The organism is Roseovarius halophilus (ex Wu et al. 2025) (genome assembly GCF_047086965.1).
This window is the reverse complement of the sequence record NZ_JBKOTX010000008.1, coordinates 1-56,160: the sequence shown is the minus strand read 5'-3', so window position 1 is coordinate 56,160 and position 56,160 is coordinate 1. Positions and strand designations below refer to the sequence as shown.

At 66.2% G+C, this 56,160-nt stretch carries 52 protein-coding genes, 2 tRNA genes and 1 riboswitch (1 of these 55 only partly in view); of the genes, 32 read left to right on the top strand and 22 right to left on the bottom strand.

Annotated elements, in window-relative coordinates:
- Nucleotides 1-1,220 carry the 3' portion of an HlyC/CorC family transporter gene (locus tag ACH107_RS02900; protein WP_310690187.1) on the top strand. Its footprint begins 70 nt before the window's first position, so 1,220 of the gene's 1,290 nt are visible here — the last part of the coding sequence; its start codon lies off the left edge, out of view; the stop codon is at nt 1,218-1,220.
- A 468-nt stretch (nt 1,221-1,688) separates the two neighbouring features.
- Nucleotides 1,689-2,279: an invasion associated locus B family protein gene (locus tag ACH107_RS02895; RefSeq protein WP_412504572.1), complete on the top strand. Its 591-nt coding sequence runs from the start codon at nt 1,689-1,691 to the stop codon at nt 2,277-2,279.
- Nucleotides 2,280-2,336: 57 nt separating this feature from the next.
- Here the strand turns inward: ACH107_RS02895 and ACH107_RS02890 are convergent, their stop codons facing one another.
- From ACH107_RS02890 to ACH107_RS02875, 4 genes are read right to left on the bottom strand one after another with little or no spacing between them, the layout of a single operon-like run.
- Nucleotides 2,337-3,551: a beta-ketoacyl-[acyl-carrier-protein] synthase family protein gene (locus ACH107_RS02890; RefSeq protein WP_412504571.1), complete on the bottom strand. Its 1,215-nt coding sequence runs from the start codon at nt 3,549-3,551 to the stop codon at nt 2,337-2,339.
- Nucleotides 3,548-3,811, bottom strand: a complete 264-nt coding sequence (locus ACH107_RS02885) for an acyl carrier protein (RefSeq protein WP_412504570.1) — start codon at nt 3,809-3,811, stop codon at nt 3,548-3,550. Before ACH107_RS02885 ends, ACH107_RS02890 begins: the two co-directional genes overlap by 4 nt.
- Before the next feature lie 60 nt (nt 3,812-3,871).
- Nucleotides 3,872-4,963, bottom strand: coding sequence for a UDP-3-O-(3-hydroxymyristoyl)glucosamine N-acyltransferase (locus ACH107_RS02880; protein WP_412504569.1), 1,092 nt, complete (start codon nt 4,961-4,963; stop codon nt 3,872-3,874).
- Nucleotides 4,964-4,993: 30 nt separating this feature from the next.
- The gene (locus tag ACH107_RS02875) at nt 4,994-6,607 is read right to left on the bottom strand and encodes a L,D-transpeptidase family protein (RefSeq protein WP_412504568.1); all 1,614 of its coding nucleotides are present in this window, start codon (nt 6,605-6,607) and stop codon (nt 4,994-4,996) included.
- Between the two features lie 351 nt (nt 6,608-6,958).
- On the opposite strand from ACH107_RS02875, the gene ACH107_RS02870 reads away from it, so the two are divergent.
- From ACH107_RS02870 to ACH107_RS02820, 11 genes are all read left to right on the top strand, one after another.
- Nucleotides 6,959-7,528, top strand: coding sequence for a YcbK family protein (locus ACH107_RS02870; protein WP_412504567.1), 570 nt, complete (start codon nt 6,959-6,961; stop codon nt 7,526-7,528).
- Nucleotides 7,529-7,738: 210 nt separating this feature from the next.
- The gene (locus tag ACH107_RS02865) at nt 7,739-8,770 is read left to right on the top strand and encodes a LacI family DNA-binding transcriptional regulator (RefSeq protein ID WP_412504565.1); all 1,032 of its coding nucleotides are present in this window, start codon (nt 7,739-7,741) and stop codon (nt 8,768-8,770) included.
- A gap of 83 nt (nt 8,771-8,853) precedes the next feature.
- The gene (locus ACH107_RS02860; protein ID WP_412504564.1) at nt 8,854-10,161 is read left to right on the top strand and encodes an ABC transporter substrate-binding protein; all 1,308 of its coding nucleotides are present in this window, start codon (nt 8,854-8,856) and stop codon (nt 10,159-10,161) included.
- A gap of 119 nt (nt 10,162-10,280) precedes the next feature.
- Nucleotides 10,281-11,147 (top strand): carbohydrate ABC transporter permease, encoded by an 867-nt coding sequence (locus ACH107_RS02855; protein WP_412504563.1) that lies wholly within the window; start codon nt 10,281-10,283, stop codon nt 11,145-11,147.
- Between the two features lie 12 nt (nt 11,148-11,159).
- Nucleotides 11,160-11,990: a carbohydrate ABC transporter permease gene (locus tag ACH107_RS02850; RefSeq protein WP_412504562.1), complete on the top strand. Its 831-nt coding sequence runs from the start codon at nt 11,160-11,162 to the stop codon at nt 11,988-11,990.
- 23 nt (nt 11,991-12,013) lie between these two features.
- Entirely contained in the window at nt 12,014-13,018 is a 1,005-nt protein-coding gene (locus tag ACH107_RS02845) for an ABC transporter ATP-binding protein (RefSeq protein WP_310690198.1), read from the top strand.
- Nucleotides 13,015-13,788, top strand: a complete 774-nt coding sequence (locus ACH107_RS02840; RefSeq protein ID WP_412504561.1) for an L-iditol 2-dehydrogenase — start codon at nt 13,015-13,017, stop codon at nt 13,786-13,788. Before ACH107_RS02845 ends, ACH107_RS02840 begins: the two co-directional genes overlap by 4 nt.
- Nucleotides 13,788-15,284, top strand: coding sequence for a mannitol dehydrogenase family protein (locus ACH107_RS02835; RefSeq protein ID WP_310690200.1), 1,497 nt, complete (start codon nt 13,788-13,790; stop codon nt 15,282-15,284). Before ACH107_RS02840 ends, ACH107_RS02835 begins: the two co-directional genes overlap by 1 nt.
- A 257-nt stretch (nt 15,285-15,541) precedes the next feature.
- Nucleotides 15,542-16,039 (top strand): hypothetical protein, encoded by a 498-nt coding sequence (locus ACH107_RS02830; RefSeq protein WP_412504560.1) that lies wholly within the window; start codon nt 15,542-15,544, stop codon nt 16,037-16,039.
- A gap of 96 nt (nt 16,040-16,135) precedes the next feature.
- Nucleotides 16,136-16,597 (top strand): gluconate 2-dehydrogenase subunit 3 family protein, encoded by a 462-nt coding sequence (locus ACH107_RS02825; RefSeq protein WP_310690202.1) that lies wholly within the window; start codon nt 16,136-16,138, stop codon nt 16,595-16,597.
- Complete coding sequence (locus ACH107_RS02820; protein WP_412504559.1) at nt 16,594-18,249, top strand: GMC family oxidoreductase; 1,656 nt, start codon at nt 16,594-16,596, stop codon at nt 18,247-18,249. The genes ACH107_RS02825 and ACH107_RS02820 overlap by 4 nt, the downstream gene beginning before the upstream one ends.
- A 126-nt stretch (nt 18,250-18,375) precedes the next feature.
- Here ACH107_RS02820 and ACH107_RS02815 read toward each other — a convergent pair.
- From ACH107_RS02815 to ACH107_RS02775, 9 genes are all read right to left on the bottom strand, one after another.
- Nucleotides 18,376-18,452: transfer RNA gene (locus ACH107_RS02815), tRNA-Arg, on the bottom strand.
- A gap of 212 nt (nt 18,453-18,664) precedes the next feature.
- Nucleotides 18,665-19,888, bottom strand: a complete 1,224-nt coding sequence (locus ACH107_RS02810) for a cysteine desulfurase (protein WP_412504558.1) — start codon at nt 19,886-19,888, stop codon at nt 18,665-18,667.
- Nucleotides 19,885-20,493, bottom strand: a complete 609-nt coding sequence (locus ACH107_RS02805) for a Yip1 family protein (RefSeq protein WP_412504557.1) — start codon at nt 20,491-20,493, stop codon at nt 19,885-19,887. The genes ACH107_RS02810 and ACH107_RS02805 overlap by 4 nt, the downstream gene beginning before the upstream one ends.
- A complete protein-coding gene (locus tag ACH107_RS02800; RefSeq protein ID WP_412504556.1) occupies nt 20,483-21,034 on the bottom strand; it encodes a hypothetical protein in 552 nt (183 codons plus the stop codon). Before ACH107_RS02800 ends, ACH107_RS02805 begins: the two co-directional genes overlap by 11 nt.
- A complete protein-coding gene (locus ACH107_RS02795) occupies nt 21,034-22,341 on the bottom strand; it encodes a SufB/SufD family protein (protein ID WP_412504555.1) in 1,308 nt (435 codons plus the stop codon). Before ACH107_RS02795 ends, ACH107_RS02800 begins: the two co-directional genes overlap by 1 nt.
- Nucleotides 22,341-23,096 carry a Fe-S cluster assembly ATPase SufC gene (sufC, locus tag ACH107_RS02790; RefSeq protein WP_412504554.1) on the bottom strand — a complete coding sequence of 252 codons (756 nt, stop codon included), beginning with the start codon at nt 23,094-23,096 and terminating at the stop codon, nt 22,341-22,343. Before sufC ends, ACH107_RS02795 begins: the two co-directional genes overlap by 1 nt.
- A gap of 193 nt (nt 23,097-23,289) precedes the next feature.
- Entirely contained in the window at nt 23,290-24,816 is a 1,527-nt protein-coding gene (sufB, locus tag ACH107_RS02785) for a Fe-S cluster assembly protein SufB (protein ID WP_412504553.1), read from the bottom strand.
- Between the two features lie 24 nt (nt 24,817-24,840).
- Complete coding sequence (locus ACH107_RS02780) at nt 24,841-25,884, bottom strand: cysteine desulfurase family protein (RefSeq protein WP_412504581.1); 1,044 nt, start codon at nt 25,882-25,884, stop codon at nt 24,841-24,843.
- Between the two features lie 136 nt (nt 25,885-26,020).
- Nucleotides 26,021-26,479: an Rrf2 family transcriptional regulator gene (locus ACH107_RS02775; protein WP_310690210.1), complete on the bottom strand. Its 459-nt coding sequence runs from the start codon at nt 26,477-26,479 to the stop codon at nt 26,021-26,023.
- A gap of 156 nt (nt 26,480-26,635) precedes the next feature.
- Here ACH107_RS02775 and ACH107_RS02770 point away from each other — a divergent pair, with 156 nt between their 5' ends.
- The 6 genes from ACH107_RS02770 to ACH107_RS02745 all read left to right on the top strand — a co-directional run bounded on the left by ACH107_RS02770 (nt 26,636) and on the right by ACH107_RS02745 (nt 32,202).
- Nucleotides 26,636-27,289 (top strand): alpha/beta hydrolase, encoded by a 654-nt coding sequence (locus tag ACH107_RS02770; protein ID WP_310690211.1) that lies wholly within the window; start codon nt 26,636-26,638, stop codon nt 27,287-27,289.
- On the top strand, nt 27,289-27,534 hold the full coding sequence (locus ACH107_RS02765) for a hypothetical protein (RefSeq protein ID WP_412504552.1): 246 nt from the start codon (nt 27,289-27,291) through the stop codon (nt 27,532-27,534). The genes ACH107_RS02770 and ACH107_RS02765 overlap by 1 nt, the downstream gene beginning before the upstream one ends.
- 135 nt (nt 27,535-27,669) lie before the next feature.
- Nucleotides 27,670-29,877 carry an NADP-dependent isocitrate dehydrogenase gene (locus tag ACH107_RS02760; RefSeq protein ID WP_412504551.1) on the top strand — a complete coding sequence of 736 codons (2,208 nt, stop codon included), beginning with the start codon at nt 27,670-27,672 and terminating at the stop codon, nt 29,875-29,877.
- Nucleotides 29,878-29,949: 72 nt separating this feature from the next.
- Entirely contained in the window at nt 29,950-31,164 is a 1,215-nt protein-coding gene (locus ACH107_RS02755; protein WP_412504550.1) for an NADP-dependent isocitrate dehydrogenase, read from the top strand.
- Nucleotides 31,165-31,250: 86 nt separating this feature from the next.
- Nucleotides 31,251-31,862 (top strand): YitT family protein, encoded by a 612-nt coding sequence (locus ACH107_RS02750; RefSeq protein WP_310690215.1) that lies wholly within the window; start codon nt 31,251-31,253, stop codon nt 31,860-31,862.
- A gap of 28 nt (nt 31,863-31,890) precedes the next feature.
- Nucleotides 31,891-32,202, top strand: a complete 312-nt coding sequence (locus ACH107_RS02745; RefSeq protein WP_412504580.1) for a DMT family transporter — start codon at nt 31,891-31,893, stop codon at nt 32,200-32,202.
- A 295-nt stretch (nt 32,203-32,497) separates the two neighbouring features.
- Here ACH107_RS02745 and ACH107_RS02740 read toward each other — a convergent pair whose 3' ends face one another.
- Together ACH107_RS02740 and ACH107_RS02735 are read right to left on the bottom strand one after the other, a co-directional pair.
- Nucleotides 32,498-33,118, bottom strand: coding sequence for an exopolysaccharide biosynthesis protein (locus tag ACH107_RS02740; protein ID WP_310690216.1), 621 nt, complete (start codon nt 33,116-33,118; stop codon nt 32,498-32,500).
- Between the two features lie 172 nt (nt 33,119-33,290).
- Nucleotides 33,291-33,743, bottom strand: a complete 453-nt coding sequence (locus ACH107_RS02735) for an Lrp/AsnC family transcriptional regulator (protein WP_412504549.1) — start codon at nt 33,741-33,743, stop codon at nt 33,291-33,293.
- Between the two features lie 28 nt (nt 33,744-33,771).
- Between ACH107_RS02735 and ACH107_RS02730 the strand changes: the two genes are divergently transcribed.
- Nucleotides 33,772-34,428, top strand: coding sequence for a LysE family translocator (locus tag ACH107_RS02730; RefSeq protein WP_412504548.1), 657 nt, complete (start codon nt 33,772-33,774; stop codon nt 34,426-34,428).
- A gap of 4 nt (nt 34,429-34,432) precedes the next feature.
- Here ACH107_RS02730 and ACH107_RS02725 read toward each other — a convergent pair whose 3' ends face one another.
- A complete protein-coding gene (locus tag ACH107_RS02725; protein ID WP_412504547.1) occupies nt 34,433-36,790 on the bottom strand; it encodes an ATP-dependent helicase in 2,358 nt (785 codons plus the stop codon).
- A gap of 170 nt (nt 36,791-36,960) precedes the next feature.
- Here ACH107_RS02725 and ACH107_RS02720 point away from each other — a divergent pair, with 170 nt between their 5' ends.
- From ACH107_RS02720 to ACH107_RS02705, 4 genes are all read left to right on the top strand, one after another.
- Nucleotides 36,961-40,404: a pyruvate carboxylase gene (locus ACH107_RS02720; RefSeq protein ID WP_412504546.1), complete on the top strand. Its 3,444-nt coding sequence runs from the start codon at nt 36,961-36,963 to the stop codon at nt 40,402-40,404.
- A gap of 293 nt (nt 40,405-40,697) precedes the next feature.
- A complete protein-coding gene (locus ACH107_RS02715; protein ID WP_412504545.1) occupies nt 40,698-41,513 on the top strand; it encodes a YdiY family protein in 816 nt (271 codons plus the stop codon).
- 170 nt (nt 41,514-41,683) lie between these two features.
- A tRNA-Gly gene (locus ACH107_RS02710) sits at nt 41,684-41,758 on the top strand.
- Nucleotides 41,759-41,901: 143 nt separating this feature from the next.
- A complete protein-coding gene (locus ACH107_RS02705; protein WP_412504544.1) occupies nt 41,902-42,423 on the top strand; it encodes a flavodoxin domain-containing protein in 522 nt (173 codons plus the stop codon).
- Nucleotides 42,424-42,438: 15 nt separating this feature from the next.
- Here ACH107_RS02705 and ACH107_RS02700 read toward each other — a convergent pair whose 3' ends face one another.
- Together ACH107_RS02700 and ACH107_RS02695 are read right to left on the bottom strand one after the other, a co-directional pair.
- The gene (locus ACH107_RS02700) at nt 42,439-43,026 is read right to left on the bottom strand and encodes a GNAT family N-acetyltransferase (RefSeq protein WP_412504543.1); all 588 of its coding nucleotides are present in this window, start codon (nt 43,024-43,026) and stop codon (nt 42,439-42,441) included.
- On the bottom strand, nt 43,026-43,265 hold the full coding sequence (locus ACH107_RS02695) for an Lrp/AsnC ligand binding domain-containing protein (RefSeq protein WP_310690225.1): 240 nt from the start codon (nt 43,263-43,265) through the stop codon (nt 43,026-43,028). The genes ACH107_RS02700 and ACH107_RS02695 overlap by 1 nt, the downstream gene beginning before the upstream one ends.
- A 162-nt stretch (nt 43,266-43,427) precedes the next feature.
- On the opposite strand from ACH107_RS02695, the gene hisB reads away from it, so the two are divergent.
- From hisB to ACH107_RS02655, 8 genes are all read left to right on the top strand, one after another.
- Nucleotides 43,428-44,015, top strand: coding sequence for an imidazoleglycerol-phosphate dehydratase HisB (gene hisB / locus ACH107_RS02690; RefSeq protein WP_412504542.1), 588 nt, complete (start codon nt 43,428-43,430; stop codon nt 44,013-44,015).
- The gene (gene hisH / locus ACH107_RS02685) at nt 44,012-44,650 is read left to right on the top strand and encodes an imidazole glycerol phosphate synthase subunit HisH (RefSeq protein ID WP_310690227.1); all 639 of its coding nucleotides are present in this window, start codon (nt 44,012-44,014) and stop codon (nt 44,648-44,650) included. Before hisB ends, hisH begins: the two co-directional genes overlap by 4 nt.
- Before the next feature lie 117 nt (nt 44,651-44,767).
- Nucleotides 44,768-47,629 (top strand): monovalent cation/H+ antiporter subunit A, encoded by a 2,862-nt coding sequence (locus ACH107_RS02680; protein WP_412504541.1) that lies wholly within the window; start codon nt 44,768-44,770, stop codon nt 47,627-47,629.
- A 1-nt stretch (nt 47,630) separates the two neighbouring features.
- Nucleotides 47,631-48,005, top strand: coding sequence for a Na+/H+ antiporter subunit C (locus ACH107_RS02675; protein ID WP_310690229.1), 375 nt, complete (start codon nt 47,631-47,633; stop codon nt 48,003-48,005).
- Entirely contained in the window at nt 48,002-49,534 is a 1,533-nt protein-coding gene (locus ACH107_RS02670) for a monovalent cation/H+ antiporter subunit D (RefSeq protein WP_412504540.1), read from the top strand. Before ACH107_RS02675 ends, ACH107_RS02670 begins: the two co-directional genes overlap by 4 nt.
- A 3-nt stretch (nt 49,535-49,537) precedes the next feature.
- Nucleotides 49,538-50,029, top strand: a complete 492-nt coding sequence (locus ACH107_RS02665; RefSeq protein WP_310690231.1) for a Na+/H+ antiporter subunit E — start codon at nt 49,538-49,540, stop codon at nt 50,027-50,029.
- Nucleotides 50,026-50,295 (top strand): K+/H+ antiporter subunit F, encoded by a 270-nt coding sequence (locus tag ACH107_RS02660; protein WP_310690232.1) that lies wholly within the window; start codon nt 50,026-50,028, stop codon nt 50,293-50,295. Before ACH107_RS02665 ends, ACH107_RS02660 begins: the two co-directional genes overlap by 4 nt.
- A 7-nt stretch (nt 50,296-50,302) precedes the next feature.
- Nucleotides 50,303-50,683, top strand: coding sequence for a Na+/H+ antiporter subunit G (locus ACH107_RS02655; protein ID WP_310690233.1), 381 nt, complete (start codon nt 50,303-50,305; stop codon nt 50,681-50,683).
- 36 nt (nt 50,684-50,719) lie between these two features.
- Here the strand turns inward: ACH107_RS02655 and gcvP are convergent, their stop codons facing one another.
- The 4 genes from gcvP to ACH107_RS02635 all read right to left on the bottom strand — a co-directional run.
- Complete coding sequence (gene gcvP / locus ACH107_RS02650; protein WP_412504539.1) at nt 50,720-53,569, bottom strand: aminomethyl-transferring glycine dehydrogenase; 2,850 nt, start codon at nt 53,567-53,569, stop codon at nt 50,720-50,722.
- 53 nt (nt 53,570-53,622) lie between these two features.
- Nucleotides 53,623-53,985 (bottom strand): glycine cleavage system protein GcvH, encoded by a 363-nt coding sequence (gene gcvH / locus ACH107_RS02645; protein ID WP_310690235.1) that lies wholly within the window; start codon nt 53,983-53,985, stop codon nt 53,623-53,625.
- Nucleotides 53,986-53,996: 11 nt separating this feature from the next.
- The gene (gcvT, locus tag ACH107_RS02640) at nt 53,997-55,097 is read right to left on the bottom strand and encodes a glycine cleavage system aminomethyltransferase GcvT (RefSeq protein ID WP_412504538.1); all 1,101 of its coding nucleotides are present in this window, start codon (nt 55,095-55,097) and stop codon (nt 53,997-53,999) included.
- 139 nt (nt 55,098-55,236) lie between these two features.
- A riboswitch (glycine riboswitch) is annotated at nt 55,237-55,323 on the bottom strand.
- A 221-nt stretch (nt 55,324-55,544) separates the two neighbouring features.
- The coding region (locus ACH107_RS02635) for an aminotransferase class I/II-fold pyridoxal phosphate-dependent enzyme (protein WP_412504537.1) at nt 55,545-56,160 on the bottom strand (616 nt) is incomplete at its 5' end.

The window sequence follows — 56,160 nt, the reverse complement described above, 5'->3', positions numbered from 1 at the left end:
CCGGGTCGGAAACCGCGCTGACAGCCGCCTCGCGCGGCAAGCTGCGTTCGAACGCGGACAAAGGCGACAAGGGCGCGGCCCGCGCCCTGCGCGTCACCGATGACAGCGAACGGCTGATCGGCTCGATCCTGCTGGGCAACAACCTGGTCAATATCCTGGCCACCTCGCTGGCCACGGCGCTGTTCACCCGCGCCTTCGGCGAAAGCGGCGTGGCCATGGCGACGCTGGTCATGACGCTGCTGGTGCTGATCTTCGCCGAGGTTCTGCCCAAGACCTATGCCATCACCAATGCCGAGAAGGCCGCCGGGCTGGCCTCGGGGCCGATGTCGGTGGCGGTCACGCTTTTCGCGCCGGTCGTCGGCGCGGTGCGTCTGCTGGTGCGCGGCGTGCTGCGCGTCTTCGGCGTGGCCACGGATCCCGACACCAACATCCTGGCCCTGCGCGACGAGATCGCCGGGGCGCTCCAGCTGGGCCACTCCGAGGGCGTGGTCGAGAAGGAGGACCGCGACCGCATCCTCGGCGCGCTCGACCTGGGCGAGCGCGCGGTCGAGGAGATCATGCTCCACCGCTCGGAGATCGAGATGATCGACGCCAGCCTGCCGGTGATGGACATCCTGTCGCATGTGCTCGACAGTAAGCACACCCGGCTGCCGCTGTTCCGCGAGGAGCCCGAGAACATCGTCGGCGTGCTGCACGCCAAGGACCTGCTGCGCGCCATGCACCGGATGCTGGGCGACGGCCGCATCGCCCCCGAGGAGCTCGCCGCCTTCGACATCCTCACCGTCGCGATGGAGCCCTATTTCATCCCCGAGACGACCTCGCTCGACGACCAGATGCGCAAGTTCCTGGCCCGCAAGACCCATTTCGCGCTGGTGGTCGACGAATACGGATCGCTGCAGGGGCTGATCACCCTGGAGGACATCCTCGAGGAGATCGTCGGCGAGATCACCGACGAGTTCGACACCGACGAGGACGCGGAATTCATCGCCGCCGAGGACGGCAGCGTGACAGTCGAGGGCGGCATGACGATCCGCGACCTCAACCGCGCCATGGACTGGACCCTGCCCGACGAAGAGGCCAACACCATCGCCGGGCTGGTCATCCACGAGGCCCAGATGATCCCGGCCGAGGGCCAGGTCTTTTCCTTCCACGGTTTCCGCTTCGAGGTGACGGAAAAGGAAGAGAACCGCCTGACACAACTGCGGGTCAGCCAACTGTAGGGCGACCCGCTGTTCCGCGCCGGCACCATTCAGCATCCGGCGGACACGGCCTGCAGGGGCGCGCATGGATCGTCAACCTGTGCGTGCCAGGCTGCTGGTGTTCCGTTGCGTGGGCCGTCCGGCGGCGGGACGGTCCCTGTCAGACGGATCGCCTGCCGTGGCGCAGCGTTTTCCACCCCGGGCATCACGCGGCGGAATGGCCACCATGACGGAATGTCACGTTTGCCTGTTGACGGGCGGGCCGGGGTTTCGTAGCCTTTGACTGATAAGTCGGCCAAGTCCGACAGGGAGCGATGGAAAAGGGTCCGCAAGGGCCCTTTTTCATTTTCCCGACCCGCTGTCAGGTCCCAGCGTGCGCGGGTCCGCGCCGAGACCGAGCAGAGGTTCCGACCGGGGACGCATTTCGGTCTGACAGGGGGGACGATCCGTGCTAGGCGGATATCGACCTGAAACCAACTGGACGCGACAATGATCCCAAAGACGACACTCCCCCTCGTGGCCATCCTCGCGATGCTCGGCCTGCCCGCCATGGCACAGGACGACAGCGGCACCGATCCCACCGGGGCGCTCGACATGGGCACCCCCGTCGATGAAGAGGGCAACCCGGTCACCGAAGACCCGGAGCCGGGCCAGCAATACATCCGCGAGGAACACGGTGACTGGTCCGTGCGCTGCCTGCGCACCGAAGAGGGCGAGGACCCCTGCCAGATCTACCAGCTGCTTTCGGACGAGGACGGCAACGATGTCGCCGAGGTCTCGATGGTCAGCATCGAAGAGGGTCAGGCCGCCGCCGGGGCAACCATCGTCGCGCCCCTTGGCACGCTGCTGACCGAACAACTGACGCTGCGCGTGGATGGCGGTACCGCCCGGCGCTTCCAGTTCACTACCTGCAACGAGGGCGGCTGCATCGCCAGGGTGGGCTTCACCGATCAGGATATCGGGCTGTTCAAGGCCGGGGCCGAGGCGACGCTGCGCCTGGTGCCCTTCGCCGCCCCCGATCAGGAGGTCGTGCTGTCCGTGTCCCTGTCCGGCTTCACCGCGGCCTTCGATTCGCTCTGAGCCGGTTGCACCGGGCACAAGCGCCGTCCCGGGGCACCGGGGCGGCGTTTTCGCGTCTCAGGGGGCCTTTTTCAGCGCCAGCACGGCATTGAGCCCGCCGAAGGCGAAGGCATTCGACAGCGCCACCTGCACCTGCGCCTCGCGCGCCTCATTCGGCACCACGTCCAGCGCGCATTCGGGGTCGAACTCCTCGTAGCCGATGGTCGGGGCGACCACGCCATCGCGCAGCGCCATGATGCAGGCCAGCAGTTCCACCGCGCCGGTCCCGCCGATCAGGTGGCCGTGCATGGACTTGGTCGATGAAATCATCAGCCGGTCGGCCTGCGCCCCGAAGACATCCGCCACGGCGGCGCATTCGGTCTTGTCATTGGCCGCGGTGCCGGTGCCATGGGCGTTGATGTACCCCACCTCGCCCCCGTCGATGCCCCCGTCGCGCAGGGCGCCCGCGATGGCCCGCGCCGCCCCCTGTTTCGAGGGCATGACGATGTCGGAGGCATCCGAGGACATGGCGAATCCCGCCACCTCGGCCAGAATCTCGGCACCGCGCTTTTTCGCATGATCCAGCCGCTCGAAGACGAAGACGCCCGCCCCCTCGCCCTGGACCATGCCGTTGCGCGTGGCACTGAAGGGCCGGCAGGCCTCCTTTGACATGACCCGCAGCCCTTCCCAGGCCTTGACCCCGCCAAAGCACAGCATGGATTCCGATCCGCCGGCCAGCATGACGTCGGCCAGCCCAGAGCGGATCATGTTGAAGGCCTGCCCCATGGCATGGTTGGACGAGGCGCAGGCCGTGGCCACGGTGAAGGAGGGCCCGCGCAGGTTCCATTCCATGCTCACATGGCTGGTGGCCGCGTTGTTCATCAGCTTGGGCACGATGAAGGGATGGACCCGGTTCTTGCCCTCTTCGTAGACCGCGCGGTAATTTTCATCCTGCGTGTTCAGCCCGCCGCCCGAGGTGCCCAGCACCACGCCCGACCGGTCCGCCAGGTCCCCGGAAAACGACAGCCTCGATTGCCCCAGCGCCTGCCGTGCGGCCAACAGGGTGAACTGGGTAAACCGGTCATAGAGCGAGATCTGCTGGCGGTTGAAATGGCTCTCTTCGTCGTAATCCGTGACCTGCCCGCCGATCTTGACGGCCAGCCGGTCCACGTCGCGGATATCCAGCGGGCCGATACCACAGCGGCCCTCGCGCATGGCCTCCAGCGTGGCGGGCACGTCATGGCCCAGGGCATTGATGGTGCCGGCCCCGGTGATGACGACGCGATGGCTCACGTCTGCTCGGCGACCAGTCGCTCCACCGCCGCGATGATCGCACTGACCGAGGAAATGTCGAAGTCGCTTGCCGCAGGTTCGTTGGCGTTGAAGGGAACAGAAATGTCGAAGGTTTCTTCGATGGCGAAGATGCTCTCGACCAGGCCAAGACTGTCGATCCCGAGGTCCTCGAGCGTGCTCTGCGGTGTCACGTCGGAGGGGGCGAGCATGGCCTGTTCGGCGATGATGGCGATCACCTTGTCAGCGATGTCGTCACGCATGATGTCCTCTTCGCGGTTCCCTGCTGAAGATTTAGGGATTCGGGCGGCCCTTGGAAACCTTTATTCGCCCTCGGGCGCCCTGTCGCGCCCAGCCCCGCGCGCCAGCCGCCGCAGGGCTTTCTGTTCGGCGCGATGGGCATGGGTGGGTTTCGCCGGGTGGCCGCTGACGAAGAGCCCATCGCCCAGGTTCGACAGGATCACGGCCCCGCCGCCCGCGACCACGTCGCGCCCGATCTCGAGGTTATCGGCCACCCCCGCCTTGCCGCCCAGGATCACGCGCGGCCCCAGCACGCTGGAGCCCGCGATGGCGGCATGGGCGCAGATCAGGCAATCCGCGCCGAGCACCACATTGTGGCCGATCTGGACAAGGTTGTCGATCTTGACGCCGTTGCCGATGCAGGTGGCCCGGATCGTGCCCGCGTCCACGGTGCTGTTGGCGCCGATTTCCACGTCGTCGCCGATCTCGACCCCGCCGAGGGAATGGATGCGGTGCCAGGCCCCATCATTGTCAGGGTTGGCGGGCGGGTCGAGCGGGGCGCCGCCGCGCTGGCGCAGGGCGCGCTCGACGTTCGACGGGCCGGCATTGGTGAAGGAAAAGCCGTCGCCGCCGATGACCACACCCGGCTGGGCGATGAAGCGGGCGCCGATGCGCACCCGTGCCCCGATGCGGACCCCGGCGTGCAGGGTGGCCCCGGCCCCGATGCGGGTTTCGGGGCCGATGCTGACATGGGGGCCGATCCGCGCCCCCGGCCCGAGGACGACCCCCGGCCCGATCACGGCGAAGGGGCCGATCACGGCATCCGCCGGCACTTGGGCCGTGGGGTCGATCACGCAGCTCGGATGGCGACCGGACAGCCCGGCGAAGGCCGGATCGTCCTCCAGCAAGGCGGTCAGCCCGGCCATGGCCAACCGGCCGCGCGGGGCGACGATGGCACCCGCCAGGCCCAGGGCCTCAAGATCGGCACCGGGCCAGACCACGGCGGCCCGCGCCCGGCTGGCGGCCAGTTGATCCGCGAACTTCGGAGCGACGGCAATGGCCAGATCCTCCGGCCCGGCCGCGGCCGGTTCGGCCAAGCGATCCACCTTCAGCGTGGCGTCGCCCAGGGTCTCGGCCGCCAGTGCGGCCGCGATCTCTTGCAGGCTGTGGCGCATGACGGCCCCCCTTGATCCCGGGGGCCAGACTTAGCCGCCGACAGCGCGGACCGCCACCCCCTCGTCGGCCAGCGCGCGCCAGATCTGCGCGTCACGCCCATAGACATCCTCGCGGAAGTTCAGCGCGCCGTCGGTGTGGGTGAAAGCCGTGCGGTAGACGATATGCACCGGCACGGGCTGCTCCAGGTCGACCCGCGTCTCCTGCCCGGTGTCCAGACGGCTGTGAAAGAACCCCTCGGGATCGCTCGTCTGGGGCGCCAGCAGCGTGTAGGCGAACTCGAACGGCTCGTTGAGGCGAATGCAGCCATGGCTGAAAGTCCGGGTCTGACGGCTGAACAGGCTCTTTTCCGGCGTGTCGTGCAGGTAGATGTTGTACTGGTTCGGGAACATGAACTTCACCAGCCCCAGCGCGTTGCCCCGGCTGGGGGGCTGGCGCATCGAGAAGGGGAAGTTGCGTCGGTTGAACTGGCTGAAATCCACCGCGCCGCGATTGATCCGGCGCCCGCGGCTGTCGGTGATCTCGATGTGGCTGACCGCGTTGGGGTTGCTCTGCAACATCGGCAGATATTCCTTGGTGATGATCGAGCGTGGCACGTACCAGCTGGGATTGATCACCATGAATTCCATGACATCCGAGAACTCGGGGCTCTGGCGGTCGCTGGCGCGGGCACCGATCACCGAGCGGGTCATGAAGGTCGGCTCGTCATCGTCCATGAGGATCGCGTGGAAATCGGCCAGGTTGACCCAGACATGCCGTTCACCGCGGGGCCGGTTCATCCAGCGTTCACGCTCCATCGCGACCATGACGCTTTGAAGCCGGGCCTGGGCGGAGACGTTGAGCGCGCGCAGCGTGCTGCCGCCGACGATGCCGTCGGGGTTGAGCCCATGGGCCTGCTGAAAGCGCTGCACCCCGGCCTGGACAGCCGCGTCATAGGCCTGCGTCGCCGCACGCTCCATGTAGCCCATGCGCACCAGCCGGTCGCGCAGGGCCACCACCGGGGCGCCACTGTCGCCGGGCTCGAGCCGTCCGGCGGGCACCGGCGCGCCCCAGCCGCCTTCGGCGAGCAGCCGTTCCAGCCGCATCTTCTCGCGCAGCAGCCGGGCGTATTCCGGCGATTGCGGCGGCAGGGCGGCGACGAACCCTGCCGGGTTGGATTGCGCCATGCCACGGATCAGGGACAGCTGACTGCGCAGCGGCACCTCGCGCTTGATCGCCGGCACCACGGCACCGGGCCGCAGCAGACCGGTCTGCACGTCGCGGGCGTATTGTAGGAACAACTCGCTCAGGTAGACCTCGGTCGCGCCCTTTTCCGCCGGTGTTTCGGCGGCGCGCAGCCGCGCCATCACCTGATCGGGGTCATATGTCGACATGGGCAGGCCGTGGTCGCCCGCATCCGCCAGCACCCCGAGGAACGCGTTTCGCCGCGCGCGATCACGCCCCGTGCTGCCGGTCCAGATGCCCTCGAAGTCGCGGCCGCGATAGAACTCCGCCAGCGCCTCGTTGCGCGCGGCACTCTCGGCCACCGCTTGGCGGAAGGCCGTGACCTGGGCCGCGGCCGGTGCGGGCACCGCAATGGACAGAAGCCCGGCGCAAAGCACCACGGACAGCGAGAATTGGTTAACGATTTTGAGCAAGGCTGGCATAGAACAAGCGGTCCCTAAAAACAGATGTGACGAGCGTGTCGAAATGGGAGTGTTCACCCGCACAGACAGTCCTGTCCATTCACAATCGCGAAAACGGGCGCGACCGGTGCCAGGCTGTTGCCTGTCTGCCAATGTCGTCAGGCCAATGCGGCACGGCCTCCACAAGTCAGGGAATTCTGACCTTTTGCGCAAAATCCTGCCGATTTTCACCTTGGTCGGCGGCCGACCACGCCCGGGGGTTGGTCCGCGAATCATTTTGTGGCATATGTCCCGTGCCGCCCACGAAAGACGACACGAAAATGTCGCCAGAGGGCGCGTGAAGGCAAAAGCGACGGGACAGGCGCTCACATCATGACGACGAACAGCTCTTCGGGTATCACCCGGCGCGGCCTGCTGGGGGCCTTTGCGGCCACCACGGTCACAGCCGCACCGACCTTTTCCAGTGCCGCCGGCTTCCTGCGGGGCGGCGGCGATATCCGGCGTATCCGCATGTACAACGGCCGCACCGGGGAACGGATCGACACAATCTACTGGATCGAGGGCAAGTATATCGGCGAGGCCCTGCGCGAGATCACGCTTTTCATGCGCGACTGGCGCACCGACCAGACCAAGGACGTCGACACCCGCACGATCGATATCGTGGCCGCCTCCCACAACCTGCTGGAGTCGAGCGAACCCTATCTTCTGCTGTCAGGCTACCGCTCGCAACAAACCAACGCCATGCTGCGCCGCCGGTCTTCGGGCGTGGCGCGCAATTCGCTGCACATGACGGCCCAGGCCGCCGACCTTCGGCTCGAAAGCCGCTCGGTGGCGCAGATGGCGCGGGCCGCCAAGGCTTGCCGGGCCGGGGGCGTGGGCCGCTACACCGGTTCCAACTTCGTGCACATGGACTGCGGCCCGGTGCGCAGCTGGGGCCGCTGAGCGCCTTACCCTCTGACAACAACCGGCCGGCGTGCTCCCCCCTTGCCCCCTGGTGTCGGAAACCTGTCACCGTGGACAAGCGACCATGACACGCAGGCCCGGATCGCCGGTGCGACACGGAGGCTACCGACCGCGACGCATTGATTTTTTCCGCGCGACAAGAAAAACTGCCCTGACGCCCGCAGTGGCGACCCCGCGGGAAGGACGGACATGGCAGAGCGGAAAATTCGCAATATGGAGGAATTCGCGGCCCTGAGCGGGATCTCACGGCCGACGGTCTCGAAGTATTTTCACGACCCCGACAGCGTCCGGCCCCGGACCCGCGCGCGCATCGAGAAGGCGCTGGAACACTACGACTATCGCCCCAATATCTTTGCCATCAACCAGAACCGGCGGCAGACCAACAACGTCGGCATCGTGGTGCCCTACCTGACCGACCCGTTCTTCGCCGAGATCGCCCGGCGGCTGGAGGAACGCTGCATCGCCGCCGGATTCCGGCCCACGCTCTATAGCCCCTACGGCCAGCCCGAGCTTGAGGTAGAGATCCTCGAGACCATCCGCCAACTGAAACCCGCGGGTGTCCTGCTGGCCCCGCTGGGCCGGCTGACGGACCGCGCCGCGGTCGAGAAATTCTGCGCCGATGTGCCCACAGTCCTGTTCGACAGCGAGATCGAGGATGCAGGGCAAGCCTTTGTCGGATCCGACAATTTCAGCTTCGTGTCGCAAACGGTGAACTACCTTGCGCGCACCGGCTCGCCGCCGTGCTTCTTCGAGATGCGCACCCCGGCCAACCCGAATGCCAACAAACGCCGCCTGGCCTATATCGAGCTTATGGAAAAACTGGGCGCAGTGCCGCAGGTGCTCAGCGTCGATGGCGAGGGCTGGGCCTTCGAGGAGATCGGGCGCGAGGGTGCCCTGCGCATCCTCGAAGGCGGCGGCTTTCCCGGCGACACCGTGCTGTGCAGCAACGACCGCCTGGCCATCGGGCTGCTGTCGGCCTGCTATGAAAAAGGCCTGCGCGTGGGCCGCAGCGAGGGCTGCGCGCTGCGGGTGGCCTCGCACGACGACCACCCGTTTTCCCGCTTCGCCTGCCCCTCGCTAACCACGGCCGCGCATGATTACGATTCGGTCTCGGGGGCCGCGATGGAGACGTTGACCCGCCTGATCGAGGCCGGGGGCAGCTTTGCCGCGCGCGAGATCGGCCTCTACCCGGCCAAGCTGATCCTGCGCAGCTCAGCCTAAGTTTACGCGCGAAAAAAATATATTGACGCACGAAATAATGACCGCTTAGGCTGCCCGGACATCCAAGTCAGGGAGGATCAAGGATGAAACTGAGGAGCACGCTTCGCGCCGCCACGGCGCTCACGCTGGTATCCGCTGCGGCGGTTTCGGCGGAAACCATCACCATCGCCACCGTGAACAACGGCGACATGATCCGCATGCAGGGCTACACCGACGACTTCACCGAGAAGACCGGGCACGAGGTCGAGTGGGTCACATTGGAGGAGAACGTCCTGCGCCAGCGGGTGACCACAGACATCACAACCAATGGCGGCCAGTTCGACATCATGACCATCGGCATGTACGAGACGCCGATCTGGGGTGCCAACGACTGGCTGGTGCCGCTGGACGATCTGTCCGAGGACTATGACGTCGACGACATCCTGCCGGCCATGCGCGCAGGTCTGAGCCATGACGACACGCTCTATGCCGCGCCGTTCTACGGCGAAAGCTCCATGATCATGTATCGCACCGACCTGATGGAAGAGGCCGGCATGGAAATGCCCGAGGCCCCGACCTGGCAGTTCATCCGCGACGCGGCCGCCGCCATGGACGACCCCGAGAACGGCGTCAACGGCATCTGCCTGCGCGGCAAGGCCGGCTGGGGTGAGGGTGGCGCCTTCATCACCGTGACCGGCAACTCCTTCGGCGCGCGCTGGTTCGACATGGACTGGAACGCCCAGTTCGATCAGCCCGAATGGAAAGAGGCGCTGACCTTCTTCGTGAACCTGATGAACGACTACGGCCCCGAGGGTTATGCGACCAACGGCTTCAACGAGAACCTGTCGCTGTTCCAGCAGGGCAATTGCGGCATGTGGATCGACGCAACCGTCGCCGCCTCCTTCGTGACCAACCCCGAGGATTCGGAGGTGGCCGACAGCGTGGGCTTCGCGCTGGCGCCCAATGCCGAGAGCGTCGAGAAACGGTCGAACTGGCTCTGGGCCTGGGCGCTGGGCATCCCGGCAGGCACCCAGAAAGAGGACGCCGCGAAGGAATTCATCGAATGGGCCACCTCGAAGGACTACATCGAGATGGTCGCCGAGAACGAGGGCTGGGCCAACGTGCCGCCGGGCGCGCGGACCTCGCTCTACGAGACGCCTGAGTACCAGGAGGTCCCCTTCGCCGACATCACGCTGGACTCGATCAATGCCGCCGATCCGACCGACCCGACCGTCGATCCGGTTCCTTACGTCGGGATCCAGTTCGTCGCCATCCCGGAATTCGCCGGTATCGCCACCGAGGTGAGCCAGGAATTCTCGGCCGTCTATGCCGGTCAGCAGTCCATCGACGAGGCATTGGAGAAGGCCCAGGCCATCACCAACGAGGCGATGGAAGCCGCGGGCTACCGCTAAGCCGCGCTCCCGACCCCGGGGGCGGCCTGTCCGCCTCCGGGGGTTCTTGACCGATATCCGCCTTTGCGCATTCTTCGTCAGCCTCGACCCCGCAGCGGGCCGATACAGGAGTGATTTCCATGGCGACCAAGGCTTCCCGTTCCGCCGCGCGCCTGATGATGGCACCCGCCGTGGTCCTGCTCATGGGCTGGATGCTGGTGCCGCTGTCGATGACCGTCTGGTTCTCGTTCCGAAAATACCTGCCGCTGCGGGGCGGCGACCTGGGCTGGGCCGGGTTCGAGAACTACAGCCGCTTTGTCACCTCCAGCAGTTTCTGGCCCGCCGTCTCGACCACCCTGATCATCGTCGGCAGCGTGCTGTTCATCACGGTGGTGCTGGGGGTTCTGCTCGCGCTGATGCTCGATCAGCCCTTCTGGGGCCAGGGGATCGTGCGCATCCTGATCATCGCGCCCTTCTTCGTGATGCCCACGGTTTCGGCGCTGGTCTGGAAGAACATGTTCATGGACCCGACCAATGGCCTTTTCGCGCATCTTTGGCGCCTTTTCGGGGCCGACCCGGTGGCCTGGCTGTCCGAGGCCTCGACCGGATCGGTCGTGATGATCATTGCCTGGCGCTGGCTGCCCTTTGCCACGCTGATCCTGCTGACCGCGATCCAGTCGCTGGACAGCGAACAACTCGAGGCCGCCGAGATGGACGGCGCCGGGCCGCTGCAACGCTTCGGCCATATCATCCTGCCGCACCTGGTCCGGGCCATCACCATCGTGATCCTGATCCAGACGATCTTTCTGCTATCGATCTTCGCGGAAATCTTCGTGACCACCGGCGGCGCCTTCGGCACCCGGACCCTGACCTACCTGATCTTCCAGCGCGTGCTGGAAAGCCAGAACGTCGGGCTGGGGTCTGCGGGCGGTGTCTATGCCATCATCCTCGCCAATATCGTCGCCATCTTCCTGATGCGCATCGTCGGCAAGAACCTGGACGCCTGAGGAGGATCCGCCATGGCCCGTGCCGTCACCACGCAACGCAAGACACTGACCACTGCCCTCGCCTGGGTCGTGGGCCTGGTGATCTTCTTTCCGATCCTCTGGACGATCCTGACCAGCTTCAAAACCGAGGCCCAGGCCATCGCCAACCCGCCGCTGTTCCTCAATTTCGACTGGACGCTGGAAAACTACGCCGTCGTGCAAGAGCGCTCGGACTACATGCGCTTTCTTTGGAACTCGGTCTTCCTGGCGAGCGGCTCGACCCTCCTGGGCATCATCGTCGCGGTGCCCGCGGCCTGGTCCATGGCCTTCGTGCCCTCGAAGCGGACCAAGGGCATCCTGCTGTGGATGCTGTCCACCAAGATGCTCCCGGCGGTGGGTGTGCTCTACCCGATTTACCTGCTGTTCATCCGCTTCGGGCTGCTGGACAGCCGCGTGGGGCTGGTCATGGTGCTGATGCTGATCAACCTGCCGATTATCGTCTGGATGCTTTACACCTACTTCCGCGAAATCCCGACCGAGATCCTCGAAGCCGCCCGGATGGACGGGGCGACCCTCAAGGAAGAGTTGTTCTACATCCTCACGCCCATGGCCATTCCGGGCATCGCCTCGACGGTGCTGCTCAATTTCATCCTGGCCTGGAACGAGGCCTTCTGGACGCTCAACCTGACGGCCGTGGACGCGGCCCCGCTCACCGCCTTCATCGCCAGCTATTCCAGCCCCGAGGGCCTGTTCTTCGCCAAGCTGTCGGCGGCCTCGACCATGGCCATCGCACCGATCCTGATCCTTGGCTGGTTCAGCCAGAAACAACTCGTCCGCGGCCTGACCTTCGGCGCCGTCAAGTAAACCGTCACACAAGGAACCCGCCCATGGGACGCATCCAACTCAAAGACGTGACCAAGAGCTTCGGTGACGTCCAGGTCATTCCGCCGCTGAACCTGACCATCGAAGAGGGCGAATTCGCGGTCTTCGTCGGCCCCTCGGGCTGCGGCAAGTCTACCCTGCTGCGCCTGATCGCGGGGCTGGAAGATATCACCTCGGGCCATATCGAGATCGACGGCAAGGATGCCACCGATGTCGTTCCGGCGCGGCGCGGGCTGGCCATGGTGTTCCAGTCCTACGCGCTCTATCCGCACATGAGCGTGCGCAAGAACATCGCCTTTCCGCTGCGCATGGCGAAGATGAGCAAGCCCGAGATCGACAAGCGCGTCGATTTGGCGGCCGAGGTTCTCAACCTCAAGGACTACATCGACCGCCGCCCCGGCCAGCTGTCGGGCGGCCAGCGCCAGCGCGTGGCCATCGGGCGGGCCATCGTCCGCGAACCGGCGGCCTTCCTCTTCGACGAGCCGCTCTCGAACCTCGATGCCGCCCTGCGCGTTGGCATGCGCATGGAAATCTCGGAGCTTCACAAGAAGCTCGACACCACGATGATCTACGTCACTCACGACCAGGTCGAGGCCATGACCATGGCCGACAAGATCGTGGTCCTTCAGGCCGGCAACATCGAACAGGTGGGCAGCCCGCTGGAGCTTTACAATCGGCCGAAAAACAAGTTCGTCGCGGGCTTCATCGGCTCGCCCCGGATGAACCTGATCGCGGGCGCCGAGGCCGCCCGGCATGATGCCACCACCATCGGCATCCGGCCCGAGCACGTGCAGTTGTCGCAGACCGAAGGCAGCTGGCAGGGCACCGTTGGCGTGGCCGAACACCTCGGGTCGGACACCTTCCTGCACATCCACGGCATTCCCGGCTGCGACCCGTTCACCGTCCGGACCGGCGGCGAGGTGGCGTTGAGCCATGGCGACACCGCCTTTCTGACGCCGACGGCCGACAAGATACACCGTTTCGACGCACAGGGGCTGAGGATCGAATGATGCGACTTGCAAACAAGACCGCCCTGATCACCGGGGCCGCACGCGGCATCGGACTGGCCTTTGCCAAGGCCTATGTGGCCGAGGGCGCGCGCGTGGCGATCGCCGATATCGACATCACCCGCGCACAGGCTGCCGCCGAAGAGATCGGACCGGCCGCCCAGGCCATCGAGATGGACGCGACCCGGCAGGACAGCATCGAGGGCGCCGTCGCGGCGGCGGCACAGGCCCTTGGCGGGATCGACATCCTGATCAACAATGCCGCGCTTTTCACCGCCGCGCCCCTCACCGAGATCACCCGCGACGACTACAACCGGGTTTTCGATCTCAACGTCGCGGGCACGCTCTTTACCATGCAGGCCGTGGCGCGGCACATGATCGACCGCGGCCAAGGCGGCAAGATCATCAACATGGCCAGCCAGGCGGGCCGCCGCGGCGAGCCGCTGGTCGCGGTCTACTGCGCCTCCAAGGCTGCCGTCATCAGCCTCACGCAATCGGCGGGGCTGAACCTGATCGAACACGGGATCAAGGTGAATGCCATCGCGCCCGGCGTGGTCGATGGCGAACATTGGGACGGCGTCGATGCCTTTTTTGCAAAATACGAGGGCAAGGCCCCGGGCCAGAAGAAGGCCGAGGTCGGCGCCGCCGTCCCCTATGGCCGCATGGGCCGCGCAGAAGACCTGACCGGGATGGCCGTCTTCCTGGCCAGCGACGAGGCCGGATACATCGTCGCCCAGACCTACAATGTCGACGGCGGGAACTGGATGAGCTGATGCCCGAGAGCGCGCCCACGACCACCCCGATTCCGCTGTCCGAGGCCACGCTCGACGCCCTGCCCGGGGGCATTGCGCGCCCCGGCTATGACCGTGGCCGCCTGACCCCCGGCATCGTTCATATCGGCGTGGGCAATTTCCACCGCGCCCACCAGGCCTGGTATCTGCACCGGCTGATGCAGCAGGGGCTGGCCCAGGGCTGGGCCATCATCGGCGCGGGCGTCCGGCCCTATGACGCGGCCATGCGCGACAAGCTGCTGGCGCAGGATTGCCTGACCACCCTGATCGAGCTGGACCCTTCGGGCAGTTCGGCCGAGGTCGTGGGCGCGATGATCGACTATCTTCCCATCGCCGAGGGTCATGGCCCCCTGATCGCGCAGATGGCCGATCCGGCCATTCGCATCGTCTCCCTGACCGTGACCGAGGGTGGCTATTACACCGATCCGGTCAACGGCGACTTCGACGCCACCCACCCCGACATCCGCCATGACGCCGACCACCCCGAACAGCCCCGCACCGCCTTCGGGGCCATGGTCGCAGCCCTGCGCCGCCGCCGTGCGGCGGGTCATGGCCCCTTCACGGCGCAAAGCTGCGACAACCTGCCCGGCAATGGCCGTGTCCTGCGCCAGACGGTGGTCTCGCTGGCCCGGCTCACGGACCCCGAGCTGGCCGACTGGATCGATACGCGGTGCAGCTTTCCCAATTCCATGGTCGACTGCATCGTGCCCGCGACGGGAGAGGCCGAACGCGCCCTCGCGCGCGGCTTCGGCCTGGACGACGCGGCCCCCGTCACCCACGAGAACTTTCGCCAATGGGTGATCGAGGACGATTTCTGCGCCGGGCGCCCGGACTGGGATCGCGTCGGTGCCACCTTCTCGGATCAGGTCCACGCCTACGAGATGATGAAACTGCGCATCCTCAACGCGGGCCACCAGGTGTTGGCCAACGCCGGAGAGATCGCCGGGATCGAGACCATTTCCGGCTGCATGGGGCACCACGGAATCGCCGGCCTGTTCCACAAGGTCCAGCGCGAGGAGATCCTCCCGCATGTGGCCCAGGTGCCCGGAGCCTCGGCCGAGGACTACGTGGCCCTGATCGCGCAGCGCTTTTCGAACCCCGCGATCGTGGACACGACCCGCCGGGTCGCCTTCGACGGCGCGGCGCGGCACACCGGCTTCGTGCTGCCGATCCTGCGCGACGCGCTTGCAGGCGGCACGCCCGTGGGCGGGCTGGCCCTGGTCGAGGCGCTCTGGGCGCGCATGTGCGCGGGCACCCGAGAGGACGGCAGCACCATCGCCCCGAACGATCCGCAGTGGGAGGCACTGTCCGAGACCGCCCGCAAAGCCCGCCACCGGCCGCTGGCCTGGCTGGAACAGCGCCAGTTCTACGGCGACCTGGCCGAGAGGGCGGTCTTTCGCGACAGCTTTGCCGACTGGCTGACCCGGCTCTGGGACGAGGGGCTCGACCCCACGCTGGACCGCTACCGCGCCGGCTGAGCGCGCGCAGAGGCCGGGGCCGACGCGCCGTGCCGAAATCATACAAGACCGAACTGCCACGGCCGCTGAAAACCCGGGCGACGGGGCCCGGATAACACGACACCAAAGCCGCTCCTGCCCGAGTCGTGACACTTTCGCCACCGCGCTCACAAACCCGAAAGATTTGCGCTTTAACGATCGGTCTAGTCAGGCGACCCTTTCGTGCAATCGGCGAGCGCGCGGGCGGTTGCCGGCCCCAATAATCAAGGAGATATCTGATGATCAGGACAACACTGGTGACCGCCGCGTTTCTGGCGACCCTGTCGACCGCGGCATCCGGCGGCGTACTGCTAACATTGTCGGAAACCGAGACCACCCAAGGCTATGCCGGCGTGAACCTCGTCTTCGGCAGCGGCGGCGTGACACCCGAGGCCGTGCTGGGCGTCACCCACGGCACGACCGACACCTCGAACGATGTGACCGGGGCCAATGCCTCTGTCCACTTCGGGCTTGGCAACGGGTTCGGTTTGCGGGCGGTCAAGCTGACGGGTCTGTCGGGGGATGTCGACCAGTGGGGCGAACTGGGCCTGGGCTACAACTTCGGCAGCGGCTCCGTTTTCGGTGTCGGTGCTTTCGCGGACGAGAATTTGCGCGCCGGGGTCGATCTCGGATTTGACGGGTTTTTCCAGGGCTACGTCGGTCTGCAGTCCTTCGATGCGTTCGATCCGCGGGGCGAGGAACCAGAGAGCCTGCCACGTCGTGAACAACCTGAGTGAGGCGTCTCAAATTGCCCCGCGCCGGTTAACAAGCAGGCCATGGCTTTGGAACAAAGTGACTATTCTGACCGTGCCGCGATAGGGCACGGGTTGTCCATGTCCCGACGGCAGGCGCTGGCCGCCAGCGTCGCCTGGATCGTGACACCGGCGGCCGCCTGGTCACAAGCACCGGCCGGCCCCGATGCGGCCACGCTCGCCGCCTTCATCGACACGCTTTTGCCCGAGGACGCCGTCAGCCCCGCCGCCAGCACGCTCGGTGTCCCGGACGCGATCCTCGACTTCAGCGCGGACGTTACGGGGCTCGACGATCTGATTGCCGGCGGCACCGCCTGGTTAAACAAGACGGGCGGACCGGCCTTTGCACAGCTGTCGGAGCAGGACCGGACCCGGATCGTCACCTGGATGGCGCAGTCGGACCCTGCGGGCGGCGCGAACCGTTTCTACGAGGTCGTGCGCCTGCTTGCCGTCGAATTCTACTATGCCCGCCCCGAGGCGATCAGCGGGTTGCCCCTGAACACGGCACCGCAGCCGCGGGGCTATCCGCCGCCCTGGTCATGACCCCGGATGTGGTCATCATCGGATCGGGCGCCGGTGGGGCGGCCGCCGCATGGCGCTTGTGCCAGCACGGCTTGCGGGTGCGGCTGCTGGAAGCCGGACCGCGCTTTGACCCCGCGCGCGATTACAGCCTGACCCAGCCGGGGTGGGAGCGCCGTCAGTTCCCCGATCCGCCGGGCAGCCGTGCAGAGATCACCTATGGAGATCTTGGCCATCTGGACGACGACGACGCCGATCTTGCCTCCTGGAACGCGGTGACGGGGCGGCAGATCACCGGCACGCGCCGTGTGCCCCGGCCGGGGTATTCGCATGTTCTCGGGGTTGGTGGATCGACGCTGCACTATGTCGGCGAGGCGCACCGGATGCACCCCGAGAGCTTTGATCTGAAGGCGCGGACCGGGAGCGGGGCGGACTGGCCCCTCGATTACGCCACGCTTGAGCCCTTTTACACCGAGGTCGAGGATCTGATCGGCGTCGCCGGACCCGCGCAGGCAGATGCCCGCTGGCGCGACAAGCCCCACCCGCTTTCCCCGCACCCGCTCAGCCCGGCGGCGGCGGCGCTGTCGGCGGCAGGCGCCGAGGTGGGCATGACCTGGCAGGCAAACAGCCGTGCGGCCCTGTCCCGGCCTTATGATGGACGCCCGGCCTGCAATTATTGTGGCAACTGCAGCCGGGGCTGTCCCATCGGCGACAAGGGATCGGCGGACGTGACCTTTCTGCGGCACGCAGAGGCCACCGGCAATCTGGAGCTCACCACCGGGGCGGTCGTGACCGGGATCATCCCCGGTGGCAACGGCCGGATCGCGGCGGTCGACTACGTGCAGGACGGCGACCGGCACCGCATCGAGACGCCCGTCCTCGTTCTGGCAGGCGGCGCGGTTCAGACACCCCGGCTCCTGCTTGCGAGTGCGACGGCCGACCAGCCGGACGGCCTTGCCAATGGGTCCGGTGCGGTGGGGCGGCACTTCATGGAAACGCTGCTGTGGCGTAGCGCGGGTCTGGCCCCGGATGTGTCAATGTCGCATGCCGACCTGCCCGCGGACGCCATCTGTTGGGATTACAGCGCGCCTGATGGGGTTCCAGGTGCGATGGGCGGCCGTCGCTTCGGCTCGGACGTGCAGGAAAGTGGCCTGAACGGTCCGATTGCCTACGCCAGCCGCCTGATCCCGGGGTTCGGCGCGGCCTTCAAGCAACGCATGCGCGCGCAGTTCAGCACCGCGATTTCGGTGAGTGGCATTGGCGCCGTTGTTCCCGATGCGCGGAGCAAGGTCGACCTGCACCCCGGTCGAGCGGATGCGCATGGCCTCCCCCTGCCGCGAATCCACTCTGTGCTGACAAAGAACAGCATGACACTGCTTTGTTTCATGGCGGATCGCGCCCGTGCATTGCTTTCGGCGTCGGGTGTCGAGCACCCCTCCGAGGAAGGCGGCTCGTGGGACCGCTTCACTGCAACGCATGTTTTTGGGACGTGCCGAATGGGTAATGACGCGCGCACCTCGGTCGTGAATGCCCAGGGGCGCAGCCATGATCACGCGAATCTCTTCATCGCGGATGCGAGCGTCTTTCCGTCCACCGGGGGAGGCGAAGCCCCATCCCTGACGATCCAGGCCCTGGCGCTCCGCACCGCGGACGACATCGCCCGCGTGGCGAAGTAGTGCCGGACCGAGTGATGGACGGACGCGCCCCATGCCGCGACACCCGGTCATGGCAGACGGCCGCGGGCATGGGCCCTGCGCGACCGCGATCCGCGCCAACGGTGTTTTCAAGGCGAAAGTGTGAGATGGCGCACCCGACAGGGTTCGAACCTGTGACCTTCGGCTTCGGAGGCCGACGCTCTATCCAGCTGAGCTACGGGTGCCCATGATTCCGCAGCGCATCATAGCAGGCCTCAAGGCGCCTGCTCCGGCGACGGATATTTTTCGTTCTCACGCAGTGCTTGGTCCGTGCCACATGCCACCCGCGCAGGGCAGCACCTGTCCGCCCGGGCCAAGGCACCACTTGGACCCGATTACCGTGCCAGGATCGCCCGCGCAACCACTTTCGGCTGCGCCGTTTCGCCGGGCGGGTCTGTCAATCCAGCAGCTTGTGGCACAGCTCCAGCGCATCCACGAGCGAGTCGACCTCTTCGGTGGTGTTGTAGAGCCCGAAAGAGGCCCGGCAGGTCGCCGAAACGCCCAGATGATCCATCAGCGGACCGGTGCAGTGCTGACCGGCGCGCACCGCCACCCCCTTCTTGTCGAGGATGGTCGAGATGTCATGGGCATGCGCCGCGCCGTCCAGCGTGAACGAGAAGATCGCCGCCTTGGTGGTGGACTTTCCCTGCACGTTCAACCAGTTTAGCCCATCCAGCCTGTCGCGGGCATAGTCGCGCAGGTGGCGCTCATGGGTGGCGATCTCTTCCATCCCCAGGCCCATCATGTAGTCCAGCGCGGTGCCAAGCCCGATCATCTGCACGATCCCCGGCGTGCCCGCCTCGAACTTCATCGGCGGGTCGTTGTAGGTCACCGTGTCCTTGTGGACCTCGCGGATCATGTCGCCGCCGCCCATGAAAGGCTGCATCTCGGCCATGCGGTCGTGATGGACATAGAGCGCGCCCGACCCGCTTGGCCCATAGAGCTTGTGGCCCGTGATGGCGTAGAAGTCGCAGCCGATCTCCTCGATGTTCACCGGCATGTGCACCGCGGCCTGCGAGCCGTCCACCAACACCGGCACACCCTTGGCGCGCGCCCCGTCGCAGATGGATTTGACGTCGACAACCGTGCCCAGCACGTTGGACAGATGCGTCACCGCGATCAGCCTGGTGCGGTCGGTCACGGCGGCAAGCACCTTTTCGGGATCGAGGTCACCGTTGGCGTCCACATCCACCCAGACCAGGTTCACGCCCAGTTTCTCGCGCAGGAAATGCCAGGGCACGATATTGGCATGGTGTTCCATGACCGACAGGACAATCTCGTCGCCGGCTTCCATCCGCGGCATGGCCCAGCCCTGGGCCACGGTGTTGATGCCCTCGGTGGTGCCCGAATTCATGATGATCTGGCGTTCGTCCGTCACGCCGAGGAACCGCGCAATGGTGCCGCGCACGCCTTCGTATTTCTCGGTCGCCAGGTTGGACAGATAGTGCAAGCCCCGGTGAACGTTGGAGTATTCCTCGGCATAGGCGCGGGTGATCGTGTCGATCACCGCTTGCGGTTTTTGCGCACTGGCGCCGTTGTCGAGATAGACCAGCGGCTTGCCGTTCACCTCGCGCGACAGGATCGGGAAATCGGCCCGGACCGTTGCGACGTCGTAACTCATTGAGGACCTCCGCTTGCGCCAATCCCGGTCGCGCCCAGAAACAGCACCAGCGCGAAGGAGATGGCAAGGAAAGACAGGGCGATCACCCCGGCGGCACGGCCGAGGCTGTCGAACCCGTGGGCGAGCGAGACGAAATGCGCCATGGCCCGCAGCGATATGACCCATCCCGCGATCAGCAAAAGCGTTGCCAGAAAGGGGACCAGCAGCAGCATGACCACCTGCACGATCTGCACCAGCACGGTGAACAGATGCAGCCAGGCCATCAGGGCCAACATCAGCGTGAAATCCCCCTGCCCGCCCATCATGGCGCCGATGCGCCACAGCGCGACCGTCAGAAGTGCGGCGCTGGCGGTGGAGATCAGCCCCCACAGGATCGGCGACATCCGCGGCGCGGTCACGGTTTCGCCCGACTCAAGGATCACCGGCTGGACCGGCATGATCAGGTCCGACAATCCGGTCAGCAGGGCCGAGGCGACCCCGGCCAGGACAAGCACCATCCAGCCTACCTCGGGCGGCAGGTGGAGGTCGCGCAGGCGTGTGCCAGCTTCGGACGGCGCGGTGATTGTCTGGCGCACGAGCGCCTTGAGATCGGCATCAGTGATCAAGGTCGTGTTTCCCCTTGGAGGCCTCGACGAGGCCGGATATCCAGAACGACAGCAGCACCAGCAGCCACAGACCGCCGACCATCTGCGTGGCCGGGGCCGAGGCCCCGTTCAACCCCACGAGCAGCCCGTAGAACAGCGCCAGCGGCGTCGCCGCCAGCCAGGCCCAGAACAGCGCCACCCGGGCGCCGTACCCGTCCGGCCCCGCGCCAAACCTACGGTCGTTAGATTGCCAGTTGAACAGGTAAGCTGCCAACCACGCAACGACATAGGCTGCACCCCGGCCCAGGAAAGCCAGAAGATAGAACAGCAGCGGCGCCACCATCATCAGCCCGAAAAAGGCATAGGCGGCGTCGCGGGTAAAGTCACCCTCTGCCAGCACCGCCTCGCGTTGCAGCGCGGGCAGGCGCGAGACGAAAACGATCAGGCAGCCCGCCATCAGCCACATGATCGCGCGGTCCTCGCGCGGGCCCATGGCCAGAAGGCCCCGCACGACACGGCGGGGCCCTCGGTAGGTGCGGACAATGTCGCGGCTGACCGGCATCAGGTGGCGCGCCGCTCCAGCCAGCCGCTCAGGCGGTCCACCATTTCTTCGGCGATGCTGTCGTCTTCGATCTCTTCCAGCGCCTCGGCCAGGAAGGCCAGCACAAGAAGGTCTGTCGCCTCGGCCTCGGGCACCCCGCGCGAGCGCAGGTAGAACAGCGCCGTCTCGTCGATCGCCCCCGAGGTGGACCCATGCGAACAGGCCACGTCGTCGGCGTAGATCTCCAGCTCGGGCTTGGCGAGGAACTGGCTGTCGTCGTCCAGCAGCAGTGACTGGCTGATCTGATAGCCATCGGTCTTTTGTGCGCCGTCCTTGACCAGGATCTTGCCCTGGAAGACGCCCGTTGCGCCGTTGCGCAGCACCTTCTTGAAGACCTGGCGGCTTTCGCAGTTCACCGCGTCATGGGTGACGAAAACCGTGTCGTCCTGGTGGAAGTCTTGGCCGTCGCCAACGCTGGCTCCGGCCACATGGGCCACGGCATCGTCGCCGGTCAGGGTGATGACGCATTCATTGCGTGTCATCACGCCGTTCACCGTCATGGTGAAGGACTTGAAGGTGCTTTCCGTCCCGAGCCGGGCAAAGGTTCCGGTCACGGCACGGCGCTCGTGGTCGCGGCCCTGGGCGCGCACATGGTGCAGGCGGCCACGGTCGGCGATATCCGCCTCTAGCACCTGGTTGACCCGCGCCGCGCCGGGGCCGGTTTCCAGAAGGGTCATCTCGGCCCCCTCCTCCACGCGGATGACATGGTGCAGGATGGCGTCCGAACCTTCGTCCTCGTGCAAGTAGGTCAGGCAGACCGGCTTGGCCGGGGTGCCCGTCACCCGGATCACCACGCCGTCGGTGGCATATGCGGTGTTGAGCGCCGCCAGCGGGCGTGGCACCGGGGACTGTCCCGCCTCTTCCAGCGCGCCGTAGATGTCGCGCGCCCAGTGGATGTCCTTGTCCAGGGCGGGGCCCAGGCGCTCGATCGCGATCCCCTCCAGCGACAGCGCGTCCGAGGCGGCCTCGTCCAGCACGCCGTCGCGGAACACCAGGTGCACCCTGTCACGCTCGTGAAAAAGCTCCGGCTCGCCAGCGGTGAAAAGCGCCGCACCCGGCGCCTCTGGCTGCACCAGGGTATCGGGGCGGGTGAACTTCCAGTATTCGTCGCGCGGATGCGGCAGGCCCATGTCGCGGACCCGCGCCACCGCGGCGGCCCGTGTCTCGGCCGCCCAACCGGCACCGGCGGGCAGGGTCATGGCCGCCAGCCGCTCCTCGGTGGTGTCGCGCTTGAACTGCGCGAGTTTCTCCTTGGCGATCGCGGGCATCAGGCCACCTCCGCCATGATGTCGGTATAGCCGTTCTTCTCGACCTCGAGCGCCAGTTCCGGCCCGCCGGTCTTGACGATCCTGCCGTCGGCCATGATGTGCACCACGTCCGGAACGATATGGTCGAGCAGGCGCTGGTAGTGGGTGATCACGAGGAAGCCGCGCCCCTCTTGCCGCAGGGCGTTCACCCCGTCGGAAACCAGCTTCATGGCGTCCACGTCCAGCCCCGAGTCGGTCTCGTCGAGGATGCACATCTTCGGCTCCAGCACGGCCATCTGCAGGATCTCGTTGCGCTTCTTCTCGCCGCCCGAGAAGCCCACGTTGACCGGACGCTTGAGCATGTCGGCGTCGATCTTCAGATCCTTGGCCTTGGCCCGGATCAGCTTGAGGAAATCGGCGGCGCTCATCTCGTCTTCGCCCTTGGCCTTGCGCTGTGCGTTCAGCGCCGTGCGCAGGAAGGTCATGTTACCCACGCCGGGAATCTCGACCGGGTACTGGAAGGCCAGGAAGATGCCGAGGGCGGCGCGTTCCTCGGGCTCCAGCGCCAGCACGTCCTCGTCCTCTAGATGGACGGTGCCGTCGGTCACCTCATAGCCCTCGCGCCCCGAGAGGACATAGGACAGGGTCGACTTGCCCGAGCCGTTCGGCCCCATGATGGCATGGACCTTGCCGGCCTCGACCTCGAGATCGACCCCCTTGAGGATCTGCTTGTCCTCTTTTTCAAGCTTGACGTGCAGGTTCTTGATATTCAGCATTTTTTCCTTTCCGGCGCCGCGCTGCGCGCCCGTGTCAGATGTTGCGATGGGGCGCGGGCCGGGCGGCGCCGCGCCGTTTTCAGTCCTGTGCCGGGTCCAGGGCCGTGCCCGCGGCACCGACCATCAGGTTCTTCTTCCGGTGGGGATGATCATGCCTTGTCCTGTCGAAATCGTTGCGCAGCCCGGCGGGGCGTCACCCCACCGAGCCCTCCAGCGAGATCGCCACGAGTTGCTGTGCCTCCATGGCGAACTCCATGGGCAGGGCCTGCAGCACGTCCTTGGCGAAGCCGTTGACGATCAGCGCGACGGCCTCTTCCTCGCCGATGCCGCGGCTGCGGGCATAGAACATCTGATCCTCGTCGATCTTGCTGGTCGTGGCCTCGTGTTCCACCCGCGAGGAGTTGTTCTTCACCTCGATATAGGGAACCGTATGCGCCCCGCAGCTGTCCCCGATCAGCAAGCTGTCGCACTGGGTGAAGTTGCGGCTGTTCTTGGCCTTGGGGTGCATCGATACCAGCCCGCGATAGGTGTTCTGGGCGTGGCCCGCGCTAATCCCCTTGGAAACGATGCGCGACTTGGTGTTCTTGCCCAGGTGCACCATCTTGGTACCGGTGTCGGCCTGCTGCCAGTTGTTGGTGATGGCGATCGAGTAGAACTCGCCCTGGCTGTCGTCGCCACGCAGGATGCAGGAGGGATACTTCCAGGTGACCGAAGAGCCGGTCTCGACCTGGGTCCACATGCACTTGGCCCGGTCGCCGCGGCAATCGGCCCGCTTGGTGACGAAGTTGTAGATGCCGCCCTTGCCGTTCTCGTCACCGGGGAACCAGTTCTGGACGGTGGAATACTTCACCTCGGCGTCTTCCTCGACGATGATCTCCACGACAGCGGCGTGCAGCTGGCTTTCGTCGCGCTGGGGCGCAGTGCAGCCCTCAAGGTACGACACGAAGCTGCCCTTGTCGGCGATGATCAACGTGCGCTCGAACTGGCCGGTGTTCTCGGCGTTGATCCGGAAATAGGTCGACAGCTCCATCGGGCAGCGCACACCCGGCGGCACGTAGACGAAAGAACCATCCGAGAAGACCGCCGAGTTCAGCGTGGCATAGAAGTTGTCCGAGACCGGCACGACCGATCCGAGGTATTTCTTGACCAGCTCGGGGTGGTCCTTGATCGCCTCGGAGATGGAGCAGAAGATCACGCCGGCCTTCTTGAGCTCTTCCTGGAAGGTCGTTCCGACGGACACCGAATCAAAGACCGCGTCCACGGCCACCTTGCGGCCCTCTGCCGGGGCATCCTCCGCGCCTTCGACGCCCGCCAGAACCATTTGTTCCTTCAGCGGGATGCCCAGCTTTTCATAGGTGGCCAGCAACTTTGGGTCGACATCGTCCAGCGACTTGGGCTTCTCGGCCATGCTCTTGGGGCGGGCATAGTAATACTGTTCCTGGAAGTCGATCTGCGGATAGTCGATCATGGCCCACTCGGGCTCTTCCTTCTCCAGCCAGCGATCATAGGCCGCCAGCCGCCACTCGGTCATCCAGGCCGGTTCCTCGTTGCGCTCGGAGATCAGCTTGACAATATCGCGGGTCAGCCCCTTGGGGGCATAGTCCATCTCGATATCGGTTTCCCAGCCGTATTTGTACTTGCCCAACGACTTGACCGCATCCACGGTCTCCTGATCGACGCCGTCCTTGACGTCCACGTCCAGATTGTCCATCGCGGTCATTCCCTAGTCCTTTCGTTGCGCACCCTATGCAGCGCGGGCGCGGTGTTTCCTCATCTTCTCGGCGTGGACATCCGCAAAGCGCAGGACATCCTCCCGTGTCGTCTCGGGCCCCAGCGAGACCCGGGTCGCACAGCCCGCCGCCTCGGCCTCGAAACCCAGCGCGCGCAGCACCCGGCTTTCCTTGACCTTGCCGCTGGAACAGGCCGATCCGGCACTGATCGCGAACCCGGCAAGGTCCATGGTCATGACCTGCGTCTCGCCCTTCCAGCCGGGCGTGATGAAGCAGCTCGTGTTGGGCAGGCGCTGCGCCCCTTTCCCGACGAAAATAGTCTCCTTTCCAGAGGCCTCAAGAGCATTTTCTAGAATATTTCTAAATTCCGCGATCTCCTCCCAACGCCCCGCGGCCAGCTCGGCCACGGCCGCGGTGATCGCCGCCCCCATGCCCGCGATGCCGGGCAGGTTCTCGGTGCCCGACCGGCGCCCCATCTCCTGCCCACCGCCGCGGATGCGCGCGGCCAGGTCACTGCCCTGCGGCAGCACCAGCGCGCCCACGCCCTTGGGCCCGCCGAACTTGTGCGCCGACAGAATCGCCATCTGTGCGCCAGCCCAGTCATGGGCGTATGGAAGCCGCCCCACCGCCTGGGTCACATCCGTCACCGCAAGGCCGGGCGGCAGGGCCTGCACCACGCCGGTCTCGGAATTGGCCAGTTGCAGCGCCGTGCCGCCCGGATCGGCAACGCGCACATGGCCCTGCCCGTCCACCGGCAGAACCGGGTCGATCCAGGACCAGACCGCGTCATGTTCGGTATCCGCGCCCGCCAGGTCCCGCCCCGCCAGCGCCAGTGCCGCCGCCTCGCTCGCCCCCGAGGTGAAGACGATGTCGGCCTGCATCGCGCCCAGGGCCTCGGCCACCTGCGCCCGCGCCTTCTCAAGCAGCGCCTTGGCCGCACGCCCCTCGGCATGAACGCTCGAGGGGTTGCCCACCACGTCAAAGGCCTCGGCCATGGCAGCCCGCGCCTCGGGGCGCAGGGGCGCCGTCGCGTTATGGTCCAGGTAAACGCGGGCCATCATGCACCCGCTTCTTCTGGCCGGACATATCCAGGGGTCGCCCGTGTCGCGCCATTGGTCCGACAGACAATGGCAACGGGCAGAGCGCCAATCAAACCCAAAGACCGTGCGCAGCACTCAATTTGGCAACAGCCTCTCATTCGTCCACCATCTGAAACAGCGAGGGCACCGCCGGACAGGGGGCAAGCGAATTGCCCACCACGTCGGACAGGCGCGTCTGGTGGAGAAAGACATAGACATGCGCCGACATCCCCTCCCACAGGCGATTGGTCAGCGATTGCGCGCGAGACCCTGACAGCCCCCCCGAGGCCCCCGCCCCGGTGTGCATGGCGTCCACGGTCTCGTCCACCGCCGCCAGCACCTCGACCACGCGGATCTCTGAGGCGGGCCGGGCCAGGCTGTAGCCACCCCCAGGGCCGCGCACGCTTTCTACCAGATCCGCCCGGCGCAGCTTGACGAATAGCTGCTCCAGGTATGGCAGCGATATGTTCTGCCGTTTCGACAGCTCCCCCAGCGAGGTCAGCGCACCCTGGGGCTGCAGCGCGATATCGACCAGCGCCACCATCGCGTATCGCCCCTTTGTGCTGAGTTTCATGGTCTTTCCCCGCTTGGCGACGCGCCGGTCAGTTGACGAAGGCGCGGCGGCCCATTAATCGGTCATGGCCGGTGCGCTCGCATCGGTTTAGAATACTTCTAAGGTGGCCGTGCGTTTCCGTCAAGAAAGCCGTGCCCCGGACATGAACGGACCGCAATGCCCGAAGTCATCTTCCCCGGACCCGAAGGACGTCTCGAAGGCCGCTATCACCCCAGCCGGGACCGGGACGCGCCGATTGCCATCGTCCTGCACCCGCATCCGCAGTTCGGCGGCACCATGAACAACCGGGTGGTCTACAACCTGCACTATGCCTTTCACAATCTCGGCTTCAACGTGCTGCGCTTCAACTTCCGCGGCGTCGGCCGCAGCCAGGGCGAGTATGACCAGGGCGTGGGCGAGCTGGCCGATGCCACCTCGGCGCTGGATTACCTGCAGGGCATGAACCAGAACGCCAAGCATTGCTGGGTGGCCGGGTTCTCCTTCGGGGCCTGGATCGGGATGCAGCTGCTCATGCGCCGCCCCGAGATCAGCGGATTCGTCTCGGTCAGCCCGCCGGCGAACATGTACGACTTTTCCTTCTTGGCGCCCTGCCCCTCGTCGGGGCTGGTGATCAACGGCGCGGCCGACCGCGTCGCCCCGCCCGCCGACACCACCGCGCTGGTGGGCAAGCTGCACGAGCAGAAGGGCATCACCGTCACCCATGAGGAGGTTCCCGGTGCAGGGCACTTCTTCGAGGACGCGCACATGGAGACGATGATCGAAACCGTCTCGGGCTACGTCTCGCACCGGCTCACCGAAAGCACGCGCTGATGCCTGACATGGTCGACGACCTGGCCGCCAAGCTGGCCGAGGACGTGATCGAGGTTCAGGATGCCACCGGCGAAGACCGCCTCTTCGTCGAGGTGGCCGAGGTGATCGGCGCCGCCTCGCAGACGCTGGAAGAGACCTTCCTGACCCAGGTCCGCATCCGCATGGCCGAACGCAAGGCCCGCGCCTTTCTCAAGGACCGGCTGCAACAGATCGAAGCCGAGCTGAAGGCGCGCAAGGGCGACTAGACGGGGCGCGCGCCGAAACTGGTATACTGTCGCATACCATCTTCCCTCGGGGGCGTATTTCCGCTAAAGGGCAGGCAACCCGTGCCGCGCTCTGGCGTGTGCGGCTCATCCCGAGTGAAGCGAAAAGGCGATCCCATGTCCAACCCCGAGACCAACCCCGATATCATCTACACCAAGGTCGACGAGGCCCCCGAACTGGCCAGCGCCTCGCTGCTGCCGATCATCCAGCGCTTCGCCAAGGCCGCCGGCATCCGCATCGGCACCAGGGACATTTCGCTCGCGGGCCGCATCGTGGCCACCTTCTCGGATGAACTGGCCGCCGACCAGCGCCTGCCCGACGACCTTGCCGCGCTGGGCGAACTGGTCAAGCAGCCCCATGCCAATGTCATCAAGCTGCCCAATATCTCGGCCTCCGAGCCGCAGCTGGTCGCCGCCGTCAAGGAGTTGCAGGACAAGGGCTTTGCCCTGCCCGACTATCCCTACGACCCCAAGACCGAGGCCGAAAAGGCCGTGCGCGCCAAATACGACACGATCAAGGGGTCGGCCGTGAACCCGGTGCTGCGCGAAGGCAATTCCGACCGCCGCGCCGCCGGGGCCGTCAAGAAATACGCCCAAGACAACCCGCACCGCATGGGCGACTGGGAGGCCGCCAGCAAGACGCGCGTGGCCTCGATGCAGGGCGGCGATTTCTTCTCGAACGAGGTCTCGGCCACGCTCGACACGACCGCGACCGCCAGGATCGTACTGGAAACAGCCCAGGGCGAGACCGTGCTGAAGGAGGGTGTCTCTTATCCCGCGGGCACCGTCGTCGATGCCACCTACATGAGCGCCGCCGCCCTCGACGCCTTCCTGGCCGAGGAAATCGAGAAGACCAAAGCCGAGGGCACGCTTTTCTCGCTGCACATGAAGGCCACCATGATGAAGGTGTCCGACCCGATCATCTTCGGCCACGCGGTGCGGCAGTTCCTGGCGCCCGTCTTTGACAAGCACGGCGACGCGATGACAGCGGCGGGTGTTGACCCCAACGCCGGGCTGGGCGCGCTGCTCGACCGCGTCTCCGACAAGCCCGAAATCCTGGCCGAGGTCGAGCGGGTCATGGCCGAGCGCCCGCCCATGTACATGGTCGATTCGGGCAAAGGTATCACCAACCTGCACGTGCCCAGCGACGTGATCATCGACGCCTCGATGCCCGCGCTGATCAAGGCCGGCGGCAAGGGCTGGGGGCCGGACGACGCCCAGCACGACACCACCTGTGTGATCCCCGACAGCTCCTATGCGCCGGTCTATGACGAGACGATCAAGTTCTTCAAGGAGAACGGCAAGCTGGACCCGGCCACCGCCGGCACGGTTCAGAACCTCGGGCTGATGGCCCAGAAGGCCGAGGAATACGGCAGCCACCCCACAACCTTCGAGATCCCGCAGGCCGGCACGATCAAGATGGTGCTTGACGATGGCACCGTGCTGCACCGGCATCAGGTACAGGCGGGCGACATCTGGCGTTCGGCCAGTGCACGCAAGGCGCCGATCGAGGACTGGGTCAAGCTGGCCATCGACCGGCAGCGCGCGACCGGCTACCGCGCGATCTTCTGGCTGGACGCCACCCGCGCCCATGATGCCCAGTTGATCCAATACGTGAAGCCAATCCTGCAAGCCGCCGGCGTGGAAGACAAATTCGAAATCATGGCCCCGCGTGAGGCGACCCGCGCCTCGCTTGAGACCATTACCAAGGGCGAGAACACCATCGCCATCACAGGCAACGTGCTGCGCGATTACCTGACCGACCTGTTCCCGATCCTGGAACTGGCGACCAGCGCCAAGATGCTGTCCATCGTCAAGCTGATGAATGGCGGCGGGTTGTTCGAGACGGGCGCGGGCGGCTCGGCGCCCAAGCACGTCCAGCAGCTGCACGAGGAAAACCACCTGCGCTGGGACTCCCTGGGCGAATTCTGCGCCCTGGGCGAAAGCTTCAAGTTCCTCGCCGATCAGAGCGGCAACGCCAAGGCCCGCGTGCTGGGCGAGGCGGTCGAGGTGGCGACCCAGGGCGTGCTCGACCATGACCGCAGCCCCAGCCGCAAGGTGGGCAGACCCGACAACCGCGACAGCCACTACTGGTTCGCGCGCTACTGGGCCGAGGCGCTGGCCGACCAGGCCGACGACGCCGAACTGGCCGCCGCCTTCGCGCCGCTCGCCCGGGCGCTGGCCGAGGACGAGGCGCAGATCACCGGCGAACTGGCCGCGGCCCAGGGCAGCCCCGCCGATACGGGCGGCTACTACCGCAACGATGACGCAAAGCTGGCGCAGGTGATGCGCCCGAGCGCGGCGCTCAACGCCGTCATCGGCTGAGCCTACACTGCTTGAGGCGCGGCCCCTGCGGCCGCGCCTCCGCCCAGCCCCACACCCATGCAGGAGAGTCCCATGTCGAAGATCAAGGTAGAGAACCCCATCGTCGAGATGGACGGCGACGAGATGACACGCATCATCTGGCACTTCATCAAGGACAAGCTGATCCTGCCCTATCTCGACATCGACCTGCTCTACTACGATCTCGGGCTTGAAGAGCGCGACCGCACCGAGGACCAGATCACCATCGACGCCGCCGAGAAGACCAAGGAGGTCGGCGCGGCGGTCAAATGCGCAACGATCACGCCCGACGAGGCCCGGGTCGAGGAATTCGGCCTGAAAAAGATGTGGCGCAGCCCCAATGGCACCATTCGCAACATCCTGGGCGGCGTGGTCTTCCGCGCGCCCATCATCTGCCGCAACGTGCCGCGGCTCGTGCCCGGCTGGACGCGGCCCATCGTGATCGGGCGCCATGCCTTCGGCGACCAGTATCGCGCCACCGATATGAAGTTTCCCGGCCCCGGCAAGCTGTCGATGAAATTCGTCGGCGCGGACGGCACGGTGATCGAGGAAGAGGTCTATGACGCCCCGTCCTCGGGCGTGTTCATGGGCATGTACAACCTCGATGACTCGATCCGCGACTTTGCCCGCGCCTCGATGAACTATGCGCTGAACATGGACTGGCCGCTGTATCTCTCGACCAAGAACACGATCCTCAAACAGTATGACGGGCAGTTCCTGCAAATCTTTCAGGAGACCTTCGACGCCGAGTTCAAGGACAGGTTCGACGCGGCCGGCATCTGGTACGAACACCGGCTGATCGACGACATGGTCGCCTGTGCCATGAAGTGGAACGGCGGCTTCGTCTGGGCCTGCAAGAACTACGACGGCGACGTGCAATCCGACACCGTGGCGCAGGGCTTCGGCTCATTGGGCCTGATGACAAGCCAGCTGATGACGCCCGATGGCAAGATCGTCGAGGCCGAGGCGGCGCATGGCACGGTCACCCGCCACTACCGCCAGCACCAGAAGGGCGAGGCGACCTCGACCAACTCCATCGCCTCGATCTTCGCCTGGACGGGCGGGCTCAAGCACCGGGCCAAGCTCGACGACAACGCCGCCCTCAAGACCTTTGCCGAGACCCTCGAAAAGGTCGTCGTCTCCACCGTGGAAAGCGGCGACATGACCAAGGACCTCGCGCTGCTGGTCGGCCCCGACCAGCGCTGGCTGACGACCGAAGGCTTTCTTGAAAAGGTCGACACGAACCTGAACAAGGCGCTGGGGGGCTGATCGCCACCCCCTTGGGCCTGGGGCCGCCACGCCGGAGTGGCCCTTTTCACTTTGACACCAAACGCCCCTTGGCCTAGCGCGTCCCCATGGCGCAGGACGTCCCCACCACCCGGCATTCCCCGCTGGAGGATGCGCAGGCCTTCGGTCTTGGAACGGCCATGTGCGCCCTCGGCATCACCATGCTGACGCACCTTGGGCTGATCACCGGCCAGACGGCCGGGCTAGCGGTGCTGCTGTCCTATGTCACCGGCTGGTCCTTCGGGCCGATCTTTTTTGTGCTGAATCTGCCGTTCTACTGGCTGGGCTGGGTGCGGCTGGGCCGGGTCTTCGTGGTCAAAAGCCTGATCTGCGTCACCCTGCTCTCGGTCATGGCCGAAGCCTTCCCCGCCCTGATCCGGTTCGACCGGCTCGACCCGGTGCTGGGCGCGCTGCTGATCGGCGGCGTCACCGGGCTGGGCCTGATCGCGATCTTCCGCCACGGCGCCTCGCTCGGCGGCGTCGGCGTGCTGGGGCTGGTGATCCAGGACCGGACCGGGTTCCGGGCGGGCTATGTCCAGCTGATGTTCGACGTGACGCTCTTTGTCGTCGCCCTCACCGTCATGCCGCCGCGGCTGGTGCTCTTCTCGCTGGCCGGTGCCGTGGTCGCCAACCTCATCATCGCCACCAACCACCGCCATGATCGCTACACGGGACGCTGACCGGATGCCCTCACACTACCTCTACCTCATGCTTGCCGTCGCCGCCGAGACCATCGGAACCTCGGCCCTTCAGGCCAGCGCGCAGTTCACCCGGCTGTGGCCCTCGGTCCTCGTCGTGGTGGCCTATGCGATTAGTTTCTACCTGCTCTCGCTCACATTGAAATACATGCCCGTGGGCATCATGTATGCCATGTGGTCGGGTCTGGGCATTTTCTTCATCGCGCTGATCGGCTGGCTGGTCTTCCGCCAGACGCTGGACCTGCCGGCGGTCATCGGCATCACGCTGATCCTGACCGGGATCGCGATCATCCAACTCTTCTCGGCGACGACGTCCCACTAGGGCCCAGGTTCGGGCCTTTGCTGAGCTGCTTCGCCGGTTACGGACCGGATCGAACGCGACACGCGCGGGCCATGTCCGCATATGAACCCGCATGGCGGCGAACGCGGCAGACGATTGGCACCGTATTATCTCGATCCGGTGACCATCGCGCGGATCCGGGACCATGACATCGCCCGGGGGCGGGGTCGCGCCGCGTTTGCGAGGCGGGATCGCCGTTTGGCTTGACGGGTCTCTTGCCAGGTCGTCGAGCTGCCGTAAGTCTTGTCCCCGCTGTCTTGATCGTGTCCGACCGGTCTCAGCCCATCATCGCGTCGGCCCCCAGGGCGAAAGAGGCCAGCAGCGACAGCGTCAGGATCACCGAGGCCGCGCCCAGCACCAGACCGATCGTGGTGACAAGGCCGTCACGTTCGACCACGCCGACCCCGATGATGAAGAGCGAAACCGCCGGAAACCAACCGCTGAAGGGCACCGGCAGGAACAGCGCGAAGGCGACCACGAACAGCAGGAGGCCAAGCGGCCGCTGGTTGCGGCGCGCGAATATCAGCGTGTAGCGCGACACCAGCACTCGTTCGAGCCGACGGGTCACCGGGCGCAACCGCAGCACGGCGCGGCGCAGTTTGTACGGATCAAGGGGCTTGCGCGCCAGCATGCGCGGCAACCGGACGTAGCGAAAGCCCACCAGCATCTGTCCGGTGATGACCAGCAACGGCAGCGCCGTGATGAGCGATGACCCCGGTGGCAGGGGCAGGAAGGTCAGCAGCGAAAAGACCACGATGGCCCAGCCGAAGGAAGCCTCGCCCAGCGCGGCCAGGAGGGTGCCAACGGTCAGCGTCCCGGCGTCGTGCTGGCTGCGGGAGATGCGCAGGATCGGCAGCGACAGGGAGGGTCTGCGTCGTTTTTCGTCCTCGGGCCGCATCTGGTCCTTTCCGGTAGCCTGCCCCCGGATATCTGCTTTCGCGCGCGGAATTACAATCACATCCCGGCCCCGGCGCAACGGGAAAGCGTTCCTCGGCGCCGCCGTGCCATCTGTCCGCGAGCCGCGGGTGGCACCGGCCGACGGATCAGGATGCGCCCCGCGCGTCATCGGGTCAGCCGCGCTCGTCCTTCGAGGTGCCCATGACCATGTGACTGGTGATGGCCCGGACATGGGGCACGGTGCCCAGATGGTCGGTGTGAAAGGCCTTGTACGCGGCCAGGTCCGCCGTTTCGACCCGCAACAGGTATTCGAAGGCCCCGGCGATGTTGTGGCACTCACGCACCTCGGGGGCGCTGGCCATGGCCTCCTCGAACCCCTCCTGCGCGGCCTTGGAATGCTCGGACAAGCCGACGGTGACATAGACGACGAAGCCGCGCCCGGTCTGGGCCGGGTCCAGCCGGGCACGATAGCCGCGGATCACGCCGCGCCGTTCAAGCGCCTGCACCCGGCGCAGGCAGGCCGAGGGCGACAGGCCCACCCGCGCGGCCAAGTCGAGATTCGACATGCGCCCATCCGTCGAAAGGGCCCGCAATATCCTGCGGTTGTTATCGTCAAGATCAGTCATGCGTTGTTCATCTTGGCAAAAAACTCACATGAATGAAATTTCATTCTGCGGGATACAGCGCATCTTGTGCGCCATGACCCTCGAGCTGTTCACCGCCTTCGTCACCTTTGCCGTCGTCGCCTCGATCACGCCGGGGCCGAACAACCTGATGCTCATGGCCTCGGGGGCGAATTTCGGCTGGCGGCGGACCGTGCCGCACCTGCTGGGGGTCAGCCTGGGCCACGGCTTCATGGTGCTGGTGCTGGGCCTTGGCCTGGCGCGGGTGTTCGAGGCCTACCCGCAGGCCAGGACGCTTCTGACCCTGCCCTGCGCCGCCTACCTTCTGGTGCTGGCCTGGAAGATCGCCCATGCCGCCCCGCCGGAGCGGGCCAAGGCCGGGGGCCGCCCGCTGACCTTCCTGCAGGCGGCGGCCTTCCAGTGGGTCAATCCCAAGGCGATCTACATGGGGCTAACCGCCCAGACCACCTATGCCCCGCCCGACGGCGGCTGGACCGGCGCGGTGCTGGTGGCGGCGATCTTCATCGCCTCGAACATCCTCTGCGTGAACACCTGGATCTTGGGCGGTACTCAGGTGCGCCGCTGGTTGTCGAACCCGGCGCGGCTGCGGCTGTTCAACTGGACCATGGCCGCGCTGCTGGTCCTGACGCTGGTGCCGATCCTGGCCGATCTGTTCAGCCGCGGGTGACCGCCTAAAACGGCACGCCATCCGCCTGCCCTGCGGCGACGACGAACTTGCCGACCAGGCGCTTGGCCCCGGCCTTGTCAAACTCGATCAACAACTTGTCGCCCTCGATCTCCATGACCTCGCCATAGCCGAACTTCTGGTGAAAGACGCGGTCGCCAACGCTGAAGGCGGGCACCGCCTGCGCGTCGATCACCAGGCCGCGGGCCTCGGCGGGTTGGGACACGGGCCGTCGGTCGCGGCGGGCCTGCATGCGCCGCCAGCCGGGCGACTCATAGGCATCGGCATTGGCCGCCCGGTCGGGCAGGTCGGACTGCGGCAGGTCCATGCCCCCGCCCGTGCTGCCGTAGAGCCCCGGCGGGTTGAGCACCTCGACGTGATCCTCGGGCAGTTCGTCGATGAACCGGCTGGGCATCTGGCTTTGCCACTGACCATAGACCCGGCGGTTGCCGACAAACGAAATGGTGCAGACCTCCTCGGCGCGGGTGATGCCGACGTAGGCCAGGCGGCGTTCCTCCTCCAGGCCCTTGAGGCCGCTTTCGTCCATGGAGCGTTGCGAGGGGAACAACCCATCCTCCCAACCCGGCAGGAAGACCGCGGGAAACTCCAGCCCCTTGGCGCCGTGCAGGGTCATGATGGTGACCTTCTCCTCGGTCTCTTGGCTTTCGTTGTCCATGATCAGGCTGACGTGTTCGAGGAACCCTTGCAGGTTCTCGAACTGCTCCAGCGCCTCGACCAGTTCCTTGAGGTTTTCCAGCCGACCCGGGGCCTCAGGCGTGCGGTCGTTCTGCCACATGGCCGTGTAGCCCGATTCATCGAGGATCACCTGCGCCAGCTCGACATGGCTGTCGGTCTCCGCGCGCAGCTGGCGGTGCCAGCGGTCCAGCCCCTGAACCAGCCCGGCCAGCGCACCGCCGCCCTTGCCCTTGATCATCTGCCCCTGCACGCAGTGCCGCGCGCCCTCGACCAGGCTGACGCCATTGTCGCGCGCAGTGCGCTGGATGGTCTGCACCGCCTTGTCGCCAAGGCCGCGCTTGGGCGTGTTGACGATCCGTTCGAAGGCCAGGTCGTCGTCGAGGGATACGGCCAGGCGGAAATAGGCCATGGCATCGCGAATCTCTTGGCGTTCGTAGAACCGCGGCCCGCCGATCACGCGATATGGCAAGCCGATGGTCAGGAATCGGTCCTCGAAGGCGCGCATCTGGTGGCTGGCGCGCACGAGGATGGCCATGGAATCAAGGCCCATAGGGGCACGCCCGCGCGTACCGCGCTGCATCGCCTCGATCTCGTCCCCGATCCAGCGGGCCTCTTCCTCGCCATCCCAATGGCCGATCAGGCGGACCTTCTCGCCCTCGCCCGCGGCGGTGAAAAGTTCCTTGCCCAGCCGCCCCTTGTTGGCCGCGATCACGCCGCTGGCCGCGCCCAGGATATGCCCGGTCGAGCGATAGTTCTGTTCCAGCCGCACCACCGTAGCGCCGGGAAAATCAGCTTCGAATTTCAGGATGTTGCCCACTTCGGCCCCGCGCCAGCCATAGATCGACTGGTCGTCGTCGCCCACACAGCAGACATTCCTGTGCCCCTGCGCCAGCAGACGCAGCCAGAGATACTGCGCGACGTTGGTGTCCTGGTATTCGTCGACCAGGATGTACTTGAACCAGCGCTGGTACTGCGCCAGCACGTCCGGGTGATCCTGAAAGATCGTGACCATGTGCAACAGCAGGTCGCCGAAATCGACAGCGTTCAACTCCTTCAGGCGGCGCTGGTAGGCGGCATAGAGCGGCACGCCGCGCCCGTCGTAGGCGGCGGTTTCGGCCACCGGCACGGTCTCGGGTGTCCAGGCCTTGTTCTTCCAGCCGTCGATGATGCCGGCCAGCATACGCGGTGGCCAGCGCTTGTCGTCGATGTTCTCGGCCGCGACCAGTTGCTTGAGCAGGCGTTTCTGGTCGTCGCTGTCGAGGATGGTGAAGTTGGATTTCAGCCCCACCAGTTCGGCGTGGCGGCGCAGCAGCTTGACGCAGATCGCGTGGAAGGTGCCCAGCCAGGGCATTCCCTCGATCGTCTCGCCCATCAGCGCGCCGATGCGGCTTTTCATCTCGCGCGCGGCCTTGTTGGTGAAGGTCACCGAGAGGATTTCATTGGGCCGCGCCTTGCCGGTGGTCAGCAGATGCGCGATGCGGCAGGTCAGCGCCTTGGTCTTGCCGGTGCCCGCCCCCGCCAGCATCAGCACGGGGCCGTCCAGCGCCTCGACCGCTTCACGCTGGGCGGGGTTGAGGCCCTCAAGGTAGGGGGCGGCGGGCCGCGCCATGGCGCGCTGGCTCAGCGGCACGGCGGCCTCGAAGGCGTCATCGTCGGAAAAACTGCTCATGCGCGGCAACCTAACGCGACTCGCCAAGAGGGGGAAGGACCGTTCCCCAATTGTTCCTGAACTTGATCTTCCCGCGACGTTATCGCTAACGGCTACCCAGTTCTCCGCTGTTTACACCCGTCTCGAAATCTTCATAGATTGCTGCAACTGCAAACAGGGGAGCCTGACCCGTGGCCGATTTCCAGAAGATCCTTGTCGCCAACCGCGGCGAGATTGCCATCCGCATCATGCGGGCCGCCAACGAGATGGGCAAGCGCACCGTCGCCGTCTACGCCGAAGAGGACAAGCTGAGCCTGCACCGCTTCAAGGCGGACGAGGCTTACCGCGTGGGCGAGGGGCTGGGCCCGGTGCAGGCCTATCTGTCCATCGAGGAAATCCTGCGCGTGGCCAAGGCCAGCGGCGCCGACGCAATCCATCCCGGCTATGGCCTGCTGTCGGAGAACCCCGATTTCGTGGATGCCTGCGCCGAGGCGGGGATCACCTTCATTGGCCCGCGCGCCGAGACCATGCGCGCCCTGGGCGACAAGGCCAGCGCGCGGCGCGTGGCCATCGAGGCCGGCGTGCCGGTCGTGCCCGCCTCTGATGTGCTGGGCGATGACATGGACGCGACCCGCAAGGCCGCCGCCGAGATCGGTTTTCCGATCATGCTCAAGGCCAGCTGGGGTGGCGGCGGCCGCGGGATGCGCGCGATCAATTCCGAGGACGAGTTGGAGGAAAAGGTGCTGGAGGGCCGCCGCGAGGCCGAGGCCGCCTTCGGCAACGGCGCGGGCTATCTGGAAAAGATGATCACCCGCGCCCGCCACGTCGAAGTGCAGATTCTCGGCGACAAGGACGGCGAGATCTACCACCTGTGGGAACGGGACTGTTCGGTGCAGCGCCGCAATCAGAAGGTCGTGGAACGCGCCCCCGCCCCCTACCTGACAGACGCCCAGCGCGAGGATCTGTGCAACCTGGGTCGCAAGGTCTGCGCCCATGTGAATTACGAATGCGCCGGCACGGTCGAGTTCCTGATGGATATGGAAACCGGCCAGTTCTACTTCATCGAGGTGAACCCCCGCGTGCAGGTGGAACACACCGTCACCGAAGAGGTCACGGGCATCGACATCGTCCGCGCCCAGATCATGATCGCCGAGGGCAAGAGCCTGGTCGAGGCCACCGGCACCGCCACCCAGTATGACGTTAAACTGGACGGTCACGCCCTGCAATGCCGGGTCACGACCGAGGACCCGGCCAACAACTTCATCCCCGATTACGGCCGCATCACCGCCTATCGCGGGGCCACGGGCATGGGCATCCGGCTGGACGGCGGCACCGCCTATTCCGGGGCCGTCATCACCCGATACTATGACAGCCTGTTGGAGAAGGTCACGGCCTGGGCCCCCACCCCCGAGGCCGCCATCGCCCGGATGGACCGCGCCCTGCGCGAGTTCCGCATCCGCGGCGTCAGCACGAACCTCGATTTCGTCATCAACCTGCTGCGCCACCCGACGTTCCTGAACAACGAATACTCGACCCGCTTCATCGACGAGACCGAGGAACTGTTCGATTTCAAGCCGCGCCGGGACCGGGCGACCAAGCTGCTGACCTATATCGCGGACATCACCGTGAACGGGCACCCCGAAACCGCCGGCCGCCCGACGCCGGGGCCGGCGGCGATCACACCGAAACCGCCCGTGCGGTCGGCCGATACGGTGCCTGACGGGACACGCCAGATCCTCGACCGCAACGGCCCCGCGGCGCTGGCGAAATGGGTGCAGGACCAGCCGCAGCTGCTGATCACCGACACCACCATGCGCGACGGGCACCAGTCGCTGCTGGCAACCCGGATGCGGTCCATCGACATGATCAACGCGGCCCCCAGCTATGCCGCCAAGATGCCGGGTTTGTTCTCGGTGGAATGCTGGGGCGGGGCGACGTTCGATGTGGCCTATCGCTTCTTGCAGGAATGCCCCTGGCAACGGCTGCGCGACATCCGCGCCAAGATGCCCAACATCCTGACGCAGATGCTGCTGCGTGCCTCGAATGGCGTGGGTTACACCAACTATCCCGACAACGTGGTGCAGGAATTCGTCCGCCAGGCCGCCGAAACGGGCGTCGATGTCTTCCGCGTCTTCGACAGCCTCAACTGGGTCGAGAACATGCGCGTGGCCATGGACGCGGTGCAGGACACGGGCAAGATCTGCGAGGGCACGATCTGCTATACCGGCGATATCCTCGACCCCGACCGCGCCAAGTACGACCTGAAATACTATGTCGGCATGGCCAAGGACCTGGAACAGGCCGGGGCGCACATGCTGGGCCTCAAGGACATGGCCGGGCTGCTCAAGGCCTCGTCAGCCGGGGCTCTGATCCGGGCCCTGAAAGACGAGATCAGCATCCCGATCCATTTCCACACCCATGACACCAGCGGCGCGGCCATCGCCACGGTGCTGGCGGCCTCGGATGCGGGCGTGGACATCATCGACGCAGCGATGGACAGTTTCTCGGGCAATACCTCGCAGCCCACCCTGGGTTCGGTCGTCGAGGCGCTGCGCCATACCGACCGCGAGACCGGCCTGGATATCGCCGCCATCCGCGAGATTTCCAACTACTGGGAAACCGTGCGGGCGCATTACGCCGCCTTTGAATCCGGCCTGCAGGCCCCGGCCTCGGAGGTCTACCTGCACGAGATGCCCGGCGGGCAGTTCACCAACCTCAAGGCGCAGGCGCGCAGCCTCGGGTTGGAGGAACGCTGGCACGAGGTGGCGCAGGCCTATGCGGATGTGAACATGATGTTCGGCGATATCGTGAAGGTCACGCCGTCATCGAAGGTGGTCGGCGACATGGCGCTGATGATGGTCAGCCAGGGCCTGACCCGCGCGCAGGTCGAGGACCCCGCGGTGGATGTCTCGTTCCCCGACAGCGTGATCGACATGATGCGCGGCAACCTGGGCCAGCCCCCGGGCGGTTTCCCCGAAGCCATCGTGCGCAAGGTGCTCAAGGAGGACAAACCCAACCTGGAGCGCCCCGGCAAGTACCTGACGCCGGTGGACCTGGAGGCGGTGCGCAAGGAGGCCAGCGAAAAGCTGGGCGGCATCGAGATCGACGACGAGGATCTCAACGGATACCTGATGTATCCCAAGGTCTTCACCGATTACGCCACCCGGCACGAGACCTACGGCCCGGTGCGCTGCCTGCCAACCTCGACCTTCTTCTACGGCATGGACCAGGGCCACGAGATCAGCGCCGAGATCGACCCCGGCAAGACGCTGGAAATCCGCCTTCAGGCCATCGGCGAGACCGACGAGAACGGCGACATGAAGGTCTTCTTCGAGCTCAACGGCCAGCCCCGCACGATCCGGGTGCCCAACCGCCGGGTCAAGGGCGACAACCAGCAGCGCCCCAAGGCCGAGGCCGGCAACCCCGCCCATCTGGGCGCGCCCATGCCCGGCGTGGTGGCCAGCGTCGTCGTCCAGGCCGGCCAAAAGGTCCGCGAGGGCGACATGCTGCTGACCATCGAGGCGATGAAAATGGAAACCGGCCTGCACGCCGAACGCGACGGGGTCATCAAGGCTGTCCATGTCCAGCCCGGCGGCCAGATCGACGCCAAGGATCTACTGATCGAGTTCGAGTGAGGCGACAGCCGGCCGCGCAGCACCGCGGCCAGCCATCCCGCGCGCCTTGGGCAGCCGTCGCCTGACGGCGGCAACGCGCCTGTTTCAAAGGTGATTTCCGCTGTGTCAGCGGATTTCCCCGCAGCCTCGGCTATTCACCGCTCAGGGGACATCTGTCTGCCGGTCTCCCCCTTTTTGCAGGTGGGTGCGGGTCATAGGTGACGCGCAGGTGAGCAATCCCCACCATGAAACGGAACACCCGGGCGCGATGCCCGGCCCCCAAGCGAAATGCTTGGAACCCAAAGGACATGAGCATGTACAAGACATTCATCCTGGCCCTCGCAATGGCGGGCGCCACGTCCACCGCAGCGCTGGCCCAGTCGGCACTCGACGCCTCGGGCGCAGAGAACCGCATCGAAGACCTCAACGAGGACATCGAGGACGATTTCGAGCGCGACACCCCGCAGTTCGGCAACGAGGGCCGCGCCATCGGCTTTGACGGCAGCTTCTCGTTGCAGGGCTCTGCCACCAGCGGCAATACCGACACCGCCTCGCTCGGCCTCGGCGCCGACATGGGCTACTTCGACGGCACCAACGGCTATGAGCTGCAGCTGTCCTACCAGTTCTCCGAGAACGAGGGCGTCACCGACGAGGACAGCCTGCTCTACAAGCTGCAATACACCCGCGATTTCGCGCGTGACTATTACGGCTTCGCCAAGCTGCAGGGCAATGTCGAAAGCCTGCCCTTCGACACCAGCGACAACTTCCTGGGCGCCGGTGTCGGCTACCGCGTCTTCGACACGGCAAGCACACAATGGTCGGTGCAGGCCGGCGTCGGCTACCGCGTGGCCGAGCTGAACAGCGCCGACGACCTCGAAGAGGGCGCGCTGGCGGTCTCCTCGGACTACTACAACCAGCTGACGCCCACGCTGGCCGTGACCAATGACACCGACATCATCGGCTCGGACTCGGACACCGTGGTCTACAACGACCTCGGCATGAACGTGAACATGACCGAGACCCTGGCCCTGCGCACCAGCGTCGTGACCGAGTATCACACCGACCCCGAACCGGGGAAGGATGACACTGACAACACCTTCGGCGTCTCGCTGGTCTATAACTTCAACTAAGTCCGGGCGACGCGGTCTGCATTCCCGCAGCGGGGGCGGTCACTCAGGTGGCCGCCCCTTTGCACATGGCGAGGCGAGCCGTGCGGTGTGGGAAATTTTTGGCCGGGGCGCGGCATTTTCCGCTTGCAGCCCCGCGCCAGTTTTCCTAAATCACACCCCACCGACAGGACGCGGGTGTAGCTCAGGGGTAGAGCATTACCTTGCCAAGGTAAGGGTCGTGAGTTCGAATCTCATCACCCGCTCCAATCGGTCCTTCCCGGGAAAGAGTTAGGTGCACCCAGGAGGAGTGCGCGACGCGGCGCTTGCCCGGTGATGGTCATTCGCGCTAGGCTTGAACCAAGACGCGTTGGGCCCGCTGTCGCGGGCGTAACCGACGGTGAGGTGTGCCATGACCGTCCCCATCCTGTTTCAGTCTTTCGAGGGGCAGTCTCGCAAGATCGCCGATTTCGCCGTCCAGGTGGTGCGCGAGGGTGGCGTTACGCCCCGACTGATCGACCTGTCCGATCCCATGGTCGCGGTGCCGCTGGAGGATGCCGAGAGGGTGATCCTGGCCGCCCCGGTCCATGAACGGCGGCACCCGCAGGAATTCGAGATCTTCCTGACCACCGGCAAGGGCGACCTCGGGCATTGCAAGACGCTGCTGCTTTCGGTCAGCATGAACGCCGCCTTCCCCGAGGGCCGGGCCGAGGCGCAGGACTACGTCACCGAGTTGCAGATGCGCACCGGTTTTACCCCGGATGCCAGCGCCATTGTCGCGGGGGCCGTGCAGATGCCCAAATATGACTATTTCGCCGCGCAGGTGGTCCAGCACGTGGTGCTCAAGGGCAAGGATTTCGACGCCGAGGCGGCGGAACACGAATTCACCGACTGGGACGCGCTGCGCGCAACGCTGACGGCCTTCCTGGCCTGAGCTGGACAGGACGCCCTACAGGATCGGCACCTGCGGCGCGGCCTCGCGCGGCAACTGCCCCGACAGGCGCGGGTCATCGGCCACCTCGACCTGGCGGCGATAGGGCGTGAAGCCTGAGCGGATGTAGAAGTCCAGCGCGGCGGGGCTGTCCAGGGTGCAGGTATGGACGTGGAACCGCCCGATCGGCGCCGACCAGGCGCGGGCCAGCGCCTGCGCCATCAGCCAGCGCCCGGCCCCCTGCCCCCGCATCTCTGCCGCCAATCCGAAATAGGCCAGTTCACATTCACCGGCGACGCGGAAGTCCAGCTCCAGCAGGCCGAGATCGCGGCCTGCCTGCCGCAGGGAAAAGACCTCGACCCGCGGGTCGTGCAGGATGGCCGTCAGCGCCGCGTCCGCCATCCCCAGCCGCGAGAACCACAGCCAGTCCCGCCCGACGCAAGTGAAAAGGGCGCGATACCACGCGGGGTCGGGGGTGGCATGGGCCACCAGCTCGGCGGCGACCGCCGGAACCGGGCGCGGCTCGGGCGGCGCGGACATCTGCAGATGCGTGACCACGGCGGCCAGCTTGCGCGGCGGCACATCCGCATAGCCGTCGGGCAGCATCAGAAGGCCTTGAAGGTCAGGGTGGTCAGGCTGCGCTCGATCCCGTCGATGTCGAGCAGGTTCTCGTTGATGTAATGGCCCACGTCCGCATTCTCGGGGACGTAGAGCTTCATCAGCAGGTCCCACTCGCCCGAGGTCGAATAGAGCTCGGAGTGGATTTCCTTGAGCGCGATGGCATCGGCCACGCGGTAGGTCGTGCCGGGGCGGCAGCGGATCTGGACGAAGACGCAGGTTGTCATGGCGGGGGTCCTTCGGGTTTTCGCGCAGGCTGGCACGGTCCTGCGCCAAGGGCAATCGCCTGCGGCATGGGCGCCACCCCTGCGGCCTTGCTGTCATCGGGTGCTTGGCGCCACCTGCGCGGCCCCCTATAAGCCGCCTGACAGGCACGAAGGACAGATCCCATGCGCAAGGCCACCATCAGCCGAAAGACCGCCGAGACCGAGATCACCGTCGAGATCGACCTCGACGGCAGCGGGACCTATGACAACCAGACCGGCGTGGGCTTTTTCGACCACATGCTCGACCAGCTCTCGCGCCACGCGCTGATCGACATGACCCTGCGCGCGACGGGCGATCTGCACATCGACGATCACCACACCGTCGAGGACTGCGGCATCGCCCTGGGCCAGGCGCTGGTGCAGGCGCTGGGCGACAAGCGTGGCATCACGCGCTACGGGGAATGCCACCTGGCCATGGACGACGCGCAGGTGCGCTGCGCGCTGGACCTGTCCGGCCGGTCCTACCTGATCTGCAACCTGGACCTGCCGACTGCGAAGATCGGCACCTTCGACAGCGAGCTGGTGCGCGAGTTCTTCCAGGCGCTGGCGACCCATGGCGGCATCACGCTGCACATCGACCGGCTGCACGGCTTCAACAGCCACCACATCACCGAGGCCGCCTTCAAGGCGGTGGCGCGTGCCTTGCGGCAGGCGCTTGAAACAGACCCGCGCAAGGCGGACGCCATTCCCTCGACGAAAGGTGCCCTGTGACCACGGTTCTGATCGACTATGACAGCGGAAACCTGCACTCGGCGCAAAAGGCCTTCGAGCGCATGGCGCGCGAGGTTGACGCGGGCGAGGTGATCGTCACCTCGGACCCCGACCAGGTGCGCCGCGCCGACCGCGTGGTGCTGCCCGGCGACGGGGCCTTTCCCCATTGCCGCGACCAGCTTTTCGGGCTGTCGGGCATGGCCGAGGCGGTGACAGAGGCGGTCGAGACCCGCGCCGTGCCCTTCCTGGGCATCTGCGTCGGGATGCAGATGCTGGCCAGCCTGGGGCATGAATACCAGCAGACCCCCGGCTTTGGCTGGATCCCGGGCGAGATTTGCCGGATCACCCCCGACGACCCCGCCCTGCCCGTACCGCACATGGGCTGGAACGATCTGGTAGTGGACCGCACGCATCCGGTTCTGGCCGGACTGGAGCACGGCGACCACGCCTATTTTGTCCATGGCTGGGCCATGCGGGCCGCCGATCCCGCCCATCTGATCGCCCATGTGGACTATGGGGGCCCGGTGACGGCCGTCGTCGGCCGAGACACCATCGTCGGCACCCAGTTCCACCCGGAAAAGAGCCAGGCCACCGGCCTGCGCATGATCGCCAACTTCCTGTCCTGGCGCCCCTGAGCACCGTTTCGGGCCCCGTAGGGGCGGTGACTGTTTTCGTCGGGATTCAATTGCATCGGCGTCGCGATTGACGCATATCTCGGGGCATTGGACAGCGCGCAGGGGGCGGACGAACGGATGAGCGATGGAAACGTATTTCTGATCATCATCGCCCTTTTGCCCTTTGCCGGGGCGTTGATCCCGGGGCTGATGATCCGGGCGGGGCGCACCGCCTGTGCCAGCTTCACGGCGATTCCCACGGCCCTGGCGCTGACCATGCTGATCGTGCTGGCCCCGGAGGTCATGCGCGGCGAGGTGATTCAGTACGAGTTGCAATGGCTGCCGCAGCTCGGGTTGTCGGCCTCGTTCTTTCTTGACGGGCTGGGTCTGCTGTTCGCGGGCATGATCCTTGGCGTCGGGCTGCTGATCACGCTTTACGCGCGGTTCTACCTGTCGGGCGAGGACCCGATGGGGCAGTTCTATACCTACCTTCTGCTGTTCCAGGGCGCGATGCTGGGCATCGTGCTGTCCGACAACATCCTTCTTCTGCTGATCTTCTGGGAGTTGACATCGCTGTCGTCCTTCCTGCTGATCGGCTACTGGAAGCACCTGCCCGAGGGCCGGCAGGGCGCGCGCATGGCGCTGGCCGTGACCGGCGCGGGCGGGCTGGCCATGATCGGTGGGATGCTGATCCTAGGCAATATCGTGGGCAGCTACAACCTGACCGACATCCTCGCCGCGGGTGACCAGATCAAGGCGCATGATTGGTACATGCCCGCGCTGATCCTGATCCTGCTGGGGGCCTTCACCAAGTCGGCGCAGTTCCCCTTTCATTTCTGGCTGCCGCACGCCATGGCCGCGCCGACGCCGGTCTCGGCCTACCTGCACTCGGCCACCATGGTGAAGGCGGGGGTCTTCCTGCTGGCGCGCATGTGGCCCGCCCTGGCGGGAACCGAGGCCTGGTTCTACATCGTGGCGACCGTGGGCCTCATCACCATGGTGCTGGGCGCGGTGATCGCGCTGTTCAAGGACGACCTCAAGGCGCTTCTGGCCTTCTCGACGGTGTCGCACCTTGGTCTGTTGACCATGTTGCTGGGCTTCGGCACCGAGGCGGCGGCCATCGCCGCAACTTTTCACATCATCAACCACCTGACGTTCAAGGCCGCGCTTTTCATGACCGCCGGGATCGTCGATCACGAGGCGCATACCCGCGACATCAAGCGGCTGGGCGGGCTGGCCAAACTCATGCCGGTCACGACCGTCATCGGCACCGTCGCGGCGCTGTCCATGGCCGGGATTCCCCTGTTCAACGGATTCATTTCCAAGGAAAAGATGCTGGAAGAGGCCGCGCATACGGTCTGGTGGGACACCCCCTGGATCGTGCCCGCGCTGGCGACGCTGGGGGCGTTGTTCTCAGTGGCCTATTCGCTGCGCTTCATCTTCCATGTCTTCGGCGGGCCGGTGCGCGACGATTATCCGGCCAAGCCGCATGACCCGCCCTTCGGCATGTGGGCCGCGCCGGCGCTGCTCTGCGTGCCGGTGGTGGTCATCGGCGTGCTGCCGCACCTGGCCGAGCCGCTGGTCAATGTCGCCGCCGGGGCCGTCACCGGCGCGCAACAGCAGGCGCACCTGAAACTCTGGCACGGGCTGACCCCGGCGCTTTACATGTCGGTGGTTGCCGTGATCGGCGGCGCGGTCCTGCTTTTGTTGCACCGTCCGCTGGACCGCGCCTGGATTGCCGCGCCGCGCCCCGAGGCCAAGGTGATCTTCGACGCGCTGGTCGGTGCCGTGGTGGGCCTGGCCCGCCGTGTGACCGATCACCTGTTCACCGGACAGATCAGCCGCTATCTGGCCATTCTGGTGGTGGCCTCGGTGGCGCTGGGGCTGGTGGCCTTCACGGGCGGCGGCCTGGCCCCGGCGAACCGACCCCCGCTGCCCGTGGACCCGGTTGTCTGGGTCGGGTGGCTGTTGCTGATTGTCGCCACCGCCTCGGTCGTGGTGATGCACCGCCACCGGTTCCGTGCGCTCGTGCTGATCGGGGTGATCGGGCTGATGATCGCCTCGGGCTTCGTCTTCCTGTCTGCCCCGGACCTGGCGCTGACCCAGATCTCGGTCGAGACGGTCACCATCATGCTGCTGCTGATCGCGCTGCACTTCCTGCCCAAACAAACCCCGGCCGAGAGTGGCACCGGCCTGCGCCTGCGCGACGGGGCCATCGCCCTGACCGCGGGCGGAGCCGTGGCGGCTGTGGCGCATACCTTCATGCGGCGTGACGTCGACACGATCTCGGGCTACCACCTGGCCAATTCCTACGAAGGCGGCGGCGGCACCAATGTCGTCAACGTCATCCTGGTGGATTTCCGCGGCTACGACACCTACGGCGAGATCATCGTTCTGGGCATCGCCGGGCTGATCATCTACGCGGTCATGGAAACCCTGCTGAACGGCCCCGCCGCGCGGCGGTTGCGCAACATGGAACTGTCGCGGGACCGCTCGCGCGACCGGCACCCGCTGATGATGGTGGTCGCCACCCGCGTGATGATGCCGATCGCGCTGATGGTCGGCATCTACATCTTCCTGCGCGGCCACAACCAGCCCGGCGGCGGCTTCGTCGCGGGGCTGGTGGTCTCGATCGCGCTGCTGATGCAGTACATGGCCTCGGGCTTTGCCTGGACGCAGAACCGCCAGCGGATCAAGTATCACACCATGATCGGCTGGGGCGTGCTGATCGCCGGGTTGACCGGTGCGGGGGCCTGGCTGGCGGGCAAGCCCTTCCTGACCAGCGCCTTCGGCTATGTCCACTGGCCCCCCATCGAGGAGTTCGAGCTGGCCACGGCCATGGCCTTCGACCTGGGCGTCTTCCTGACCGTGCTGGGGGCGGTGATGCTGATGCTCTACAGCCTGTCGCGGCTGGCCCGCCACGCCGGCGAGACCGTCAACCTGGAGCCGATGGATTACGACCCAGTCGTGCGCGCCGACACGCGCGAGGAGGAGGCCTGACATGGAAATGATCGTCGCCAGCGCCGTGGGCGTGCTGACATCTGCCGGGGTTTACCTGGTGCTGCGCCTGCGCGCCTTCCCGGTGATCCTGGGGCTGGCGCTGCTGTCCTACGCGGTCAACGTGTTCCTGTTTGCTGCGGGCAAGCTGACCACCGATATGCCGCCGATCCTGTCACCCTACGGTGCCGCCAGCTATACCGACCCACTGCCACAGGCGCTGGTGCTGACGGCCATCGTGATTTCCTTCGGGATGACCGCGGTGCTCGTCATGGTGACGCTCGGGGCCTTCCTGGAATCCGACAGCGACCGGATCGACCTGGGCCGGTCCGAGAATGCCCCGATGCCCGGCGACGACGGCGGAGAGGACGCGAAATGAGCCACTGGATCATCGCGCCGGTCATCCTGCCGGCGCTTCTCGCCCCCATCATCGGCTTTGTCATGCGCCACGACATCCGCCTGGCGCGGGTCTTTTCGCTGGCCGGAACGCTGGCCGTGCTGACCATCGCGCTGGGGCTGGTGGTGCAGGCCGCGGGCGGCGACACCGAGGTCTACCGCCTGGGCGACTGGCCCGCGCCCTTCGGGATCGTGCTGGTGCTGGACCGGCTCTCGGCGCTCATGGTGCTCTTGACCGCCGTGCTGGCGCTGATCGTGCTGACCCATGCCACGGCGACGGGCTGGGACGCGCGCGGCCGCCATTTCCACGCCCTGTTCCAGTTCCAGCTCATGGGTATTTGCGGGGCCTTCCTGACCGGCGACATCTTCAACCTGTTCGTCTTCTTCGAGATCCTGCTCATCGCCTCTTACGGACTGATGATCCACGGCGGCGGGCGCGATCGGATGCGCGCGGGCTTGCAGTACGTCGTCATAAACCTGGCGGGTTCGACGCTGTTCCTGTTCGCGCTCGGGGTTGTCTACGCCACCACAGGCACGCTCAACATCGCCGACCTTGCCCAGAAGGTGCCCCAAATCCCCCTGGAGGAGGCCGCGCTGGTCCGCCTGGCCATGATGCTGCTGCTGGTTGTCTTCGCGGTGAAGGCTGCGGTGTTCCCGGTGCAATTCTGGCTGCCGGGGGCCTATTCCAACGCGCCCGCGCCGGTCGCGGCACTGTTCGCCATCATGACCAAGGTCGGCGCCTATTCCATCATCCGCGTGCACACCACCGTCTTTGGCCCCGGCGCCGAGGCGACCGAGGGCCTGGCCGGGGACTGGCTGTTTCCGGCGGCGGTCGTGACGGTGGCCATAGGGGCCGCGGGGGTGCTGGGCGCGCGGCGGTTGCGCCCGCTGATCGCCTTTTCGGTGCTGGGGTCCATGGGCACGCTGATGCTGGCGGTCGCGGCCTTCGTCCCCGCGGCGCTGACAGCGGGGCTCTATTACCTGGTGCATTCGACCTTTGCCGCCGCCGCGCTGTTCCTGGTGGCCGACCTCGTGATGGCGCAACGCGGCGGCAATGACACCCTGGCGACCCGTCCGGCGATCGCACAAAACGGGCTGATGGCCGCGCTCTTCTTCGCCGCCGCCGTCGCAATGGCGGGGATGCCCCCCTTGTCGGGCTTTCTGGGCAAGCTGCTGGTCCTGGACGCGCTGCGCGCGCCCGGCGTGATCGGCTGGGCCTGGGCGGCGATCCTGGTGGGGTCATTGGTGACAATCGTGGGCTTTGCCCGCGCGGGCAGCGCCCTGTTCTGGAAATCCACGGCCCTGGCCGCGCCCGGCGACGGCCCAGACGCGCCCGCGCCGAGGCCGGCAGGGCCCCTGCAGGTGGCTCCGGTCGTCGTCACTGTCGGCCTACTCGGGGCGCTGGCGGTCTTTGCTGGGCCGCTGGCCGGCTACCTCGAGGCCACAAGCGGCCAGATCTTCGACCGGGCGGGCTATGTCGGCGCCGTGCTGAGCACACGCGGAGGGTCCTGATCCATGGTGTCGCGTCTTCTTCCGCATCCACTGCTGAGCCTCACGCTGGTCCTCGTCTGGCTGGGCCTGGTCAACACCGTGACCCTGGGCAACCTGATCCTGGGCAGCATCTTCGGATTGGTCGTGCCGCTGCTGACCTCGCCCTACTGGCCCGACCGGCCCCGAATCCGCCGGCCCCTCCGTGTCATGGAGTACGTCCTTGTCGTGCTCTGGGACATCGTGGTCGCCAACATCCAGGTGGCCCTGATCATCCTGTTCAAGCGCAACGACGCCATCACGTCACGCTGGATCACCGTGCCGCTGCAACTGACCTCGGCCGAGGCGATCACTGTGCTGGCCGGGACCATCACCATGACGCCGGGCACCGTATCGGCCTCGCTGTCGGCCGATGCCGGGGCGATCCTCGTCCACTGCCTGCACACCGATGACCCGGACGCCGTGCGCGACCAGATCAAGCTTCGCTACGAACGCCGCCTGATGGAGATTTTCCAATGATGACCGCCGCGCTTGTCTTTGCCTTCGGAAGTTTCGGCCTGGGCCTGCTGTTCAACCTCTGGCGCATCAGCACCGGTCCCGATGCCGCCGATCGCATCCTCGCGCTGGACACCATGGTCATCAATGCCATCGCGCTGCTGATCCTTTACGGCATCTACCGCGGCACGGCCATGTATTACGAGGCCGCGATGCTGGTCGCCATGGTCGGCTTCGTGTCTACCGTCGCCTACTGCCGCTTCGTCCTGCGCGGCGACATCATCGAGTGAGGCCCGCATGTCCCTGATCGCCGAAATCACCATCAGTTTCTTCCTGGTCGTCGCCGGCGTCTTCGGGCTGGTCGGCTCTTTCGGCCTTATCAAGCTGCCCGACAGCATGCAGCGACTGCACGCGCCGACCAAGGCGACGACGCTCGGAGTGGGCGGCGTGCTGATCGCCTCGATGCTCTATTTCCTGCTGGTCAAGGAAACGCTGTCGTTCCACGAATTGCTGATCACGCTTTTTTTGTTCCTGACCGCGCCGATCACGGCAAATTTCATCGCCAAGACCTTCATCACCCGCAACGTGCGGCCCAAGGACCTGCCCGAGACCGGCGATCACTACGGCTGGGCCCCCTACGACGATCCACCGCCGTTGCGGGACGACACGAAAGACTAACCGCGCGCGGAGGCCGGACCGGCCCCCGCGCTGCCATTACTCGGCCGCTTCGCGGTAATCCTCAAGCGGCGGGCAGGTGCAGACAAGGTTGCGGTCGCCGTAGACATTGTCGACCCGGCCCACCGGGGCCCAGTATTTGTCCACACGGAAGCTGCCCGCCGGGAAACATGCGACCTCGCGCGAATAGGGCCGGTCCCAGTCCTCCTTGACCATGTCCTGCATGGTGTGCGGCGCATGCTTGAGGGGATTGTTGTCCTGCGGCCAGTCACCCGCAGCGACCTTGCGGATTTCCTCGCGGATGCCCAGCATGGCGTCGCAGAAGCGGTCAAGCTCGGCCTTGGTCTCGCTCTCGGTGGGCTCGACCATGAGCGTTCCGGCCACCGGCCAGGACATGGTCGGCGCGTGGAACCCGCAATCCATCAGGCGCTTGGCGATGTCATCGACCGTGACGCCGACCTGCGTGAAGGGGCGGGTGTCGATGATGCACTCGTGCGCGACATGGCCCTTATCGCCTGAAAACAGGACGTCGTAGGCGCCTTCCAGCCGCTTGGCGATGTAGTTGGCGTTGAGGATCGCCACCCGGGTCGCCTGGGTCAGCCCCTTGCCGCCCATCATCAGCACATAGGCCCAGGAGATCGGCAGGATCGAAGGCGAGCCAAAAGGTGCCGCCGAGACCGGCCCCTGGCCGTCGCCCGTTGCCGGATGCCCCGGAAGGTAGGGGGCCAGCTGCGCCTTGACCCCGATCGGCCCCATGCCGGGGCCACCCCCGCCGTGCGGGATGCAGAAGGTCTTGTGCAGGTTCAGGTGGCTGACGTCCGCGCCGATCTCGCCCGGTTTGGACAGGCCCACCATGGCATTCAGGTTGGCCCCGTCGAGGTAGACCTGGCCGCCGAAGGCGTGCGTGATCTCGCAGACCTCGCGCACGGTGTCCTCGAAGACGCCATGCGTGCTGGGATAGGTGATCATGCAGGCGGCCAGGGTGTCGCCCGCGGCCTCGGCCTTGGCGCGGAAATCCTCCACGTCGATGTCACCGCGGTCGGTGCAGTTCACCACCACCACGTCCATGCCGCACATGTGCGCGCTGGCCCCGTTGGTGCCGTGGGCATTGACCGGGATCAGGCAGGTCTTGCGCCCGGTGTCGCCGCGGGCGGCATGATAGCCCATGATCGCCAGCAGGCCGGCGTATTCGCCCTGCGCGCCCGCGTTGGGCTGCATCGACATGGCGTCATAGCCGGTGATGGTGCAGAGCTTGTCGGACAGATCCGCGATCAGCTCGGCATAGCCCTGCCACTGGTCGTCGGGCGCGAAGGGATGGATCAGGCTGAACTCGCGCCAGCTGACCGGCATCATCTCGGCGGCCGAATTGAGCTTCATCGTGCAGGAGCCCAGCGGGATCATTGCCCGGTCGAGCGCCAGGTCGCGGTCGGACAGGCGCCGCATGTAGCGCATCATCTCGGTCTCGGCCCGGTTCATGTGGAACACCGGGTGCTCCATGTAGCCGCTGCGGCGGTGCAGCGCCTCGGGCACGCGATATTCCGGTTTCAGGTCCTCGTCCTTGCGATCGATACCGAAGGCGCGCCAGACCTTCTCGATCACGGGCCGCCGCGTCGCCTCGTCCAACGAGATGCCGATGGCCTTGTCACCCACGGCGCGCAGGTTGATGCCCTCGTCCACGGCGGCTGTCATGATCGCCTTCTGCGCGGCGCCGACCTCGACCGTGATCGTGTCGAAGAACGCGCCGGGCTGCACCTGGAAACCCGCTTCTTCGAGACCTCGGGCCAGCCGCACCGTTTTGCGGTGGATGCGCTGCGCGATGGCCTTGAGCCCCTCGGGCCCATGGAAGACCCCGTAGAAAGACGCCATGACCGCCAACAGGGCCTGCGCGGTGCAGACGTTGCTGGTCGCCTTTTCGCGGCGGATATGCTGTTCGCGGGTCTGCAGCGACAGCCGGTAGGCCGTGTTGCCATGGCTGTCGACGCTGACGCCGACAATCCGGCCCGGCATGTGCCGCTTGTAGGCCGTCTTGCAGGCGAAAAAGGCAGCATGCGGCCCGCCCAACCCCATGGGCACGCCAAAGCGCTGGGTGTTGCCTACGGCGATATCCGCGCCCATGGCACCCGGCTCCTTGAGCAGGGTCAGCGCCAGCAGGTCGGCGGCGACGATGCCGATCGCCTTTTGCGCGTGCAACGCCGCGATCTGCGGCGTGACATCGCGCAGGCCCCCGTGGGTGCCCGGATACTGGAAGATCGCCCCGAAGACCGCCGCGGCGTCCATGTCCTCGGGCGCGCCCACGATCACCTCGATGCCCAGCGGCGCGGCGCGGGTCTTCATCACGGCGATGTTCTGGGGATGGCAGTTCTCGTCCACGAAGAATCCGGTGGCCTTCGACTTGGCCACCCGCTGCGCCATGACCATGGCCTCGGCGCAGGCGGTCGCCTCGTCCAGCAGAGAAGCATTGGCGATCTCCAGGCCCGTCAGGTCGGCCACCATGGTCTGAAAGTTCAGAAGCGCTTCGAGGCGGCCTTGCGAAATCTCGGGCTGGTAAGGGGTATAGGCGGTGTACCAGGCGGGATTCTCAAGCACGTTGCGCTGGATCACCGGCGGCGTGACGGTGCCGTGATAGCCCTGCCCGATCAGGCTGGTCAGAACCTTGTTCTTTGCTGCGACCCCGCGCATGTGGTTGAGCAGCTTGCGCTCGCTCATCGGCTTGCCGAAATCCAGCGGCTCGGCCTGGCGGATCGCCTGCGGCACGGTCTCGTCGATCAGCTGGTCGAGGCTGTCCACACCGATCACCTTGAACATCTCGTCCATCTCGGCGGGCGAGGGCCCGATGTGGCGACGGTTGGCGAAGTCATAGGGAAGATAGTCGGTCGGGGTGAAGGGCATCGAACACCTGTTTCCTTGGGTTGAAAGTAACGCGCGGGCGGGGGCGGCGCCCCCTATGCGCCGATGAAGTCCTTGTAGGCGTCGGCATCCATCAGGCTGTCGAGCGCCGACAGGTCCGCCACCTTCATCTTGAAGAACCAGGCCTCGCCCAGCGGGTCGGCGTTGACCAGCTCGGGGGTGTCGGCAAGGGCCTCGTTGATCTCGACGATCTCGCCGTCCAGCGGCGCGAGGATGTCCGAGGCCGCCTTGACGCTCTCGATCACCACGACCTCGTCATCCTTGGCCACCTCGTCGCCCGCCTCGGGCAGTTCGACAAAGACGACGTCGCCCAGCTGGGTCGAGGCGTGCTCGGTGATGCCGACCACCACAAGTTCGCCCTCGACGCGCAGCCATTCATGTTCTTCGGTGAATTTCATGTCTCTCTCCTTCAGGTCTTGTAGCTGGATGGCCGGAACGGCAGTTCACAGGCGGTCACGGGCAGGCGCTTGCCGCGCACCTCGCCCCAGAGCGGGGTGCCCAGGGCGGCATGCGCCGTGCCCACGTAGCCCATGGAAATCGCACATCCGGTCGACGGGCCATGGGCGCCGGAGGTCACTTCGCCCACGGGGCTTGCCGCCTCTTCTTCGGCAAACAGCGGCGTGCCCGCGCGCATCGGCGCGCGGCCCTCGGGGCGCAGGCCGACGCGCAACCGCGCTGGCCCGTCGACCAGATGGTGGCGGATGCGCGCGAAACCGGGGTAATCGCCCGCCTCGCGCCGGGCCTTCTGGATTGCCCAGGTCAGGTTCGCCTCGACCGGTGTGGTGGTCTCGTCCAGGTCGGCGCCATAGAGACACAGCCCGGCCTCCAGCCGCAGGCTGTCGCGGGCGCCAAGGCCCACCGGCGCGACCGCGTCGTCCTCCAGCAGCGCCCGGGCCAGCGCCTCGGCGCTCTCGGAGGGCACGGATATCTCGAAGCCGTCCTCGCCGGTATAGCCCGACCGCGAAATCCACAGGTCGCCGAAATCCGACGCATGGGTCTCGACGTCCATGAACCGCATCTGCAGCACGTCGGGCATAAGCCGCGAGAGCGCCGCCTCGGCCTTTGGGCCTTGCAGCGCCAGCAGCGCGCGGTCGGTGACCTCTTCGACCTGCGTCGTTGCAAGCCCCGCGCGCAGATGGGCGATGTCGGCGGCCTTGCAGGCGGCATTGACCACCGCAAAGAGGTGATCGCCCCGGTTGGCGACCATCAGGTCATCGAGAATCCCGCCCTGGTCATTGGTGAAGAAGGCATAGCGCTGCCGGCCCGGCTTGAGGGTCTGCACCGCCTGGGGCACCAGCCGCTCCAGCTCGGCCGCCGCCTGCGCACCGCGCAGGATCACCTGCCCCATGTGACTGACATCGAAGAGCCCTGCGTTCTCGCGCGTCCAGAGATGTTCCTTCATGACGCCGGGGGCGTACTGAACAGGCATCTCGTAGCCCGCGAAGGGGACGAATTTCGCGCCAAGCCCGGCGTGCAGCTCGTAAAGCGGTGTTCGTTTCAGGTCGGCCATGCCGCCTCCGGTCCGTTGGGCCGGGGGCAGGCCCCCGGGCATTGGGTGCGGGCGCGGCCCGCGTCAATGCCCCCTCTGTCCGTTTGCCTGAGATCGCTATCCCTTCGGCGGGTGCATGTGGCACCACTCTCCAGAGTCCTATAGCGCGGCGGTCCTGAAGCCTGAGAGTTTACCGGGGCGGTTGCTCCTTCGGCACTGGCAATGCCAGTTCTCCCGTCGCGCAACCAAGCTTAGCGCGGGGACTTCCCGATCACAAGTCCCCCGTGGTGCCCGGCCCGCAAGGCTTCGGTGTGTCCCATGGCCCCGCTTGCGCGCCAAGCGGCCCCATGCGTTGGCAGGCCCTTGCGATGCCCGCACCATCTGGGCCTCGCCGCGCCCGAAACTATCGGCCAAGCACCCACGTAACGTCGACAAGGGTCGTGCGACGCGCATTTTCGCGAAAACGCTTCACTGCGCCGCCAGGGGCTGCCGGGCAAGCTGGCATTGGGTCCAGAGGTCGCAAAGCGCGCCCACCAGGCGGTCGATGTCCGCCTCGGAATGCACCGGGCCGGGGGTGATGCGCAGCCGCTCGGCACCCTTGGGCACGGTCGGGTAATTGATCGGCTGGATGTAGATCCCGAAGCGATCCATCAGCATGTCGCTGATGAACTTGCACTTGACCGGGTCGCCCACCATCACGGGGATGATGTGCCCGGGGTTCGGTATATGCGGGATGCCGATCTCGTCGAGCCGCGCGCGCACCTGCGCCACCTTGTCCTTTTGCAGGGCGCGTTCGGCCCCAGATGCCTTGAGGTGCCGGATCGAGACGCAGGCCCCCGCGGCCACCGCCGGCGGCAGGGCCGTGGTGAAGATGAAGCCGCTGGAGAAGGACCGCACGAAATCCACGAGGTCTGCCGAGGCAGCGATATAGCCGCCCACCACGCCGAAGGCCTTGCCCAGCGTGCCCTCGATGATGCTCACACGGTCCATCAGCCCCTCGCGCTCGGCGATGCCGCCGCCGCGCGGGCCGTACATGCCCACGGCATGGACCTCGTCGAGATAGGTCATGGCATTGTAGCGCTCG

What these genes read in the sequence shown, in the direction of transcription:
- ACH107_RS02895 (WP_412504572.1), top strand. Translation starts at nt 1,689, where the DNA reads ATGATCCCAAAGACGACACTCCCCCTCGTGGCCATCCTCGCGATGCTC.
- ACH107_RS02885 (WP_412504570.1), bottom strand. Translation starts at nt 3,811, where the DNA reads ATGCGTGACGACATCGCTGACAAGGTGATCGCCATCATCGCCGAACAG.
- ACH107_RS02880 (WP_412504569.1), bottom strand. Translation starts at nt 4,963, where the DNA reads ATGCGCCACAGCCTGCAAGAGATCGCGGCCGCACTGGCGGCCGAGACC.
- ACH107_RS02875 (WP_412504568.1), bottom strand. Translation starts at nt 6,607, where the DNA reads ATGCCAGCCTTGCTCAAAATCGTTAACCAATTCTCGCTGTCCGTGGTG.
- ACH107_RS02870 (WP_412504567.1), top strand. Translation starts at nt 6,959, where the DNA reads ATGACGACGAACAGCTCTTCGGGTATCACCCGGCGCGGCCTGCTGGGG.
- ACH107_RS02865 (WP_412504565.1), top strand. Translation starts at nt 7,739, where the DNA reads ATGGCAGAGCGGAAAATTCGCAATATGGAGGAATTCGCGGCCCTGAGC.
- ACH107_RS02860 (WP_412504564.1), top strand. Translation starts at nt 8,854, where the DNA reads ATGAAACTGAGGAGCACGCTTCGCGCCGCCACGGCGCTCACGCTGGTA.
- ACH107_RS02855 (WP_412504563.1), top strand. Translation starts at nt 10,281, where the DNA reads ATGGCGACCAAGGCTTCCCGTTCCGCCGCGCGCCTGATGATGGCACCC.
- ACH107_RS02850 (WP_412504562.1), top strand. Translation starts at nt 11,160, where the DNA reads ATGGCCCGTGCCGTCACCACGCAACGCAAGACACTGACCACTGCCCTC.
- ACH107_RS02845 (WP_310690198.1), top strand. Translation starts at nt 12,014, where the DNA reads ATGGGACGCATCCAACTCAAAGACGTGACCAAGAGCTTCGGTGACGTC.
- ACH107_RS02840 (WP_412504561.1), top strand. Translation starts at nt 13,015, where the DNA reads ATGATGCGACTTGCAAACAAGACCGCCCTGATCACCGGGGCCGCACGC.
- ACH107_RS02835 (WP_310690200.1), top strand. Translation starts at nt 13,788, where the DNA reads ATGCCCGAGAGCGCGCCCACGACCACCCCGATTCCGCTGTCCGAGGCC.
- ACH107_RS02830 (WP_412504560.1), top strand. Translation starts at nt 15,542, where the DNA reads ATGATCAGGACAACACTGGTGACCGCCGCGTTTCTGGCGACCCTGTCG.
- ACH107_RS02825 (WP_310690202.1), top strand. Translation starts at nt 16,136, where the DNA reads ATGTCCCGACGGCAGGCGCTGGCCGCCAGCGTCGCCTGGATCGTGACA.
- ACH107_RS02820 (WP_412504559.1), top strand. Translation starts at nt 16,594, where the DNA reads ATGACCCCGGATGTGGTCATCATCGGATCGGGCGCCGGTGGGGCGGCC.
- ACH107_RS02810 (WP_412504558.1), bottom strand. Translation starts at nt 19,888, where the DNA reads ATGAGTTACGACGTCGCAACGGTCCGGGCCGATTTCCCGATCCTGTCG.
- ACH107_RS02800 (WP_412504556.1), bottom strand. Translation starts at nt 21,034, where the DNA reads ATGCCGGTCAGCCGCGACATTGTCCGCACCTACCGAGGGCCCCGCCGT.
- ACH107_RS02795 (WP_412504555.1), bottom strand. Translation starts at nt 22,341, where the DNA reads ATGCCCGCGATCGCCAAGGAGAAACTCGCGCAGTTCAAGCGCGACACC.
- sufC (WP_412504554.1), bottom strand. Translation starts at nt 23,096, where the DNA reads ATGCTGAATATCAAGAACCTGCACGTCAAGCTTGAAAAAGAGGACAAG.
- sufB (WP_412504553.1), bottom strand. Translation starts at nt 24,816, where the DNA reads ATGACCGCGATGGACAATCTGGACGTGGACGTCAAGGACGGCGTCGAT.
- ACH107_RS02780 (WP_412504581.1), bottom strand. Translation starts at nt 25,884, where the DNA reads ATGGCCCGCGTTTACCTGGACCATAACGCGACGGCGCCCCTGCGCCCC.
- ACH107_RS02775 (WP_310690210.1), bottom strand. Translation starts at nt 26,479, where the DNA reads ATGAAACTCAGCACAAAGGGGCGATACGCGATGGTGGCGCTGGTCGAT.
- ACH107_RS02770 (WP_310690211.1), top strand. Translation starts at nt 26,636, where the DNA reads ATGCCCGAAGTCATCTTCCCCGGACCCGAAGGACGTCTCGAAGGCCGC.
- ACH107_RS02765 (WP_412504552.1), top strand. Translation starts at nt 27,289, where the DNA reads ATGCCTGACATGGTCGACGACCTGGCCGCCAAGCTGGCCGAGGACGTG.
- ACH107_RS02760 (WP_412504551.1), top strand. Translation starts at nt 27,670, where the DNA reads ATGTCCAACCCCGAGACCAACCCCGATATCATCTACACCAAGGTCGAC.
- ACH107_RS02755 (WP_412504550.1), top strand. Translation starts at nt 29,950, where the DNA reads ATGTCGAAGATCAAGGTAGAGAACCCCATCGTCGAGATGGACGGCGAC.
- ACH107_RS02750 (WP_310690215.1), top strand. Translation starts at nt 31,251, where the DNA reads ATGGCGCAGGACGTCCCCACCACCCGGCATTCCCCGCTGGAGGATGCG.
- ACH107_RS02745 (WP_412504580.1), top strand. Translation starts at nt 31,891, where the DNA reads ATGCTTGCCGTCGCCGCCGAGACCATCGGAACCTCGGCCCTTCAGGCC.
- ACH107_RS02740 (WP_310690216.1), bottom strand. Translation starts at nt 33,118, where the DNA reads ATGCGGCCCGAGGACGAAAAACGACGCAGACCCTCCCTGTCGCTGCCG.
- ACH107_RS02735 (WP_412504549.1), bottom strand. Translation starts at nt 33,743, where the DNA reads ATGACTGATCTTGACGATAACAACCGCAGGATATTGCGGGCCCTTTCG.
- ACH107_RS02730 (WP_412504548.1), top strand. Translation starts at nt 33,772, where the DNA reads ATGAATGAAATTTCATTCTGCGGGATACAGCGCATCTTGTGCGCCATG.
- ACH107_RS02725 (WP_412504547.1), bottom strand. Translation starts at nt 36,790, where the DNA reads ATGAGCAGTTTTTCCGACGATGACGCCTTCGAGGCCGCCGTGCCGCTG.
- ACH107_RS02715 (WP_412504545.1), top strand. Translation starts at nt 40,698, where the DNA reads ATGTACAAGACATTCATCCTGGCCCTCGCAATGGCGGGCGCCACGTCC.
- ACH107_RS02705 (WP_412504544.1), top strand. Translation starts at nt 41,902, where the DNA reads ATGACCGTCCCCATCCTGTTTCAGTCTTTCGAGGGGCAGTCTCGCAAG.
- ACH107_RS02700 (WP_412504543.1), bottom strand. Translation starts at nt 43,026, where the DNA reads ATGCTGCCCGACGGCTATGCGGATGTGCCGCCGCGCAAGCTGGCCGCC.
- ACH107_RS02695 (WP_310690225.1), bottom strand. Translation starts at nt 43,265, where the DNA reads ATGACAACCTGCGTCTTCGTCCAGATCCGCTGCCGCCCCGGCACGACC.
- hisB (WP_412504542.1), top strand. Translation starts at nt 43,428, where the DNA reads ATGCGCAAGGCCACCATCAGCCGAAAGACCGCCGAGACCGAGATCACC.
- ACH107_RS02680 (WP_412504541.1), top strand. Translation starts at nt 44,768, where the DNA reads ATGAGCGATGGAAACGTATTTCTGATCATCATCGCCCTTTTGCCCTTT.
- ACH107_RS02675 (WP_310690229.1), top strand. Translation starts at nt 47,631, where the DNA reads ATGGAAATGATCGTCGCCAGCGCCGTGGGCGTGCTGACATCTGCCGGG.
- ACH107_RS02670 (WP_412504540.1), top strand. Translation starts at nt 48,002, where the DNA reads ATGAGCCACTGGATCATCGCGCCGGTCATCCTGCCGGCGCTTCTCGCC.
- ACH107_RS02665 (WP_310690231.1), top strand. Translation starts at nt 49,538, where the DNA reads ATGGTGTCGCGTCTTCTTCCGCATCCACTGCTGAGCCTCACGCTGGTC.
- ACH107_RS02660 (WP_310690232.1), top strand. Translation starts at nt 50,026, where the DNA reads ATGATGACCGCCGCGCTTGTCTTTGCCTTCGGAAGTTTCGGCCTGGGC.
- ACH107_RS02655 (WP_310690233.1), top strand. Translation starts at nt 50,303, where the DNA reads ATGTCCCTGATCGCCGAAATCACCATCAGTTTCTTCCTGGTCGTCGCC.
- gcvP (WP_412504539.1), bottom strand. Translation starts at nt 53,569, where the DNA reads ATGCCCTTCACCCCGACCGACTATCTTCCCTATGACTTCGCCAACCGT.
- gcvH (WP_310690235.1), bottom strand. Translation starts at nt 53,985, where the DNA reads ATGAAATTCACCGAAGAACATGAATGGCTGCGCGTCGAGGGCGAACTT.
- gcvT (WP_412504538.1), bottom strand. Translation starts at nt 55,097, where the DNA reads ATGGCCGACCTGAAACGAACACCGCTTTACGAGCTGCACGCCGGGCTT.